General features: G+C 38.0%; 66 protein-coding genes, 5 tRNA genes and 1 pseudogene (2 of these 72 only partly in view). 64 read left to right on the forward strand and 8 right to left on the reverse strand.

Annotated features, from left to right (window positions below; genetic code table 11):
• The 6 genes and pseudogenes from DQM95_RS00640 to DQM95_RS00665 form a co-directional block, all read left to right on the forward strand.
• Window positions 1–6 (forward strand) — tRNA-Tyr (locus DQM95_RS00640); it begins 75 nt to the left of the window's first position.
• Window positions 7–11: 5 nt separating this feature from the next.
• Window positions 12–82 (forward strand) — tRNA-Trp (locus DQM95_RS00645).
• 11 nt (window positions 83–93) lie between these two features.
• A tRNA-His gene (locus DQM95_RS00650) sits at window positions 94–166 on the forward strand.
• An 8-nt stretch (window positions 167–174) separates the two neighbouring features.
• Window positions 175–246, forward strand: a tRNA-Gln gene (locus DQM95_RS00655).
• Between the two features lie 22 nt (window positions 247–268).
• Window positions 269–352 (forward strand) — tRNA-Leu (locus tag DQM95_RS00660).
• Window positions 353–423: 71 nt separating this feature from the next.
• Window positions 424–800: pseudogene (locus tag DQM95_RS00665) on the forward strand (helix-turn-helix domain-containing protein); the annotation flags it as partial.
• A gap of 201 nt (window positions 801–1,001) precedes the next feature.
• On the opposite strand, the gene DQM95_RS00670 reads toward DQM95_RS00665, so the two are convergent.
• A complete protein-coding gene (locus DQM95_RS00670; protein WP_003105760.1) occupies window positions 1,002–1,523 on the reverse strand; it encodes a PepSY domain-containing protein in 522 nt (173 codons plus the stop codon).
• A 649-nt stretch (window positions 1,524–2,172) separates the two neighbouring features.
• On the opposite strand from DQM95_RS00670, the gene DQM95_RS00675 reads away from it, so the two are divergent.
• The 9 genes from DQM95_RS00675 to cydC all read left to right on the forward strand — a co-directional run bounded on the left by DQM95_RS00675 (window position 2,173) and on the right by cydC (window position 12,832).
• Window positions 2,173–2,622: a pyridoxamine 5'-phosphate oxidase family protein gene (locus DQM95_RS00675; RefSeq protein WP_037593009.1), complete on the forward strand. Its 450-nt coding sequence runs from the start codon at window positions 2,173–2,175 to the stop codon at window positions 2,620–2,622.
• 334 nt (window positions 2,623–2,956) lie between these two features.
• A complete protein-coding gene (locus DQM95_RS10015) occupies window positions 2,957–3,187 on the forward strand; it encodes a hypothetical protein (RefSeq protein WP_170123114.1) in 231 nt (76 codons plus the stop codon).
• Window positions 3,188–3,447: 260 nt separating this feature from the next.
• On the forward strand, window positions 3,448–4,494 hold the full coding sequence (locus DQM95_RS00680) for a zinc-binding dehydrogenase (protein WP_012657656.1): 1,047 nt from the start codon (window positions 3,448–3,450) through the stop codon (window positions 4,492–4,494).
• Window positions 4,495–4,704: 210 nt separating this feature from the next.
• Window positions 4,705–5,604, forward strand: coding sequence for a prenyltransferase (locus DQM95_RS00685; RefSeq protein WP_037593008.1), 900 nt, complete (start codon window positions 4,705–4,707; stop codon window positions 5,602–5,604).
• A 32-nt stretch (window positions 5,605–5,636) separates the two neighbouring features.
• A complete protein-coding gene (locus tag DQM95_RS00690) occupies window positions 5,637–6,848 on the forward strand; it encodes an NAD(P)/FAD-dependent oxidoreductase (protein ID WP_037593007.1) in 1,212 nt (403 codons plus the stop codon).
• 81 nt (window positions 6,849–6,929) lie between these two features.
• Complete coding sequence (locus DQM95_RS00695) at window positions 6,930–8,357, forward strand: cytochrome ubiquinol oxidase subunit I (RefSeq protein WP_012657659.1); 1,428 nt, start codon at window positions 6,930–6,932, stop codon at window positions 8,355–8,357.
• Complete coding sequence (cydB, locus tag DQM95_RS00700; RefSeq protein ID WP_012657660.1) at window positions 8,357–9,376, forward strand: cytochrome d ubiquinol oxidase subunit II; 1,020 nt, start codon at window positions 8,357–8,359, stop codon at window positions 9,374–9,376. The genes DQM95_RS00695 and cydB overlap by 1 nt, the downstream gene beginning before the upstream one ends.
• Window positions 9,376–11,094, forward strand: a complete 1,719-nt coding sequence (gene cydD, locus DQM95_RS00705) for a thiol reductant ABC exporter subunit CydD (RefSeq protein ID WP_037593006.1) — start codon at window positions 9,376–9,378, stop codon at window positions 11,092–11,094. The genes cydB and cydD overlap by 1 nt, the downstream gene beginning before the upstream one ends.
• Complete coding sequence (gene cydC, locus DQM95_RS00710; protein ID WP_037593005.1) at window positions 11,087–12,832, forward strand: thiol reductant ABC exporter subunit CydC; 1,746 nt, start codon at window positions 11,087–11,089, stop codon at window positions 12,830–12,832. The genes cydD and cydC overlap by 8 nt, the downstream gene beginning before the upstream one ends.
• Before the next feature lie 31 nt (window positions 12,833–12,863).
• Here cydC and DQM95_RS00715 read toward each other — a convergent pair whose 3' ends face one another.
• Complete coding sequence (locus DQM95_RS00715) at window positions 12,864–13,844, reverse strand: polyprenyl synthetase family protein (RefSeq protein WP_037593003.1); 981 nt, start codon at window positions 13,842–13,844, stop codon at window positions 12,864–12,866.
• Window positions 13,845–14,052: 208 nt separating this feature from the next.
• Here DQM95_RS00715 and ispE point away from each other — a divergent pair, with 208 nt between their 5' ends.
• The 4 genes from ispE to DQM95_RS00735 are packed head-to-tail and all read left to right on the forward strand — an operon-like array spanning window position 14,053 to window position 16,929.
• Window positions 14,053–14,904 carry a 4-(cytidine 5'-diphospho)-2-C-methyl-D-erythritol kinase gene (gene ispE, locus DQM95_RS00720; protein WP_012657664.1) on the forward strand — a complete coding sequence of 284 codons (852 nt, stop codon included), beginning with the start codon at window positions 14,053–14,055 and terminating at the stop codon, window positions 14,902–14,904.
• Between the two features lie 60 nt (window positions 14,905–14,964).
• Window positions 14,965–15,408 (forward strand): zinc-dependent MarR family transcriptional regulator, encoded by a 444-nt coding sequence (locus tag DQM95_RS00725; protein WP_037593002.1) that lies wholly within the window; start codon window positions 14,965–14,967, stop codon window positions 15,406–15,408.
• A 4-nt stretch (window positions 15,409–15,412) separates the two neighbouring features.
• On the forward strand, window positions 15,413–16,114 hold the full coding sequence (locus DQM95_RS00730) for a metal ABC transporter ATP-binding protein (RefSeq protein ID WP_012657666.1): 702 nt from the start codon (window positions 15,413–15,415) through the stop codon (window positions 16,112–16,114).
• Window positions 16,114–16,929 (forward strand): metal ABC transporter permease, encoded by an 816-nt coding sequence (locus DQM95_RS00735; RefSeq protein ID WP_012657667.1) that lies wholly within the window; start codon window positions 16,114–16,116, stop codon window positions 16,927–16,929. Before DQM95_RS00730 ends, DQM95_RS00735 begins: the two co-directional genes overlap by 1 nt.
• A gap of 59 nt (window positions 16,930–16,988) precedes the next feature.
• On the opposite strand, the gene tyrS is transcribed toward DQM95_RS00735, so the two are convergent.
• Window positions 16,989–18,245 (reverse strand): tyrosine--tRNA ligase, encoded by a 1,257-nt coding sequence (gene tyrS / locus DQM95_RS00740; protein WP_037593000.1) that lies wholly within the window; start codon window positions 18,243–18,245, stop codon window positions 16,989–16,991.
• A 91-nt stretch (window positions 18,246–18,336) separates the two neighbouring features.
• Here tyrS and pbp1b point away from each other — a divergent pair, with 91 nt between their 5' ends.
• The 6 genes from pbp1b (at window position 18,337) to comGB (ending at window position 30,682) form a co-directional block, all read left to right on the forward strand.
• Complete coding sequence (pbp1b, locus tag DQM95_RS00745; protein ID WP_037592999.1) at window positions 18,337–20,655, forward strand: penicillin-binding protein PBP1B; 2,319 nt, start codon at window positions 18,337–18,339, stop codon at window positions 20,653–20,655.
• A gap of 263 nt (window positions 20,656–20,918) precedes the next feature.
• Window positions 20,919–24,485 carry a DNA-directed RNA polymerase subunit beta gene (gene rpoB, locus DQM95_RS00750; protein ID WP_012657670.1) on the forward strand — a complete coding sequence of 1,189 codons (3,567 nt, stop codon included), beginning with the start codon at window positions 20,919–20,921 and terminating at the stop codon, window positions 24,483–24,485.
• Between the two features lie 91 nt (window positions 24,486–24,576).
• On the forward strand, window positions 24,577–28,215 hold the full coding sequence (rpoC, locus tag DQM95_RS00755; protein ID WP_111685884.1) for a DNA-directed RNA polymerase subunit beta': 3,639 nt from the start codon (window positions 24,577–24,579) through the stop codon (window positions 28,213–28,215).
• A gap of 120 nt (window positions 28,216–28,335) precedes the next feature.
• Window positions 28,336–28,701: a DUF1033 family protein gene (locus DQM95_RS00760; RefSeq protein ID WP_041817508.1), complete on the forward strand. Its 366-nt coding sequence runs from the start codon at window positions 28,336–28,338 to the stop codon at window positions 28,699–28,701.
• A 72-nt stretch (window positions 28,702–28,773) separates the two neighbouring features.
• On the forward strand, window positions 28,774–29,715 hold the full coding sequence (gene comGA / locus DQM95_RS00765; protein ID WP_037592994.1) for a competence type IV pilus ATPase ComGA: 942 nt from the start codon (window positions 28,774–28,776) through the stop codon (window positions 29,713–29,715).
• Complete coding sequence (comGB, locus tag DQM95_RS00770; RefSeq protein ID WP_408646205.1) at window positions 29,648–30,682, forward strand: competence type IV pilus assembly protein ComGB; 1,035 nt, start codon at window positions 29,648–29,650, stop codon at window positions 30,680–30,682. The genes comGA and comGB overlap by 68 nt, the downstream gene beginning before the upstream one ends.
• Window positions 30,683–30,762: 80 nt before the next feature.
• Here comGB and DQM95_RS00780 read toward each other — a convergent pair whose 3' ends face one another.
• From DQM95_RS00780 to DQM95_RS00795, 4 genes are all read right to left on the reverse strand, one after another.
• On the reverse strand, window positions 30,763–32,208 hold the full coding sequence (locus tag DQM95_RS00780; protein WP_037592992.1) for a recombinase family protein: 1,446 nt from the start codon (window positions 32,206–32,208) through the stop codon (window positions 30,763–30,765).
• Between the two features lie 149 nt (window positions 32,209–32,357).
• Complete coding sequence (locus tag DQM95_RS00785; RefSeq protein WP_037592991.1) at window positions 32,358–32,807, reverse strand: Ltp family lipoprotein; 450 nt, start codon at window positions 32,805–32,807, stop codon at window positions 32,358–32,360.
• 52 nt (window positions 32,808–32,859) lie between these two features.
• Window positions 32,860–33,237: an ImmA/IrrE family metallo-endopeptidase gene (locus DQM95_RS00790; protein ID WP_037593023.1), complete on the reverse strand. Its 378-nt coding sequence runs from the start codon at window positions 33,235–33,237 to the stop codon at window positions 32,860–32,862.
• On the reverse strand, window positions 33,221–33,583 hold the full coding sequence (locus tag DQM95_RS00795) for a helix-turn-helix domain-containing protein (protein WP_037592990.1): 363 nt from the start codon (window positions 33,581–33,583) through the stop codon (window positions 33,221–33,223). The genes DQM95_RS00790 and DQM95_RS00795 overlap by 17 nt, the downstream gene beginning before the upstream one ends.
• A gap of 190 nt (window positions 33,584–33,773) precedes the next feature.
• Between DQM95_RS00795 and DQM95_RS00800 the strand changes: the two genes are divergently transcribed.
• From DQM95_RS00800 to DQM95_RS00810, 3 genes are read left to right on the forward strand one after another with little or no spacing between them, the layout of a single operon-like run.
• Entirely contained in the window at window positions 33,774–33,974 is a 201-nt protein-coding gene (locus DQM95_RS00800) for a helix-turn-helix transcriptional regulator (RefSeq protein WP_037592989.1), read from the forward strand.
• A gap of 46 nt (window positions 33,975–34,020) precedes the next feature.
• Window positions 34,021–34,746, forward strand: coding sequence for a phage antirepressor KilAC domain-containing protein (locus DQM95_RS00805; RefSeq protein WP_037592987.1), 726 nt, complete (start codon window positions 34,021–34,023; stop codon window positions 34,744–34,746).
• A gap of 11 nt (window positions 34,747–34,757) precedes the next feature.
• Entirely contained in the window at window positions 34,758–35,099 is a 342-nt protein-coding gene (locus tag DQM95_RS00810) for a hypothetical protein (RefSeq protein WP_037592986.1), read from the forward strand.
• Here DQM95_RS00810 and DQM95_RS00815 read toward each other — a convergent pair whose 3' ends face one another.
• Window positions 35,100–35,312: a hypothetical protein gene (locus DQM95_RS00815; protein ID WP_037592984.1), complete on the reverse strand. Its 213-nt coding sequence runs from the start codon at window positions 35,310–35,312 to the stop codon at window positions 35,100–35,102.
• A gap of 149 nt (window positions 35,313–35,461) precedes the next feature.
• Between DQM95_RS00815 and DQM95_RS00820 the strand changes: the two genes are divergently transcribed.
• From DQM95_RS00820 to DQM95_RS00990, 36 genes are all read left to right on the forward strand, one after another.
• The gene (locus DQM95_RS00820) at window positions 35,462–35,647 is read left to right on the forward strand and encodes a helix-turn-helix domain-containing protein (RefSeq protein WP_037592983.1); all 186 of its coding nucleotides are present in this window, start codon (window positions 35,462–35,464) and stop codon (window positions 35,645–35,647) included.
• 62 nt (window positions 35,648–35,709) lie between these two features.
• The gene (locus DQM95_RS10020; protein WP_170123115.1) at window positions 35,710–35,868 is read left to right on the forward strand and encodes a BOW99_gp33 family protein; all 159 of its coding nucleotides are present in this window, start codon (window positions 35,710–35,712) and stop codon (window positions 35,866–35,868) included.
• Between the two features lie 526 nt (window positions 35,869–36,394).
• Window positions 36,395–36,676, forward strand: a complete 282-nt coding sequence (locus tag DQM95_RS00830; protein WP_037592981.1) for a hypothetical protein — start codon at window positions 36,395–36,397, stop codon at window positions 36,674–36,676.
• The gene (locus DQM95_RS00835; RefSeq protein WP_037592980.1) at window positions 36,676–36,936 is read left to right on the forward strand and encodes a hypothetical protein; all 261 of its coding nucleotides are present in this window, start codon (window positions 36,676–36,678) and stop codon (window positions 36,934–36,936) included. Before DQM95_RS00830 ends, DQM95_RS00835 begins: the two co-directional genes overlap by 1 nt.
• A gap of 12 nt (window positions 36,937–36,948) precedes the next feature.
• Window positions 36,949–37,080 (forward strand): hypothetical protein, encoded by a 132-nt coding sequence (locus DQM95_RS10145; RefSeq protein WP_269460017.1) that lies wholly within the window; start codon window positions 36,949–36,951, stop codon window positions 37,078–37,080.
• Window positions 37,081–37,083: 3 nt separating this feature from the next.
• A complete protein-coding gene (locus DQM95_RS00840; RefSeq protein WP_037592979.1) occupies window positions 37,084–37,263 on the forward strand; it encodes a hypothetical protein in 180 nt (59 codons plus the stop codon).
• On the forward strand, window positions 37,260–38,033 hold the full coding sequence (gene bet, locus DQM95_RS00845; protein ID WP_037592978.1) for a phage recombination protein Bet: 774 nt from the start codon (window positions 37,260–37,262) through the stop codon (window positions 38,031–38,033). The genes DQM95_RS00840 and bet overlap by 4 nt, the downstream gene beginning before the upstream one ends.
• A gap of 10 nt (window positions 38,034–38,043) precedes the next feature.
• Window positions 38,044–39,072 (forward strand): DUF1351 domain-containing protein, encoded by a 1,029-nt coding sequence (locus tag DQM95_RS00850; protein WP_037592977.1) that lies wholly within the window; start codon window positions 38,044–38,046, stop codon window positions 39,070–39,072.
• 2 nt (window positions 39,073–39,074) lie between these two features.
• Entirely contained in the window at window positions 39,075–39,344 is a 270-nt protein-coding gene (locus tag DQM95_RS00855; RefSeq protein ID WP_037592976.1) for a hypothetical protein, read from the forward strand.
• 9 nt (window positions 39,345–39,353) lie between these two features.
• Entirely contained in the window at window positions 39,354–39,677 is a 324-nt protein-coding gene (locus tag DQM95_RS00860; RefSeq protein WP_037592975.1) for a hypothetical protein, read from the forward strand.
• Window positions 39,674–39,853, forward strand: a complete 180-nt coding sequence (locus tag DQM95_RS00865) for a hypothetical protein (protein ID WP_037592974.1) — start codon at window positions 39,674–39,676, stop codon at window positions 39,851–39,853. Before DQM95_RS00860 ends, DQM95_RS00865 begins: the two co-directional genes overlap by 4 nt.
• Before the next feature lie 469 nt (window positions 39,854–40,322).
• Window positions 40,323–40,664 carry a hypothetical protein gene (locus DQM95_RS00875; protein ID WP_037592972.1) on the forward strand — a complete coding sequence of 114 codons (342 nt, stop codon included), beginning with the start codon at window positions 40,323–40,325 and terminating at the stop codon, window positions 40,662–40,664.
• On the forward strand, window positions 40,664–41,092 hold the full coding sequence (locus DQM95_RS00880; RefSeq protein WP_037592971.1) for a RusA family crossover junction endodeoxyribonuclease: 429 nt from the start codon (window positions 40,664–40,666) through the stop codon (window positions 41,090–41,092). The genes DQM95_RS00875 and DQM95_RS00880 overlap by 1 nt, the downstream gene beginning before the upstream one ends.
• Window positions 41,083–41,397 carry a DUF1372 family protein gene (locus tag DQM95_RS00885; protein WP_037592970.1) on the forward strand — a complete coding sequence of 105 codons (315 nt, stop codon included), beginning with the start codon at window positions 41,083–41,085 and terminating at the stop codon, window positions 41,395–41,397. The genes DQM95_RS00880 and DQM95_RS00885 overlap by 10 nt, the downstream gene beginning before the upstream one ends.
• Window positions 41,394–41,846 carry a YopX family protein gene (locus DQM95_RS00890; protein WP_037592969.1) on the forward strand — a complete coding sequence of 151 codons (453 nt, stop codon included), beginning with the start codon at window positions 41,394–41,396 and terminating at the stop codon, window positions 41,844–41,846. Before DQM95_RS00885 ends, DQM95_RS00890 begins: the two co-directional genes overlap by 4 nt.
• Window positions 41,827–42,072, forward strand: a complete 246-nt coding sequence (locus DQM95_RS00895; RefSeq protein ID WP_037592968.1) for a hypothetical protein — start codon at window positions 41,827–41,829, stop codon at window positions 42,070–42,072. Before DQM95_RS00890 ends, DQM95_RS00895 begins: the two co-directional genes overlap by 20 nt.
• Entirely contained in the window at window positions 42,069–42,383 is a 315-nt protein-coding gene (locus DQM95_RS00900) for a hypothetical protein (protein WP_037592967.1), read from the forward strand. The genes DQM95_RS00895 and DQM95_RS00900 overlap by 4 nt, the downstream gene beginning before the upstream one ends.
• Window positions 42,384–42,457: 74 nt before the next feature.
• Complete coding sequence (locus tag DQM95_RS00905; RefSeq protein ID WP_037592964.1) at window positions 42,458–42,874, forward strand: DUF1492 domain-containing protein; 417 nt, start codon at window positions 42,458–42,460, stop codon at window positions 42,872–42,874.
• A 159-nt stretch (window positions 42,875–43,033) separates the two neighbouring features.
• Entirely contained in the window at window positions 43,034–43,765 is a 732-nt protein-coding gene (gene terS, locus DQM95_RS00910) for a phage terminase small subunit (RefSeq protein ID WP_037592962.1), read from the forward strand.
• A complete protein-coding gene (locus tag DQM95_RS00915; RefSeq protein ID WP_037592960.1) occupies window positions 43,734–45,032 on the forward strand; it encodes a PBSX family phage terminase large subunit in 1,299 nt (432 codons plus the stop codon). The genes terS and DQM95_RS00915 overlap by 32 nt, the downstream gene beginning before the upstream one ends.
• An 11-nt stretch (window positions 45,033–45,043) precedes the next feature.
• Complete coding sequence (locus tag DQM95_RS00920; protein ID WP_331813043.1) at window positions 45,044–46,555, forward strand: phage portal protein; 1,512 nt, start codon at window positions 45,044–45,046, stop codon at window positions 46,553–46,555.
• 4 nt (window positions 46,556–46,559) lie between these two features.
• Window positions 46,560–48,182: a phage minor capsid protein gene (locus DQM95_RS00925; protein WP_037592958.1), complete on the forward strand. Its 1,623-nt coding sequence runs from the start codon at window positions 46,560–46,562 to the stop codon at window positions 48,180–48,182.
• Window positions 48,179–48,370: a hypothetical protein gene (locus DQM95_RS00930; RefSeq protein WP_037592956.1), complete on the forward strand. Its 192-nt coding sequence runs from the start codon at window positions 48,179–48,181 to the stop codon at window positions 48,368–48,370. The genes DQM95_RS00925 and DQM95_RS00930 overlap by 4 nt, the downstream gene beginning before the upstream one ends.
• A 50-nt stretch (window positions 48,371–48,420) precedes the next feature.
• Window positions 48,421–48,693: a hypothetical protein gene (locus DQM95_RS00935; RefSeq protein WP_037592949.1), complete on the forward strand. Its 273-nt coding sequence runs from the start codon at window positions 48,421–48,423 to the stop codon at window positions 48,691–48,693.
• 167 nt (window positions 48,694–48,860) lie between these two features.
• A complete protein-coding gene (locus DQM95_RS00940) occupies window positions 48,861–49,424 on the forward strand; it encodes a phage scaffolding protein (RefSeq protein WP_037592944.1) in 564 nt (187 codons plus the stop codon).
• Between the two features lie 20 nt (window positions 49,425–49,444).
• Window positions 49,445–50,314 carry a hypothetical protein gene (locus tag DQM95_RS00945; RefSeq protein ID WP_037592941.1) on the forward strand — a complete coding sequence of 290 codons (870 nt, stop codon included), beginning with the start codon at window positions 49,445–49,447 and terminating at the stop codon, window positions 50,312–50,314.
• Window positions 50,315–50,327: 13 nt separating this feature from the next.
• Window positions 50,328–50,486: a hypothetical protein gene (locus DQM95_RS10025; RefSeq protein ID WP_000032859.1), complete on the forward strand. Its 159-nt coding sequence runs from the start codon at window positions 50,328–50,330 to the stop codon at window positions 50,484–50,486.
• 5 nt (window positions 50,487–50,491) lie between these two features.
• Window positions 50,492–50,692, forward strand: coding sequence for a hypothetical protein (locus DQM95_RS00950; protein ID WP_001051385.1), 201 nt, complete (start codon window positions 50,492–50,494; stop codon window positions 50,690–50,692).
• A gap of 14 nt (window positions 50,693–50,706) precedes the next feature.
• Window positions 50,707–51,117: a head-tail connector protein gene (locus DQM95_RS00955; protein ID WP_111685886.1), complete on the forward strand. Its 411-nt coding sequence runs from the start codon at window positions 50,707–50,709 to the stop codon at window positions 51,115–51,117.
• A complete protein-coding gene (locus DQM95_RS00960; protein WP_037592938.1) occupies window positions 51,104–51,445 on the forward strand; it encodes a putative minor capsid protein in 342 nt (113 codons plus the stop codon). The genes DQM95_RS00955 and DQM95_RS00960 overlap by 14 nt, the downstream gene beginning before the upstream one ends.
• Window positions 51,445–51,807 (forward strand): minor capsid protein, encoded by a 363-nt coding sequence (locus tag DQM95_RS00965; protein ID WP_037592937.1) that lies wholly within the window; start codon window positions 51,445–51,447, stop codon window positions 51,805–51,807. The genes DQM95_RS00960 and DQM95_RS00965 overlap by 1 nt, the downstream gene beginning before the upstream one ends.
• Entirely contained in the window at window positions 51,804–52,205 is a 402-nt protein-coding gene (locus tag DQM95_RS00970; RefSeq protein ID WP_111685887.1) for a minor capsid protein, read from the forward strand. The genes DQM95_RS00965 and DQM95_RS00970 overlap by 4 nt, the downstream gene beginning before the upstream one ends.
• Window positions 52,206–52,667 carry a phage tail tube protein gene (locus DQM95_RS00975; protein WP_037592936.1) on the forward strand — a complete coding sequence of 154 codons (462 nt, stop codon included), beginning with the start codon at window positions 52,206–52,208 and terminating at the stop codon, window positions 52,665–52,667.
• Between the two features lie 62 nt (window positions 52,668–52,729).
• Window positions 52,730–53,098, forward strand: coding sequence for a hypothetical protein (locus tag DQM95_RS00980; RefSeq protein ID WP_006739703.1), 369 nt, complete (start codon window positions 52,730–52,732; stop codon window positions 53,096–53,098).
• A gap of 1 nt (window position 53,099) precedes the next feature.
• On the forward strand, window positions 53,100–53,699 hold the full coding sequence (locus tag DQM95_RS00985) for a Gp15 family bacteriophage protein (protein ID WP_037592934.1): 600 nt from the start codon (window positions 53,100–53,102) through the stop codon (window positions 53,697–53,699).
• A 15-nt stretch (window positions 53,700–53,714) separates the two neighbouring features.
• Window positions 53,715–56,017, forward strand: partial view of a tape measure protein gene (locus DQM95_RS00990; RefSeq protein ID WP_037592930.1) — the 5' portion only. Its footprint extends 1,075 nt past the window's final position; 2,303 of the gene's 3,378 nt are visible here — the first part of the coding sequence; it begins with the start codon at window positions 53,715–53,717; its stop codon lies beyond the right edge, outside the window.

The following is a 56,017-nucleotide window of genomic DNA, read 5'->3' on the forward strand; positions in this document are numbered from 1 at the left end:
TTTCCATCCTAACGGGCATAGTTTAAAGGTAGAACTAAGGTCTCCAAAACCTTCAGTGTGGGTTCAATTCCTACTGCCCGTGTTTGGAATATGGCGGGTGTGGTGAAGTGGTTAACACATCAGATTGTGGCTCTGACATTCGTGGGTTCGATTCCCATCACTCGCCTATTTTATTGGGGTATAGCCAAGCGGTAAGGCAAGGGACTTTGACTCCCTCATGCGTTGGTTCGAATCCAGCTACCCCAGTTTTTAAATGAAAATTTGAAATGCCGGCGTGGCGGAATTGGCAGACGCGCTGGACTCAAAATCCAGTGTCCTCACGGACGTGCCGGTTCGACCCCGGCCGCCGGTATACTTGAAAAGACAAGGTTCTAGACCTTGTCTTTTTTGTTTTAATTTTTTTATTTTGTTTTAGTGTTACTAAAAATTTCAGGTTATTCCTATCCACTATTTAGTAGATTTTTTCGATTCTATCAGAAATTACTTTGGCAGAATACTTGAGAAATAGAAAACTTACACTAGCTGTAGATGATCTGTTGAATACTGATCAAAAAGTAATTGATATTGCTTTGAAATATAATTATGATTCAGCTGATGCTCTTAGTTTTGCTTTCAAAAAGTTTCATGGGAATTCAGCCTCAGAAGTTCGAGAAGGGAAAAACTATAGGTTATTTCCTAAAATGAAATTAGCTTTAAAAGTAATAGGAAGAAGTCAAATGAATATTAAAATCGAAACAAAGCCATCATTCAAAGTAGCTGGCGTATTAAAAGAAAACATTGATTCTAATCAATGTCCGAGTACATGTTTTTTTTATTTCAATACATGCTAATTTTGTTTCTAACGCACAAGCTTTTTTGAACATAAAAAAACACTCCTGATTCTATTTTACTAGAATTCATCAGGAGTGTTTTTCTTGAGTTTAACTTTTGTGGTGCAGGTCAAATTTCCTCAGAGTATTTTTAATTGCCTTATTTTTAGAGTTGTTTTTTTATAACTTATCTTAGTTTTCAGATGATTTTTCCATAATTTCACCAGATTTGGCATTTACAGTGTATTCATACTCTTTATTGTTAGCTGTAAAAGTTACTTCATAAGTGCTAGTTGTTCCATCCATATCTTTTTCAATAGACATCATAGATGTATCTTCTTCTTTAACATTAGCATCTTTTAAAACAATACTCTTAGCTTTATCTTGAGAGATAGCGTCCTTAGTTAAATCTTTAGCTCCGGACAATCCTTTGCTATCAGTTGATTTTTCTAAAATTTTACCAGTTTCAGCATTTACAGTATAATCATACTCTTTTTTGTCTGTATCAAAATCAATTTCATAAGTAGCTTTACCATCTTCTTTGTCAGACTTAATTTGGAAATTAGATACTTCTTTTTTAGTTAGCTTAGCATCTTTTAAAACGATATCAGTAGCTTTATCTTCAGAAATACTTTTACCTGTATTGCTCTCAGAGCAAGCTGTTAACATTAGAGCTGATAACAATACTAGGGTAGATGTAAATGTTTTTTTCATATAATCACCTTTTCTATATTTAATTTAAATATATTATACCAAGTGACCACTTATCTGTAAAGTGATATGGTCTTTTTAAGACGGTTGATATAGCTATAAATTATGTTGAAAAATTGTAAAAACATTCACTAAGTATTATATATAAATGTTTAATATGCTGATTTATTGTATTCCTACATTTTCCTCCAAAAATCAAGTCGTTCACTAATAATATTGCTTTGACTGATAATACAAGTAAACGTATAAGAACAAAGTAGTGCTTCGTTACCTGTTAAATTATAACTGCTTTATTTTTGTTAACATTAGTATTTAAAGAAAACCATTAAAGTTGGGATAGTTTTTCTATTATTAGTATATGTAAATAGGTAACCAAAAAGTTACTAAAATCTCAAAATAACTTAGTTTTTAAGTTGATTTCCAAAACTCAAACCTTGTTAAATCATGGTTTGGTGTCTTTAAAAAGAGCTCGGTAGCACTCAAAATCCAGTGTCCTCACGGACGTGCCGGTTCGACCCCGGCCGCCGGTATACTTATAAAGACAAGGTTTAGAAACCTTGTCTTTTTCTTTTATGGCTCTAGTTAACTTTGTTCTTAACAAGTCCTTGTCTTTTTGATATACTTAAGAAAAGCGCTTACAGGAGAATTTATAATGGAATTAAATGAGATTATGCAAATTATTGAAGATATGAAAGTTGGTGTTTTTGCAACTATTGATAAGAATGGTAATCCTCATGCCCGTCATGCTCATATTACGGCTGCGACAGAGGAAGGTATTTTCTTTATGACCAGTCCCAAAACTCATTTTTATGAACAATTAACAAATAATCAGCGTATTGCGCTAACGGCAATGGTTGAAGATGGATATTTATCTCAAGTGATACGGATTGAAGGCTTAGCTCGTCCCGTTGAAAATGATTACCTTAAAAAAGTTTTTGCCAATAACCCTTACTATGATTACATCTATAAAGATGAATCAAGTGATAGTATGCAAGTCTTCCAAATCTACGATGGAGATGGCTTTTACCATAGTTTAACCCAAGGACATAAGTATGTCTACTCAGTAGGTAGACAGGGAGAATCGTACGTTAGAGCAATTTAATAGACTGTTTTATAAATATTTTTTTAGCAGGCCATTTAGGCTTGCTTTTTATATTGAGATTATTTGCCATGAATTTGCTTACCTAGAGAGTTACTTAGGCTTTGATGGACAAGGTAAACTTGACAAGAATATCTGTATGAATTGAAAATGCTCAGTTGAGTTTGTAAACCTATTTTTTACAATACACGTTCTTGTGATTTTTATAGAATTCTAGCTTAAAACAAATAGAAAACAAGCCTTATCCCTAGTTGAATATAATATCTAACCCCTTTGCTTTCCCATTTAGTTAGGAATATACTTCATTTTATATTAATATATAAGAAGGTATAGGAGAATGAAAAATATATTAGAACTCTTTTTTGGACTTGTTGACTTAGCTTTTCTATCCGCCTTTGTTTACTTCTCATTCAAGGGAAATATTGATACGGTTAAGGCTGTCGGGGCTTTATATGTTGTTAGTTTCCATGATGTTGATTATCAGATTGACTTGACAGAAAAAAAGAAGCGAGTTGGTAAGGTTAGAATTGTCTCTAAAACAAGTAATGACAACTCCTATAATGTGTAATCTAAGATGAACGACAAGATATTAAGAGAATTTTTGATGCAAGAGTATGGCTTCAACAAACATCAAGTGGTTGTAGCTATTGGATAAAAAGTGAAGAGATACTTCCTAAAAGGGTTGAGCTGTAGAGAATCAGTTAGCCCTTTTATTTTTTAGAAAAAGACAGGTTTTACTTGACTTAGAGCCCACTACAAGGTGTATACTTAATTTAAGTTATCAGAATAATTAAAAAATATAACTAGTAAAGTATAAGGAGAAATTATATGAAAGCAACAATTTTCCAAGAAGCAGGCCTAGTTCATGTTGAAGAAATTGCCAAACCTGTCATCCAAGAAAATGATGATGTGATTATCAAAGTTGTCAGAGCTTGTGTTTGCGGTTCTGATTTGTGGGCATACTCACACGGGGACAAAAAAGCAGCACATTCCATCAATGATGGCCATGAAGCCTTAGGTATTGTCGAAGAAGTCGGTTCGGAAATCACAACAGTTCAACCAGGTGATTTTGTTATTGTTCCTTTTACCCATGGTTGTGGGGAATGCGATGCCTGTCGAGCTGGCTTTGATGGCACATGTGATAACCATCCTGGTTACAGTAATTGGTCTAATGGTTTCCAATCAGAATATATTCGTTTTCATTATGGTAATTGGGCTTTGGTAAAAGTACCTGGTCAGCCTACAGATTATTCTGAAGATATGATTAAATCCTTATTAACCCTTGCCGATGTTATGCCGACAGGATATCACGCTGCTCGGTGTGCTCAAGTATCAGCTGGTGATAAGGTTGTTGTGATTGGAGATGGTGCAGTTGGACAATGTGCTGTCATTGCTGCCAAGATGATGGGTGCTTCTCAAATTATTTTAATGAGTCGCCATAAAGACCGTCAAGAAATGGCCCTTGCATCAGGTGCGACGGCCGTGGTTGCTGAACGTGGCGAGGAAGGGATTGCTAAAGTAAGGGAAATTCTCGGCGGTGGTGCGGATGCTGCCTTAGAATGTGTTGGTACGGAAGCAGCCATGGATCAGGCTTTAGGTGTCCTTCATAATGGTGGTCGAGTTGGTTTTGTCGGCGTTCCACATTATAATAATAGAGCTTTAGGGTCAACCTTTGCGCAAAACATTTCAGTTGCAGGAGGATCTGCGTCTGTCACAACATATGATAAAAATGTGCTTTTAAAAGCAGTTCTCGACGGGGATATTAATCCAGGACGTGTCTTCACCCAGACATATGCTTTGTCGGATGTCAATCAAGCTTACAAAGATATGCAAGAACGTAAAACGATAAAATCAATGCTGATTATTGCTGAATAAGCAATCGTCTAAGAAGTTTTATTGGGAATAGCTATTTAAAATAATAAGAAAAAGGCATTCTATTTTCAAAGAATGCCTTTTATTTTGAACGATTTGAAAAAAATCAAAAATGACTCAAAAATGAAATTTTTCTAAATCATTTGTTTTATTCTTGAAACAAATTGGAGTATAATATAAGGGTTAAAGAATAAACGATTAGAAGGAACTTTCATGACTATTCCTGTTTTTTTAGAACTTGTTGAAATGAAAGCTAAAACTGCTAGTGTCTTGCCTTTTCTTATTGGCCTATGCTTTAGCTATTATTACTATGATTCGGTACATCCTTTGATTGTCTTCATTTTCTTTGTTGCCATGTTTTTCTTCAATATGTTTGTGGATATGTGGGACAATTACAATGATTACAAGAATGCCGTGAATTTAGATTATCAAGCGCAAACAAATATTATTGGTCGCGAACACCTATCTATTGCTTTGATTGAAAAGTTAATGTTTGTATTTGTAGCGATTTCAGCCTTTCTGGGAATCATTTTGACCCTTTGGGTGGGATGGCCAGTTCTTTTTATGGGGCTTTTTTGTTTTGCAGTTGGTATTCTTTATTCATATGGTCCCAGACCGTTGTCGAGTTTACCACTTGGAGAATTTTTCTCTGGATTTACGATGGGGTTTATGATCAGTTTAATCTGTGTCTATTTAAATACCTACCAACGTTTTTCTTGGGATTTGGAAACACTTGGAAATATTTTTCTGATTTCTCTTCCCAATACCCTATGGATTGCTAACTTAATGTTAGCTAACAATCTGTGTGATAAAGAGGAGGATGAAAGCAATCATCGCTATACTCTGGTGCATTATACCGGGGTAAAAGGTGGATTGCTCTTGTTTAGTCTTTCCAATGGTGTTGCGATGATAGCTATTGTATTAGAATTTCTTTTTGGACTTGCTCCTATTACAGTTTTATTCTGTTTGCTTTTGATTCCCTTTATTGTCAAGCAAACCAAACTATTATGGGAAAAACAAGTTAAAAGAGAAACTTTCATCTGTGCAGTACGTATTTTGGCTTTAGGTTCAATAACGCAAGTAGTGAGCTATTTGATTGGTATCATTTTTTAAGAGATAATATTATTAAAGGAGAAATAGATATTATGCAAGAAGTATTAGTATTAGGAGCAGGTTATGCTGGTCTTAAAACGGTTCGTCAGCTTCAAAAACAATCTGGTGATTTTCATATTACTTTAGTAGATCGTAATGAATACCATTACGAAGCTACAGAATTACACGAAGTGGCTTCAGGTTCTCAACCAAAAGAAAAAATTTCTTTTTCTATTAAAGATGTGATTAATCCTAAAAAAGTAACCTTTATTCAAGATGATGTGGTTAAAGTAAATCCAGAAAGTAATACCGTTGAATTAAAAGCTAACGGCACTCTTCACTATGATTATGTGGTAGTGGCACTTGGTTTTTGTTCAGAAACTTTCGGAATCAGCGGAGCTAAGGAAAATGCTCTTGAAATGGTAGATATTAAATCTGCTGAGAATATTCACCGTCATATTCTTAAAATGATGGAAAAATATCGTGAAACAAAAGATAAAAACTACTTACGTTTATTGATCTGTGGTGCTGGTTTTACCGGAATCGAATTGGCGGGAGCCTTAGTAGACGAAAGAAAACGTTATGCAGAAATTGCAGGTGTCAGTGAAAATCAAATTGAAATCATCTGTGTGGAAGCAGCAACTCGTATTTTGCCAATGTTTGATGATGAAATGGCTCAATATGGGGTTGATTTGATTAAAAAACTTGGCGTTCAATTGATGCTAGGTTCTATGATCAAAGAAATTAAACCAGGTGAAGTGGTTTATGTGACTAGTCCTGATGAAGATGCAGAACGTCATTCAATTGTTGCAGAAACAATCATTTGGACAACTGGTGTAAGTGGTAGCCCAGTTATGGCAGAATCTGGATTTGCAGAACGTCGTGGCCGTGTTATTGTTAACAATGATTTACGTGATCCTAAATATGATAATGTCTATATCTTAGGTGATGTTTCAGCTCTTATGGATCCAGAGTCAAATCGTCCATATCCAACTACTGCACAAATTGCAACTCGTATGGGGGCACATGCTGCTAAAAATCTTCTTCTTCAATTAAAAGGTGAAGCGCCAGTAGACTTTAGTTACAAGTCATTAGGAACGGTAGCCTCTGTTGGGAATACCCATGCCTTTGGTCTTGTTGGAAGTTCTAAAATAAAAGGGTATCCAGCATCTGTGGCAAAAAAAGGGATTATGAATAAATCATTGATTGAAATGGGTGGTTTAAAAGAGTTATTGGCTAAAGGTCGTTTTGACCTCTATCATTAAAATACTTTTACTGCTAATCAGCTTTCCTGTTTGGAAGGATTTGCCTTCTAGACAATCTCAATCAAACTGGAGGTAATTTTAATGACTATTGAAACATTAGCGCGGTTTCAATTTGCAATGACAACAGTCTTTCACTTTTTCTTTGTTCCATTTACAATTGGAACCTGTTTCGTTGTTGCAATTATGGAAACCTTGTATGTAGTCACTAAAAATGAAGAATACAAAAAAATGACAAAATTTTGGGGCAATATCATGCTCCTCAGTTTTGCTGTTGGTGTCGTGACTGGGATTATCCAAGAATTCCAATTTGGAATGAACTGGTCAGACTATTCTCGTTTTGTTGGTGATATTTTTGGGGCTCCTCTTGCTATAGAAGCTCTTTTAGCCTTCTTCATGGAATCGACTTTCTTGGGCTTGTGGATGTTTACATGGGATAACAAGAAAATCAGTAAGAAGTTGCATGTAACCTTTATTTGGTTGGTTGTATTTGGTTCATTAATGTCTGCGATGTGGATTTTGATTGCCAATAGCTTTATGCAACATCCTGTTGGTTATGAAGTGGTCAATGGCAGAGCTCAAATGACGGATTTCTTTGCTCTTATTAACAATCATCAGTTCCGCTATGAATTTGGTCACGTTATTACAGGTGCCATTACAATGGGTGGTATCGTGATTGCCGGCATGTCAGCTTTTAAACTACTTAAGAAAGAAGAGTTAACAGAATCTGTTCAAAAGATTTACAAAAAATCTCTTCGTTTAGGCTTATTAGTCAGCTTACTTGGATCCATTTCTGTAATGGGCGTAGGTGACTTGCAGATGAAAGCTTTGATTAATGATCAACCTATGAAATTTGCAGCCATGGAAGGGGATTATGAGGATTCAGGGGATCCTGCCGCTTGGACTGTTATTGCTTGGGCAAATGAAGCCAAGAAAGAACAAGTCTTTGGTATTAAAATCCCATATATGTTAAGTATTTTATCTTATGGCAAACCATCAGGTTCTGTTAAAGGTATGGATACAGCAAATAAGGAATTAGTCGCTAAGTACGGCCAGGATAATTATTTCCCAATGGTTAATTTGCTTTTTTATGGTTTCCGTACCATGGCAGCATTTGGAACAATGATGCTTGGTGTCTCTGCTTTAGGACTTTTCTTAACAAGACCTAAAAAACCGATTCTTTATGATCATAAATGGATGCTTGCCATTGTTGCTTTGACAACTGTTGCACCATTCCTATCAAATACTTTTGGTTGGATTATCACAGAGCAAGGTCGTTACCCATGGACAGTCTATGGCTTGTTTAAAATTAAAGATAGTGTTTCGCCAAATGTTTCAGTGGCTTCATTACTATTTTCAAATACAGTTTACTTCCTTTTGTTTAGTTGTTTAGGTGCAATGATGGTTTACCTTGTGATTCGAGAATTACAAAAAGGTCCTGAACATGAAGAAGTGCTATTGCAAGGCCTTGCAAAATCCTCAGTGGATCCATTTGAGAAGGGAGCATTTTAATGAGTGGTTTACAATTTTTCTGGTTTTTCCTTATTGGTCTACTCTTTTCAGGTTTCTTCTTCTTAGAAGGGTTTGATTTTGGGGTAGGTATGGCTGTTCAAACACTAGCTCATAATGAAGAAGAAAAAGATCAAATTGTGTCAACGATAGGTCCTGTCTGGGATGGCAATGAAGTTTGGCTTTTAACAGCTGGTGGTGCCATGTTTGCTTCATTCCCATATTGGTATGCTTCATTGTTTAGTGGTTACTATCTGATTTTATTTGCTATCTTATTTGGTTTAATTATTCGTGGGGTATCCTTTGAATTTAGGCATAATGTTCCTGCTCGTCAAAAGAACATTTGGAACTGGACCTTGTCTATTGGCTCAGCTATGGTTCCCTTTTTCTTCGGGATTATGTTTGTGAGTTTGGTTCAAGGAATGCCGTTGGATGCCAAAGCTAATATGTCAGCTCAATTTGGTGATTATTTTAATCTCTTTTCTATCGTTGGTGGTGTTGCTATGGTTCTTTTGGCCTACCTCCACGGGTTAAATTACATTGCCTTGAAAACGGAAGGTCCTGTTCGTAGTAGAGCAAATAATTACGCACAGTTACTCTATTGGGTGCTTTATCTTGGTTTGGTTGCTTTTGCAGTACTGTTATTCTTCAAAACAGATTTCTTTACGCACCATGCCTTAAGCACTTTGGTACTTTTGATTGTTATTGTAGCACTAACTGTCTTTGCTCATATCTCTGTCTTTAAAGCTGCAGAAATGTCTGCATTTCTTGCAAGTGGCTTAAGTCTGGTGACTGTAGTTGTACTTCTTTTCCAAGGTCTTTTCCCAAGAGTAATGATTAGTTCTATTAGTTCTAAGTATGACTTGTTGATTGAGAATGCTTCATCATCACCTTACACCTTAAAAATCATGTCTATTATTGCAATTAGTTTGGTGCCTTTTGTTTTGGCATACACTGCTTGGGCATACTATATTTTTAGAAAACGTATCACTTTACCAGTAGTTATGACGGGGGAAAAATAATGCTAGATAAAGCGGTTATGCGCTTGTCCGGTATTCATAAACTATTAGGATTGCTTGCAGGATTGGATTTCCTTCAGGCAATCTTTATTATAGGGCAAGCCTATTATTTAAGTCATGCTATTACAGGTCTTTGGCAAGGGTTAGGATTGCAAAGACAAGTCATGTCCATTCTTTTCTTCAGTCTTTCTTATTTAGGAAGACACCTTATCAATTATGTCAAAGATAATATGTTGGATCGTTTTTCAGCTCATCATGCTAAAGAGCTGCGTCAACAATTATTGCACAAACTCTTTCAATTGGGACCTCATATTGTTCAAGAAAAGGGGTCTGGCAATGTTATTACCATGGCTTTGGATGGTATTTCCTTAATTGAAAACTACCTCCATCTTGTTTTGAATAAGATGATGAACATGTCTGTTATTCCTTTTGTCATCCTTGCTTTTATTTTTTACTTGGATTTGGAATCAGGGATAATTCTTCTCCTCGTTTTTCCATTAATCATCCTTTTTATGGTGATTCTAGGTTTAGCCGCTAAAGCTAAAGCAGATAAACAATATGCCTCTTATCAAATACTTTCCAACCATTTTTTGGATTCCTTGAGAGGGATTGATACCTTACGCTTCTTCGGGCTCAGCAAACGCTATGCTAAAAGTATTTATACCAGTAGTGAGGCCTTTCGAAAAGCCACTATGTCTGCTTTACGTATTGGAATTTTGTCGACCTTCGCCTTAGATTTCTTTACAACCTTATCAATAGCCATCGTGGCTGTTATGCTAGGATTGCGCTTGATAAATGAGCAGATGCTTTTGTTTCCAGCATTGACAGTTTTGATTTTAGCACCAGAATATTTCATTCCAGTACGTGATTTTTCCAATGATTATCATGCCACCTTGGATGGGAAAAATGCCTTTCAAGCTGTACAAAGTATTCTCCAAAAAGAGGATTTCTTACAAGAACCAGTATTGCTTCCGGAATGGCAGGAAAATAGTCAGTTGCTCTTGCAAGAAATAAGTTTATCTTATGGTAATCAAAAGGTTCTAGACATTCCTCAATTAAAAGTAGAAGGTCTCCAAAAAGTTGGGATAGTGGGAATGAGTGGCTCAGGGAAATCATCATTGATTAATCTCCTGAGTGGTTTTATAAGTCCAAGTACAGGGAACTTCCAAATAAATGGTACCCCATTGTCCAACATGAACCAGGAAGCTTGGCGAAAACAGTTGGTATACATTCCTCAATCTCCTTATGTTTTTGAAATGAGCTTAGCTGATAATATTCGTTTTTATACCCCAAATGCCAGTCCAGAAATGGTAGAGGAAGCTGTTTCAGTGGTAGGACTAACAGAATTAGTGAAGGAATTGCCAAATGGTTTAAATACAATCATTGGAAATGGGGCAAGGCCTCTAAGTGGTGGACAAGCTCAGCGCATCGCTTTAGCACGCGCCTTTTTGGATAAACAAAGAAACATTTTACTCTTTGATGAGCCAACAGCACATCTAGACATTGAAACAGAGTTGGAATTGAAGGAGCAGATGCTTCCTTTGATGGCTAACAAGTTGGTTTTATTTGCTACACATCGTCTCCATTGGCTAAAAGAAATGGATACCATCCTTGTCATCCAAGATGGTAAAATTGTGGAAGAGGGAACTTATCAGGACTTATTGGCGCAAAAAGGTGCCTTATATCAGCTAAAAAATGCCATGGGAGGTAACCATGATTAAGATACCAATCGTCAAAGAATTTGAAAACGATCAATGGGTCAAACCCTATTTTAAACAATACCGTAAGTCTCTTCTTTTGGCCTTATTGTTAGGTTTTTTGACCTTTTTTGCAGCCAGTGCCTTGATGTTCAATTCAGGCTTTTTAATCAGTAAATCAGCTTCGTTACCAAGTAATATTTTATTGGTTTATATCCCTATTGTATTGACTAGGGCTTTTGGAATTGGGAGACCTGTCTTTCGTTATTTAGAAAGATTAACAAGTCACAACTGGGTATTAAAGATGACGTCAAAGCTTCGCCTCAAACTTTATACACGTTTGGAAGAAGATGCGGTGTTTCTGAAACAAAAACACCGACTCGGTGATATCATGGGGCTTTTAGCTGAAGATATTAATCATATTCAAAATTTGTACTTGCGGACCATTTTTCCAACGGTGATTGCTTGGGTTTTTTATATCTTTATCGTGATTGGTCTAGGCTTTTTCTCATGGTTGTTTGCGCTATTGATTCTTATCTATTTAGGAGTTCTGGTCTTTGTTTTTCCACTTTGGTCAGTTCTCATAAATGGAGCACGTCAGCAAGAGGAAAAATTACTCAAAAATCGTCTTTATACAGATTTGACAGATAATGTCTTAGGGATTTCGGACTGGATTTTTAGTCAACGTGGGCAAGAATATGTGCACTCTCATGAGAAGACCGAAAAAGAATTAGCAAGTATCCAAGCTAAGATGCGCCGTTTTAATCATTTCCGAAATCTTCTTTTTGAGCTAGCTTTTGGTCTTCTGACAATCTTGGTCTTGATTTGGGCTAGTTATCAATTTCCAGGGAAAAATGGTGGTGCGGCAAACTGGATTGCAGCTTTTGTTCTTTCTGTTTTTCCCTTGATTGATGCCTTTGTTGGTCTATCAAGCGCTGCGCAAGAAACCAATAGTTATGCTGACTCGCTTCACCGTTTGAATGAACTTCCTGAAAAGACTCAGTCTTTGGCAACTGCCGAAAAACCTAAGGCTCCTTATGATTTAGTGATAGAAAATCTTTCCTTTTCGTATGATCAGACGTCTAAGCCTGTTTTAAAAGATCTTTCTTTGACCATTCCTCAAGGTCACCGTCTGGCTATTTTAGGGGCAAGTGGTTCGGGTAAAAGTACCTTGGCAAGTCTTTTAAGGGGAGATTTGCTTCCGAGTTGTGGTCAGGTTAAACTTTCGGGAATTCCCGTGAACGATTTGCGTGAGACCATTTCGGATTACATAGGTGTCATTCAGCAAGCTCCTTACTTATTTAATACGAGCCTATTAAACAATATTCGTATTGGTAATCAAGAGGCTACTGAAGAAGATGTTTGGCAGGTTCTAGAGCGTGTTGGACTCAAAGCTATGGTGGAAAAATTACCTCATGGCTTGGCGACTATGGTAGACGAAGCCGGTTTACGTTTTTCAGGTGGCGAGCGCCATCGTTTGGCTTTAGCTAGAATCTTATTACAAGATACTCCAATTGTTCTTTTGGATGAGCCAACGGTTGGTCTTGACCCTGTAACGGAAAAAAGACTGCTAGATACTTTTATGGAGGTCTTAAAAGGTAAAACTCTTATTTGGATTACTCACCACCTTAAAGGTATTGAACATGCTGATCAGGTGATTTTCATTGAAAAAGGGCAGCTTGAACTTTCTGGTAGTCCACAGGAATTGTTAACAACTAGTCAACGCTATCGCCAATTAAAGGCGATTGACGATGGCCTTTAAAAAGCTATTGGAAAACTTTCCAATAGCTTTTTTAGATGTTACGTTTTAAGAGGTGATTGGTTAATTGTAAGAGCTGTTTTTTGGCTTTCGATTTTGGTAGTTTTTCAATGTCGTCAATCGCTTTTTGAGTGTATTTTCGGGCCAAGTCTTTTGCTTGATCCACGCCCTTATTGGCAATGACCAAGTTTGCCACTTCTTTTAATTCTTGGCTACTAATGCTTTCCTTTTTGTCTAAGAGGGGTTTGAGGGCAAAGGGATTTTCTCGCAAGGCAAAGAGTAGTGGTAAACTATAGACACCATTTGAGATGTCTTCTAGGACAGGTTTGTTGAAGGCTTTTTGATCTGCTGTATAGTCTAAGATGTCATCTAAGATCTGAAATGTCATGCCGATATGGTAGCCAATTCTACCAGCTAAGCGCACTACGGTTTCATCTGCTCCACTAAAATAGGCACCTTCTTGACTGGCTAGTTTAAAGAGCTCTGCTGTTTTCCCAGAAATGGCGCGGAGATAGTCTCTGATAGACTGCTTTTGGTTAAAATAGAGATGCATTTGATCTAATTCACCGACCAAAATTTTTTTCATGGATTTGGCGTTGATAGCCATATAGGGAGTGTTGGACATGCTTTCGAGAATAAGTTCAAAGAAGACGGTGAAGAGAAAGTCGCCAGTATAGACGGCAACGTCTTTGCCATACTGAGTTTGGATTGTAGGGTTTCCGCGACGTAGTGGAGAATCGTCAATAACGTCATCGTGAACCAGTGTTGCCATGTGGAGAATTTCGAGTGAAGCAGCAATCTTTTGGAGTTGTTCTTTGCGCTCTTGTTGATATGGACCAAAGCTAGAGAAGAGAAAGAAAAAGGCAGGCCTGAGGTACTTACCTCCGGCTCGGCTAAGCTGAATAATTGCCTTTTCGATTTCAGTATTGCGAACCTGAACCCTGTTTTCAATTAATTGTGTGATTGCTTTAATCTCTTTTTCTATCTCTGGGTATTGACTCCAGTAACTTGGCATGTTGGCTTCTCCTTGACTACAATTACCTTTCTATTTTACCGTAATTAAAGGGTTATGGCTAGAATAATCTTTTACAAACTTTCTTCTATGGGAGGAGAAGAAAGCCATATTTTTAAATTAAGGGAATGTGTATAAGACACCATTATTTGAATTTTTAAGAAAGATTGTGTATATTTTAAGATAGATTATAGGATAGTGAGGGAGTTATATGGTATCAATCATTGAACGGGCTCCTGCCAAGATCAATTTAGGTTTGGATGTCTTAGGAAAGCGGGAAGATGGCTATCATGATTTAGAAATGGTCATGATTAGTATTGATCTCTGTGATTATGTGACAGTGTCACCCTTAAAAGATGATGTCATTATGATCGAATCCGATTGTCCCAAAATGCCAATCAATGAGAAAAATGATGTCTATAAAGTAGCGAAACTGATAAAAAGTCGATATGCTATTTCAGAAGGGGTATCAATCCTTTTGAACAAAAAAATTCCGGTTTGTGCTGGTATGGGTGGAGGTTCTAGTGATGCAGCTGCAACCATTAGAGCTTTAAACCAACTTTGGGATTTAAAGTTGTCCATGGAAGAGATGATTGCTATTGGCATTGCCATTGGTAGTGATGTTCCTTATTGCATTCAGGCTGGCTGTGCCAAGATTGGTGGCAAAGGTGATCGGATAGAATTAATTGATGGAAAATTATCGTCATGGGTTGTATTAGTTAAACCAGATTTTGGGATTTCCACACGAACTGTTTTTCCAGAAATTGATTGCGATGTCATTTCCAGAGTAGATATTTCCGCTATTGTTAATGCACTTGAAGGAAATAATTACTCAGATTTGATCACACATATGGGCAATGCTTTGGAAGATATTTCCATTGCTCGGAAACCGTTTATTCAAAAAGTGAAAGATAAGATGGTTGCGGCAGGAGCAGATGTGGCGCTGATGACTGGAAGTGGTCCAACTGTTTTTGCTTTATGTCAAACGGAGAAACAGGCTAATCGTGTCTTCAATAGTGTTAAAGGATTTTGTAAAGAAGTGTATAAAGTGAGAACACTTTAATGATTTGCTTCTTCGGAGGCAATTTGCTATAATTAACTGGTTAAGAAAAAGGGGAATGGTATGGGAAAATTAGAAAGCAAGATTGATCAATTGGTCAATCAGATTTTGTTAAAAGCTGAAAATCAACACGAATTGTTATTTGGTGCTTGTCAAAGTCATGTGAAGTTAACCAACACACAAGAGCATATTTTAATGCTTTTGTCTCAAGAACAATTAACCAATACTGATTTAGCTAAAAAACTAAATATCAGTCAGGCTGCGGTAACCAAAGCCATCAAAAGTTTAATGAAACATGAGATGCTGTCAGCCATAAAAGATACTGTAGATGCGCGTGTGACCTATTTTGAATTGACACCAGCTGCTAAGCCAATTGCTGAGGAGCACACACAGCATCATGATGAAACCTTAAATGTTTATACAAAGCTTTTAAGTAGCTTTTCTTCTGAGGAAAAGGCTGTTATTGATAAATTCTTATCAGTTTTCTCAGACGAGTTAGAAAGGTAATTAATTGAGATATTTAACTGTCGAAAACCTGGCTTTCCAATATGAAAGTGATCCTGTCTTAGAAGGGATTAATTATCATTTGGATAGTGGGGAATTTGTCACCTTAACGGGTGAAAACGGGGCTGCTAAGTCCACCTTAATCAAAGCAACACTTGGCATCTTGAAACCTAAAGTTGGAAAAGTGACCTTCGCTAAAGAAAACACGGAAGGCAAAAAATTAAGGATTGCTTATTTACCGCAACAAGTGGCTAGCTTCAATGCCGGTTTCCCCTCAACGGTTTATGAGTTTGTGAAGTCGGGTCGTTATCCACGCAATGGGTGGTTTCGTCGTATTACCAAACATGATGAAGAACATATCAAGGTTAGTTTAGAATCTGTAGGTATGTGGGAAAACCGTCATAAGCGTATTGGTAGTCTTTCAGGAGGTCAAAAACAGCGTGTTGTGATTGCTCGTATGTTTGCTTCTGATCCAGATATTTTTGTTCTTGACGAACCAACAACTGGAATGGATAGTGGAACGACGGATACTTTTTATAAGCTAATGAATCACAGTGCCCATGAACATGGAAAAGCTGTCTTAATGATTACCCATGATCCAGAAGAAGTAAAAGACTATGCTGACCGCAACATCCATTTAGTACGAAACCAAGAATTACCATGGCGTTGCTTTAATGTCCACAGTAAACAAGATAAGGAGGAAAACTAATGTTAGATATTCTTTCTTATGATTTTATGCAAAGGGCCTTATTAGCTATGGTTGCCATTAGTCTTTTTGCACCAATTTTAGGCATATTCTTGATATTGAGACGTCAAAGCTTAATGAGTGATACCCTAAGTCACGTTTCTTTAGCTGGAGTGGCTTTAGGAGTAGTAATTGGGATAAATCCTACTTGGACAACGATGCTTGTTGTTGCTATTGCAGCCGTTGTTTTAGAGTACTTGCGAGTGGTTTATAAGCATTATATGGAGATCTCCACTGCTATACTCATGTCAATGGGGTTAGCCGTTTCGCTAATGATTATGAGTCAGTCCTCGGGTGCTTCCAATGTCAGTTTGGACCAGTACCTATTTGGTTCCATTATTACCATTAGTAAGGAACAAGTGATTGCACTCTTTGTCATTGCGGTGACTATTTTACTCTTGACCCTTTTCTTTATACGTCCAATGTACATTTTGACATTCGACGAAGATACTGCTTTTGTAGACGGGTTACCGGTTCGTTTAATGTCTGTCTTATTTAATGTTGTGACAGGTATTGCAATCGCTCTAACAATCCCAGCAGCAGGAGCTCTGTTGGTGTCTACTATCATGGTTTTACCGGCAAGTATCGCAATGCGATTAGGGAAAAATTTCATTTCAGTCATTGTCATTGGTATATTGATTGGTTTTGTTGGGATGATTTCAGGAGTCTTCATGTCTTATAACTGGGGAACTCCAGCAAGTGCAACGATTACCATTATTTTTATTAGTATTTTCTTATTGGTGAATATTGGTAGTCTTATCAAACAAAAATGGTCCTAACTAAAAACGTGTTTGCTAACACGTTTTTTCTATAAAAAAAATGAGCCGAAAGCTCATTTTTAATAGGTCAGAACAGCATATTTCTTTTTACCACGACGGATAACCGTTAATTGCCCATCGATTTTATCATCTTCTGTAAGGGTATAATCTAAATCTTGAATCCGTTCTCCATTAAGATAGATTGCGCCGTTTTGAACATCTTCTCTTGCTTGTCGTTTGGAAGGTGAAATGCTAGATGATACTAATATTTCAACAATGTTAAGATTATCCTCATCTTGAACCTGATAATTCGGAACGTTGCTCAATCCTTGTTTTAATTCAGCTGCAGAAAGGTTTTTGATATTTCCGGCGAACAGTTGTTCAGTGATGTTAAGGGCTTGTTTGAAGGCTTCTTCACCATGAACAAGAGTAACGACTTCTTTTGCCAAAGTTTTTTGAGCTAACCGTTCATGTCGAGCAGCATCAAATGCTTTTTCAATTTCAGCGATTTCTTCAAGGCTTAGGAAAGTGAAGATTTTCAAGAAACGAATGGCATCCTCATCCATAACATTGAGCCAAAATTGATACATTTCGTATGGAGAGGTTTTGTCAGCATCAAGCCAAACGGCATTGCCTTCAGATTTCCCAAATTTTTTACCACTTGCATCGGTAATTAATGGGACTGTCATGACGTGACCAGTCTTGTCAGCTTTGCGACGTAACAATTCTGTCCCTGCGGTCATATTTCCCCATTGATCAGATCCTCCAATTTGGAGGGTAACGTTGAATTTTTGATTCAGTTCATAAAAATCATAACCCTGCATGATTTGATATGCAAACTCGGTGTATGAAATGCCAGTTTCAATACGTTTTTTCACGGAATCCTTGCTCATCATGTAATTAACTGTAAAGTATTTACCAACGTCTCGCAAGAAATCAATGAAGCTAATTTGTGAAAACCAGTCATAATTGTTAACCAGCTCAGCTTTGTTAGCGCCGTTTTCAAAATCTAAGAATTGGGAAAGTTGTCCTTTGATTTTATCGCTCCATTCAAGGACGGTTTCTTTGGTTTGCAAGCTACGTTCAGCATCTTTGAAGGATGGGTCTCCAATTAATCCTGTTGCTCCTCCAACTAATGCATATGGTTTATGGCCTGCAAGTTGCAAGCGACGTGAGGTCAAAATAGCAACCAAATGTCCTAGGTGAAGACTGTCTGCTGTTGGATCATAGCCCGTATAATAGGATACTTGCCCTTCTGTTAATGCTTTGACTAGGGCTTCTTCATCGGTCGTCTGAAAGACCAAGCCACGAGCTTTGAGTTCTTCAAAAATATTCATAGGCTTTCTCCGTTTTCTTTTGTTTTACGAATCATTATATCAAAAAAAGCAGTGGCTATGCAAGCTTCTTCAAAGTTTGGTATAATGAACAATGAGGTATTCTATATTGAAAGATAAACATAAGAATCAACATGAAAACAGTAATGGACCTAAATGGAATCTTTGGGATTTTGGTGCTGTTTTTCTGAGAACAGTAAAACTCTTATCAAACTTTTTTTACATCATTGTCTTCTTATTTGGCATGTTAGGGATAGGAATTGCTTTTGGTTATCTAGCTAGTCAAATTGATTCTGTTAAGGTACCAAGCAAAGACAGTTTGGTGAAGCAAGTTAAAACCATTACAATGGTTTCAAAGATTAACTTTTCCAATAACAACTTGATTTCGGATATCGATACAGATTTATTGCGAACACCTGTGGCGAATGATGCTATTTCTGACAATGTGAAAAAAGCTATTGTTTCGACTGAAGACGAGAATTTTAATCAGCACAAAGGGGTTGTGCCAAAAGCTGTTTTTCGTGCGACCTTAACAGCGGTACTTGGTCTGGGAGAGTCAAGTGGTGGTTCAACTCTTACGCAACAACTCATTAAACAGCAAGTTTTGGGAGATGATCCCACCTTTAAGCGGAAATCAAAAGAAATCATCTATGCTTTGGCTTTAGAACGCTACATTTCTAAAGATGATATTTTGTCAGACTATCTAAATGTTTCACCTTTTGGTCGTAATAATAAGGGGCAAAATATTGCTGGAATTGAAGAAGCAGCTCGCGGTATTTTTGGTGTATCTGCCAAAGATTTGACGATCCCTCAAGCGGCTTTCTTGGCTGGTTTACCACAAAGTCCGATTGCCTATTCACCTTATTTGTCAACAGGTCAGCTGAAATCTGAAAAAGAAATGGAGTTGGGGATTAAACGCCAACATAGCGTACTTTATAATATGTTTAGGGCGGGCATGCTAAGTCAGAAAGATTACGAGACTTATAAGGCTTACCCTATCAGTAAGGATTTTATAGCTCCAGAAAATGTGACGGTCAATAAGCATGATTATCTGTACTATTCCGTTATGACTGATGCCAAAAAGGCAATGTTCGACTATCTTGTGAAACGGGATAACATTAGCGAACGTGATTTAAAAAACGATGCTACTAAAGCTTCTTATGAGGCAATGGCTACAACTGAGTTGCAACAAGGTGGCTATACTGTTAAAACAACAATTAATCAAAAAATATATGAGGCCATGCAAGATGCTGCTAATCGCTTTGGCGGTTTGCTAGATGACGGTACTGGTATGGTTCAAATGGGAAATGTCCTCACTGATAATGCAACTGGTGCTGTATTGGGCTTTATTGGAGGACGTGATTATAACCTGAACCAAAATAACCATGCCTTTGATACAGTAAGATCGCCCGGATCAAGTATTAAACCTATTATTGCCTATGGTCCGGCAATTGACCAAGGATTAATGGGAAGTGCAAGTGTGCTATCTAATTACCCAACTACCTACTCTAGTGGGCAGAAAATCATGCACGTTGATAGTGAAGGAACGGCTATGATGTCACTTCAAGAGGCTCTTAACACCTCTTGGAATATTCCGGCTTTCTGGACAGAAAAATTATTAAGGGAAAAAGGAATAGATGTTGAAGCCTATATGACCAAAATGGGATATGTTATCAATGATTATTCCATTGAGAGTTTACCATTGGGTGGGGGAATTGATGTCTCCGTAGGCACACAGACAAACGCCTATCAGATGATTGCTAATAACGGTAATTACCTCGAACAATACCTAGTGGATTCTATTACTGCTAGTGATGGAACTGTTGTATACAAGCATGAGAAGAAACCAGTTCGTGTCTTTTCTGCTCCAACAGCAACAATCTTACAAGATTTATTAAGAGGACCTATCAATTCGGGTTCTACTACGACATTCAAAAGTAGACTAAAAGCAATCAATCCATCCTTGGCAAATGCGGATTGGATTGGTAAAACGGGTACGACTGAGAATTACTCAGATGTTTGGTTAATGTTAGCAACCCCTAAAGTAACCTTAGGTGGTTGGGCAGGACATGATAACAATGATTCTTTGGCACCAATGACAGGTTATAATAATGAGTCCAATTATATGGCTAATCTAGCCAACGCCATCCAACAAGCTGGGGGAGATGTCTTTGGAGTTGGCCAAAAATTCACCTTGGATCCTGGCGTTATCAAATCAACCGTTTTAAAATCAACAGGACTCCAACAAGGTGCAGTCACTGTAAACGGGCGAAAGATTACAGTTGGTGGAGAAACGACCACCAGTCTTTGGGCTAAAAATGGTGCCGGACCGATGACTTATAAATTTGCCATTGGTGGTACTGATAGTGATTACCAAAAAGCATGGTCTAGCTTTGGTGGAGGCAAAAAATAACTTGATTTTTACAAGAAAATAGTGTATAATATGGATAACTATTTGTCGTCCAATCTAGTTGAAATATTGTCCAACTAGGAAGTACAGCAGTTAAATCAAACTGAACCAGTCAGATTTAGCTGCTCTTTTTGTGCTTATTTTTGCTTTAATTTTGTAATTGTTACATAAATTTAAAGATTCTAAAAATTCACAAATCTGGCAAATGATTACTATTGACCGAATTGCAGATTTGCAATTGTTAAAAAGAAAAAGGAGCTAAAAACTTGGCAGGACATGAAGTTCGATACGGAAAACACCGTACACGTCGTAGCTTTTCAAGAATCAATGAAGTTCTTGATTTACCAAATTTGATTGAGATTCAAACAGACTCATTCCAAGATTTTCTGGACACAGGTTTAAGGGAAGTATTTGAAGACGTGCTTCCAATTTCAAACTTTACAGATACAATGGAATTGGAATTTGTTGGTTACGAATTCAAAGAACCAAAATATACTCTTGAAGAAGCACGTATCCATGATGCAAGCTACTCTGCACCTATTTTTGTTACGTTTAGATTAGTCAACAAAGAAACAGGTGAAATCAAAACTCAAGAAGTTTTCTTTGGTGACTTCCCAATTATGACTGAAATGGGAACTTTTATCATCAATGGTGGTGAACGTATTATTGTTTCCCAGTTAGTGCGATCTCCAGGGGTCTATTTCAATGATAAAGTTGATAAAAATGGTAAAGTTGGTTATGGGTCAACGGTTATTCCTAACCGTGGAGCATGGTTGGAATTAGAAACAGATGCCAAAGATATCGCATACACTCGTATTGACCGTACCCGCAAAATTCCATTTACGACCTTAGTACGTGCCTTAGGTTTTTCAGGGGATGATGAAATCCTCGATATTTTTGGAGATAGTGAATTAGTACGTAATACTATTGAAAAAGATATCCATAAAAACCCAAGTGATTCTCGTACGGATGAAGCGTTAAAAGAAATTTATGAGCGTTTAAGACCAGGTGAACCCAAAACTGCTGACAGTTCTCGTAGCTTATTGATTGCACGTTTCTTTGATGCAAGACGTTATGATTTAGCTGCTGTTGGACGTTATAAAATCAATAAAAAGCTAAATGTAAAGACTCGTCTTTTGAACCAAATTATTGCGGAAAACCTTGTGGATAGTGAAACAGGTGAAATTTTAGTTGAAGCTGGAACAGAAATGACTCGTGATGTCATTGAGTCAATTGAGGCACATATTGATGGTGATTTGAACAAGTTTGTTTACACACCTAATGATTATGCTGTTGTTACAGAACCAGTTGTTCTTCAAAAATTTAAAGTTCAATCACCACTAGATCCTGATAAAGTGGTTACAATTGTTGGTAATGCAACACCTGATGATAAGGTTCGTGCCTTAACACCAGCCGATATTTTGGCTGAAATGTCATACTTCTTAAATCTTTCTGAAGGGATTGGAAAAGTTGATGATATCGACCACTTAGGTAACCGTCGTATTCGTGCAGTTGGTGAGTTGCTTGCTAACCAATTCCGTATTGGTCTTGCACGTATGGAACGAAACGTGCGTGAACGTATGTCTGTTCAAGATAATGATGTTTTAACGCCACAACAAATCATTAACATTCGTCCTGTTACTGCTGCGGTCAAAGAATTCTTTGGATCATCTCAGTTGTCACAGTTTATGGACCAACACAATCCATTGTCTGAGCTATCACACAAACGCCGTTTATCAGCCTTAGGACCTGGTGGTTTGACACGTGATCGTGCCGGCTATGAAGTTCGTGACGTGCATTATACTCACTATGGACGTATGTGTCCAATTGAAACACCAGAAGGACCAAACATTGGTTTGATTAATAACTTATCATCATTTGGTCATCTAAATAAATATGGTTTCATTCAAACACCTTACCGTAAAGTTGATCGAGCAACAGGTGTTGTTACTAACGAAATCGTTTGGTTAACAGCAGATGAAGAAGATGAATTTACAGTTGCACAGGCTAACTCTAAATTAAATGAAGATGGTACCTTTGCTGAAGAAATCGTCATGGGACGTCATCAAGGTAATAACCAAGAGTTTGCTGCAAGCACTGTTGATTTCGTTGACGTATCACCTAAACAAGTAGTTGCGGTCGCAACAGCATGTATTCCTTTCTTAGAAAACGATGACTCAAACCGTGCCCTTATGGGTGCTAACATGCAACGTCAGGCTGTGCCTTTGATTGATCCTAAAGCACCATTTGTTGGTACTGGTATGGAATATCAAGCTGCCCATGATTCTGGTGCGGCAGTGATTGCACAACATGATGGTAAAGTTGTCTTCTCAGATGCTGAAAAAGTAGAAGTTCGCCGTGAAGATGGTTCGCTTGATGTGTATCATGTAACCAAATTCCGTCGTTCAAACTCAGGTACTGCATATAACCAAAGAACCCTTGTTAAAGTTGGAGATATCGTCGAAAAAGGTGACTTTATTGCCGATGGACCTTCAATGGAAAAAGGTGAAATGGCTCTTGGTCAAAACCCTGTCGTTGCTTACATGACTTGGGAAGGTTACAACTTTGAGGATGCTGTTATCATGAGTGAACGTCTTGTAAAAGAAGATGTTTATACCTCTGTCCACTTAGAAGAATTTGAATCAGAAACACGTGACACAAAGCTTGGGCCTGAAGAAATTACCCGTGAAGTTCCAAATGTTGGTGAAGAAGCCCTTAGAGACTTAGATGAAATGGGTATTATCCGTATTGGTGCGGAAGTTAAAGAAGGCGATATTCTTGTTGGTAAAGTAACACCAAAAGGTGAAAAAGACTTATCAGCAGAAGAACGCTTATTGCATGCCATCTTTGGTGACAAATCACGTGAAGTGCGTGATACATCTCTTCGTGTTCCTCACGGTGGTGACGGAATTGTTCGTGATGTCAAAATCTTTACACGCGCAAATGGTGACGAGCTTCAATCAGGCGTTAACATGCTTGTTCGTGTTTATATTGCTCAAAAACGTAAAATTAAAGTTGGTGACAAGATGGCCGGTCGTCACGGAAATAAAGGGGTTGTTTCTCGTATCGTTCCAGTAGAAGACATGCCATACTTACCGGACGGAACTCCTGTTGATATCATGTTGAATCCATTAGGGGTACCATCTCGTATGAATATTGGACAAGTTATGGAGCTTCACCTTGGTATGGCTGCCCGTAATTTAGGTATCCATATCGCAACTCCAGTATTCGATGGAGCAACTGCTGAAGATTTATGGGATACTGTTGCTGAAGCTGGAATGGATTCCGATGCCAAAACAATCTTGTATGATGGCCGTACAGGTGAACCATTCGATAACCGTGTGTCAGTCGGTGTCATGTATATGATTAAACTTCACCACATGGTTGATGATAAACTTCACGCACGTTCAGTAGGACCATACTCACTTGTTACACAACAACCACTTGGTGGTAAAGCGCAATTTGGTGGACAACGTTTCGGTGAGATGGAGGTTTGGGCTCTTGAAGCTTATGGTGCTTCAAATGTTCTTCAAGAAATCTTGACTTACAAGTCAGATGATGTTACTGGACGTTTGAAAGCTTATGAAGCTATTACAAAAGGCAAACCAATTCCAAAACCAGGTGTTCCAGAATCATTCCGAGTGCTTGTTAAAGAATTACAATCACTTGGTTTAGATATGCGTGTTCTTGATGAAGACGACAATGAAGTTGAACTTCGCGATCTTGATGAAGGTGAAGATGATGACGTGATGCACGTAGATGATCTTGAAAAAGCGCGTGAAAAACAAGCACAAGAAACACCTGAAGTTTCTGAAAACAGTGAAGAAAAATAAGTCACATAAATCTTATTAAACAATAAAATACTAGTCTAGAGCGCAAGCTCTAGCGAATAGTATGTTGATATAACTAAGAAAGGTAAAACTAGTGGTTGACGTAAATCGTTTTAAAAGTATGCAAATCACATTAGCCTCACCAAGTAAAGTCCGTTCATGGTCTTATGGTGAAGTTAAAAAACCTGAAACAATCAACTACCGTACATTAAAACCTGAACGTGAAGGTCTCTTTGATGAAGTTATCTTTGGACCAACTAAAGATTGGGAATGTGCGTGTGGTAAATACAAACGTATCCGTTACAAAGGTATTGTTTGTGACCGTTGTGGTGTTGAAGTAACACGCGCTAAAGTTCGTCGTGAACGTATGGGACATATTGAGTTAAAAGCTCCAGTGTCACATATTTGGTATTTTAAAGGTATTCCATCACGTATGGGCTTAACGCTTGATATGAGTCCACGTGCACTAGAAGAAGTTATTTATTTTGCGGCTTATGTCGTTATTGATCCAATGGATACACCATTGGAACCAAAATCACTTCTTACAGAACGTGAGTACCGTGAAAAAGTTCAAGAATACGGTTATGGTTCATTTATTGCTAAAATGGGAGCAGAAGCGATTCAAGATCTCTTGAAAAGAGTTGATCTTCCTGCTGAAATTGCTGAACTAAAAGAAGAGTTAAAAACAGCAACAGGACAAAAACGTATTAAAGCAGTTCGTCGTTTGGACGTTCTTGATGCCTTTAACAAATCTGGAAACAAACCAGAATGGATGGTTCTGAACATCTTGCCAGTTATTCCACCGGATCTTCGTCCGATGGTTCAATTAGATGGTGGTCGTTTTGCAGCGTCCGATTTAAATGACTTATACCGCCGTGTTATTAACCGTAATAACCGTTTAGCTCGACTTCTAGAACTTAATGCTCCTGGTATTATTGTTCAGAATGAAAAACGGATGCTTCAAGAAGCAGTAGATGCTTTAATCGATAACGGTCGTCGTGGACGTCCAATTACTGGACCAGGAAGCCGTCCATTGAAATCATTAAGCCACATGCTTAAAGGTAAACAAGGTCGTTTCCGTCAAAACTTGCTTGGTAAACGTGTTGACTTCTCAGGTCGTTCCGTTATCGCTGTAGGTCCAACTCTTAAAATGTACCAATGTGGTGTGCCACGTGAAATGGCTATCGAGCTCTTCAAACCATTTGTTATGCGTGAAATTGTTGCCAAAGAATACGCTGGTAACGTTAAAGCGGCTAAACGTATGGTTGAACGTGGTGACGAACGTATTTGGGATATTCTAGAAGAAGTTATTAAAGAACACCCAGTACTTCTTAACCGCGCACCTACCCTTCACAGACTTGGTATCCAAGCTTTTGAACCAGTTCTTATCGATGGTAAAGCCCTTCGTCTTCACCCACTTGTATGTGAAGCCTACAATGCCGACTTCGATGGGGACCAAATGGCCATCCACGTACCATTGTCTGAAGAAGCACAAGCAGAAGCACGTTTGTTGATGCTAGCAGCAGAGCACATCCTCAATCCGAAAGATGGTAAACCAGTCGTTACACCGTCACAGGACATGGTTTTAGGGAACTATTACCTAACAATGGAAGATGCTGGCCGCGAAGGTGAAGGAATGATCTTCAAGGATATTGATGAGGCAGTTATGGCTTATCAAAATGGCTACGCTCATTTACATAGCCGTGTTGGTATAGCAGTTGATAGCATGCCGAATAAACCTTGGAAAGATAGTCAAAGACATAAAATCATGGTAACCACAGTTGGTAAGATTTTATTCAATGCTATCATGCCAGAAGATCTTCCATATCTACAAGAACCAAACAATGCCAACTTAACAGAAGGAACACCAGACAAGTACTTCTTAGAAGCTGGTCAAGACATTCAAGAAGTCATCGATAATTTACCAATTAATGTTCCTTTCAAAAAGAAAAACCTTGGTAACATCATCGCGGAAACTTTCAAACGTTTCCGTACAACAGAAACATCAGCCTTCCTTGACCGTTTGAAAGACTTGGGTTATTACCATTCAACACTGGCTGGTTTGACAGTGGGTATCGCCGATATCCCAGTTATTGATAATAAGGCTGAAATCATTGAAGCTGCTCACCGCCGTGTTGAAGATATTAATAAAGCTTTCCGTCGCGGTTTGATGACTGAAGATGATCGCTATATTGCAGTAACAACAACATGGCGTGAAGCTAAAGAAGCACTTGAAAAACGTCTGATTGAAACACAAGATCCAAAGAATCCAATCGTTATGATGATGGACTCTGGAGCTCGTGGTAATATCTCTAACTTCTCACAGCTTGCCGGTATGCGTGGTTTGATGGCCGCTCCTAACGGACGAATCATGGAATTACCAATCCTGTCAAACTTCCGTGAAGGTTTGAGCGTATTGGAAATGTTCTTCTCAACCCACGGTGCGCGTAAAGGTATGACCGATACAGCCCTTAAAACGGCCGACTCAGGTTACCTCACACGTCGTTTGGTTGACGTTGCTCAAGATGTTATCATCCGTGAGGACGATTGTGGAACAGACCGTGGTTTAGTGATCAGAGCGATTACTGATGGCAAAGAAGTGACTGAAACACTTGAAGAACGTTTACAAGGCCGTTACACACGTAAATCTGTTAAACATCCAGAAACGGGTGAAGTTCTTATCGGAGCTGACCAATTGATTTCTGAAGACATGGCTCGTAAAATCGTTGAAGCAGGTGTTGAAGAAGTAACAATTCGTTCAGTATTTACTTGTGCAACCCGTCATGGTGTTTGTCGTCACTGTTATGGTATTAACTTGGCAACAGGTGATGCAGTTGAAGTTGGTGAAGCAGTTGGTACAATTGCAGCACAATCTATCGGTGAACCAGGTACACAGCTTACCATGCGTACCTTCCACACGGGTGGTGTTGCGTCAAATACCGATATTACACAAGGTCTTCCTCGTATCCAAGAAATCTTTGAAGCACGTAACCCTAAAGGGGAAGCTGTTATCACTGAAGTTAAGGGTAAAGTTGTTGACATCGAAGAAGATGCCTCAACACGTACTAAGAAAGTATACGTTGAAGGTAAAACTGGCAACGGTGAATATGTCGTACCATTTACAGCTCGTATGAAAGTTGAGATTGGGGACGAAGTTAACCGTGGTGAAGCCTTAACAGAAGGTTCTATCCAACCAAAACGCTTGTTAGAGGTTCGTGATACACTTTCAGTTGAAACTTACTTATTAGCAGAAGTTCAAAAAGTATACCGTAGCCAAGGGGTAGAAATCGGGGATAAACACGTCGAAGTAATGGTACGTCAAATGCTTCGCAAAGTACGTGTTATGGATCCAGGTGATACAGACTTGTTACCAGGTACATTGATGGACATTTCTGACTTTACAGATGCTAATAAAGAAATTGTTATCTCAGGTGGTATCCCAGCGACATCTCGTCCAGTTCTTATGGGTATTACAAAAGCTTCGCTTGAAACCAATTCATTCTTATCAGCGGCATCCTTCCAAGAAACAACACGTGTTCTTACTGACGCTGCAATTCGTGGTAAAAAAGATCACTTGCTTGGTCTTAAAGAAAATGTTATCATCGGTAAAATCATTCCGGCAGGTACTGGTATGGCACGTTACCGTAACATTGAACCGCAAGCGATCAATGAAGTTGAAATCATTGAAGAAACAGAACAAGCAGAAGAAACTGTCGTTACAGAAGCAGAATAAAGAAAAAGGGCTCTTAGGAGCTCTTTTTTGATTTGATAGCTAAGAAGGAATCAGATGAGCAGATATTTTTCCAAAAGGTTCTTATTCGTATATAATAAGCATAAGAAGAGGATGGATAATATGTATCAAGTGATTAAAATGTATGGTGATTGGGAACCTTGGTGGTTCATTGAGGGTTGGCAAAATGATATTGTTGACGAAAAAGAATTTGACCAATGGGATGAGGCGTTAGCCTTTTATAAGCAAGAATGGCAACACATGAAAGATGACTTTCCTAGTTACCACAGTCAAAAAAATTTATTAGCAACCTTCTGGAGAACCACAGATAAACGATGGTGTGAAGATTGTGGGGATGACTTACAACAATTCCATTCGATTCTATTGTTAAAAGACCGTGATATTATCCCATCTGATCAGTACGTGATAGCCTTTGAACAACGTAATGATACCCCAGCAGCACCTTATATGTGTAAATTAAATTTTTGATATGAAGAATTAAGAAGCAAGTTTTAACAAAACTTGCTTCTTTTTTTCGAACTAAAAGATAAGGAGGATGTCATGATACAAAGCTTAGGCATGCAATTGATTCAAGAAGCCAGTCTCAAACAAGCACAAGATATTTATCTCATACCTCAAAAAGACTCTTATCAAGTTTTTATGAGAGTTGGAGATAGTCGGCAAAAAATAGGAGATTATGAGTGGAAGGATGCGATAAATCTCATTAGTCATTTTAAATTTGTCGCAGGTATGAATGTTGGCGAGAAAAGAAGAACACAACTAGGGTCCTGTGATTATCACATAGATCAGCAATGCCTTGTCTCCTTGAGACTGTCAACAGTGGGTGACTATCGCGGGCATGAAAGTTTGGTTATCCGCCTTTTAGCCACACAAGAGTCACAATTACATTATTGGTTTGACAGTTTTGAAAGGATTGAAAAAGCCATTCATGGTCGAGGTCTTTATTTATTTGCTGGTCCAGTAGGTTCAGGTAAAACACGGTTGATGTACGCGTTAATGGAAAAATATATGCAGGACAGCCAAATTATTACGATTGAAGATCCTGTTGAGATTAAGCAAGATGCTATTTTACAACTCCAAGTCAATAATAGTATTGGAATGACTTATGATAACCTGATTAAATTGTCTTTGAGGCATCGGCCTGATTTAGTGATTATAGGTGAAATACGTGATACAGAAACAGCACAGGCTGTTATTAGAGCAAGTTTGACGGGGGCCATGGTTTTCTCGACCATTCATGCTAAGAGCATTCCAGGAGTTTTCTCTCGACTGATTGAACTCGGTGTAAAACGAGATGAATTGTTAAACTGTCTCAATTTGATAGCTTATCAACGGTTAATTGCAGGAGGAGGGCTAATTGATTTTGCCACAGAAAAATTCGAAGAGCATACCCATAATCAATGGAATCAAGAGGTTGAGCAACTTCTTAAACAAGGATATATCGATAACGAAAAAGCCAAGTTGGAAAAAATTAAAGGCTAAACAACAATACCAGCTGATCAAATTATTACATAATCTTAGTCTAAGTGGGTTTAACTTGAACGAAATGGTATCTTTTCTTGAGAAGGCACATCTCTTAGAGGATCATTTTGTTCAAAGAATGAAAATAGATTTAATGAATGGACGAGATATTTCGGAAATGATGGCCCATCTTGGATTCTCAGATGCATTGGTAACACAGCTAAGTTTAGCTGAAGTCCATGGGAACACCACCAACTGTTTAGCAAAGATAGAAGATTATATGGCTCAATCCAATCGGATTAGACAAAAAACCATTGAAGTCATTACTTATCCTATGGTCTTGATGACCTTCTTAATCGTGATTTTGATGGGCTTACGCCATTATTTACTTCCGCAAATAGGAGAGGAAAACCAGCTAACACATTTTCTAAATTTATTTCCGACAGTATTGCTTTTGACTTTCTTTGCTATGATTGCGGTAGTAATCTTCCTCAGACTCTGCTGGCGAAAAAAATCCCAGTTAAAACAATTATTAGTGTATAGTAAAATCCCTCTTTTATCAGCTGTTTTACAATTGTATCTAACTGCCTATTATGCGAGAGAGTGGGGCAATCTTATTGCACAAGGTGTTGAACTAGCAACTATTTTGCAACTGATGCAAAAGGAAAAATCCGTATTGATGCGGGAAATGGGTTCAACAATGGAAAAAGCTTTGTTGGAAGGGAAATCTTTTGACCAGTCTGTGGGCATCTTCCCATTTTTTAAAAGGGAATTGAGCTTAATGATTGAATATGGAGAAATCAAAGGAAAACTCGGTCAAGAGTTAGACATTTATGCACAAGTCAGTTGGGAAAACTATTTTAGAAAGTTACGACAGATGACTCAATGGTTACAACCCCTCATTTTCATACTTGTAGCCATTATAATCGTTATGATTTATGCGGCAATGTTATTGCCAATGTATCAAACCATCGGAGGTGAAATATAAATGAAAAAATGGATGAAAACTTTAGAAAACAAGAAGGCAAAAGCTTTCACACTTTTAGAAATGAAGGATAGTAAAATTCTTTATATCTTCCACTTGATAACGATAGCCTCAGCCGTGACCTGAACCTTATTGATTAAGGCTTTTACTAATATTTTTTGTTGCTCATAGTCAATACTAAGAATGTCTTCAGCTTTGAGCACCTGCCTCATGTGCTCTTTTTTCTCTTGTTGTTTAATGGCAGGGTCATTCTCTAGCTCAGTCTCAAGGTGTGCTCTAGTAGTTGTAAATTCAAGGGCCTTTTCTTTCAGTTCTTCTAGTGTGATACGGTCATCTATATATAGGTCATTGAGTCGCTTTAGCTTGTTAGTGAGGCTGTCTATTTGCTTTTGATAGCTTTCACGGTCTATAGAGGCAGTATCAGGATCTGAGAAGAGCTCATCAATGTAGCTAACATCATTCTGTAGCTTACTGATTTCCTGAAGTACATAGGACTCTAAAACGTGTTTTTCATAAGCTCCAGAGTGGCACTTTTCGTTATTGTTGTAGACAGTCACGCCTTTGGTTTTTCTAGGGTGTCTTTGATAACATTCATATCTGATATATCTAGTACCGTCTTTTCTGACCATTCCCATTATTATTTTTAGAGGAGCGTAGCAGTAACCACATTGGGCAATACCTGATAACATATATTTTGCTTGAAATGGTCTAGGATTGAAGTATTCAGCCGCTGTCCGTTGTCTTATCTTGAGTTCCTTCTGAGTTTTGTTGTAGACCTCCTCAGAGATAATAGGCTCATGGTTTCCTGGATAAATTTGATTTAGATACTGGTTGTAACCGCAATAAACAGGGTTATCTAAAATTCCTCTGATTATCCTATAATGCCAGGCTGGCTTTTTGGGGTATTTATCATTTATCCTGTCTCTTATTTTAGTGATTGACATCCCTTGTAAATAGAGATGATATATTTCTCTGACAACGATTGCCTCTAATTCATTTACTATTAGTTCGCTACGTTCTTTGTTGTAATTGTAACCATAAGCCGCCTTAGCCCACATCATAGGTTTTCCTGACTTAGCTCGGCCTAGTTTGCCTAGCTGCATACGTTCTTTGATTTGCTCACGTTCAAGCTGAGCGAATACGCTTAATAGGCCTATCATAGCTTTTCCAAAAGGGGTGGAGGTGTCAAAATTCTCCTGCAAGCTAAGAAAAGCTATATCATTCTTGATAAATACATCTTCTATCAGATAAAGTGTATCCTTTTGGCTACGGCTTAGGCGGTCTAATTTGTAGACTAAAACAGTATCAAAAGCTTTCTTTTTAGCGTCCTTGATCAGTTGCTCTAGGGCTGGGCGCTCAGTATTTGAACCTGAAAAACCACCGTCCGTATAGACATTGTAGATTGACCAATCTTTGATATTGCAGTAGCTAGTCAGTTTGTCTTTTTGTTCATCAATTGAGTATCCCTCCTCAGCCTGATTTGTTGTCGATACTCTGACGTAGATAGCTACCTTATTTGTTGTAATCATTGTTTTTGTACCTCTTTTAAAATTCTCTAAAAAATGATAAAATGAGTACAAGAAAAGACTTCAAAAGTGACTAACTTTTGAAAATACTTTCTTGTTGCTTTGCCCCACGCTCAGAGTCGCCAAACTTTGAGAGCGTGGGGTTTTTTTATTTATTTATCTAAGTTAGCTACCGCAAAATCAGCTTCCTCTTGAGTAAAATGTTCAAATGTTACTAATTGTTCTCTCACGGCTTCAGGTGACATAGCAACAGTTTTTACGTAGTCTTTACCTTTTTTTAGAGCTTGTTGGTTCCAGTCTGTTTTCACATTTTCAACAGCATATTTAGCAGCTTCAGGGGAGAATTTTTCAATGTCAATTAACTGAGTTTCTAAACCAGCTTTAGACATTCCTACAGTATCAAGGTATTGCCCAGCTTTTGTAAGAGCTGTTTTATATTCCATTGGGATCTTAGGTTCTTCCTTTTTCGCTTCTGATGGTTTTGATGATTGCACTGTTTTATCATCTTTTTTAGCATCAGAGGTGCTAGAAGAATTGTTAGAGCAAGCAACTAGCAATGTTGCAGACAATGAAATTAATCCTAAAGAAATTAATTTTTTCATAATATATTTCTCCTGCCAGCTTTTATTGTGGTTCAGGCCTTGCACATTTTTGTTAAATTAAGTTTTTGAATTCTTCTTGTATCATTTGCTGACCCCAAGTTGTTGAAATTTTGTAGGTATTAGCAAACTGCAACCAATTAAAATCATATATGTCATTGTTAAGTAAGTATTCTCTCAATAATTCTCTAACCATAAAGCGGTCAGCCTCATTTTCATACTTAGTAAGTAATCTTGCATAATGTTTTGGATCATGATTAATGTGCCCAATTTCATGCAATATTACTTTTTCTTTTTCTAAATCAGATAGATTTTGATTTACATATATAGTCCGTATATCTGGAAAGTAAAACCCTGAACGTTCCCACATTGTTTCAGGAAATGTAAATAATTCTATCTTGTATTCTTCCAAAATATCATTTATCTTCACTATTCCCAACCCCTAACGAGAGCTTGATGATAGCTTCTATTTTTTCGACATCATTGTCTGATAGGGGTTTTCCATCAAACATTACAACACGTTCACGTAGATTTGAAAGGTCGATAGATGGAATTTCTTTTTCTTCAGTTTCTCCATCTAAAATATAATCACTAGTAACTCCAAAAATTTGAGCTAACTTAATCATATTTTTGCCAGTAGGAAGATTTGTACCACTTTCCCATTTTGAAATCGTACTTTGAGATTTGTAACCAAGCATACTAGCTAGATCTAATTGTTCAAGACCTTTATTCTCTCGCAGCTTTTTAATTCTTTGGCCAACTTCGAAATGTGTTGTCATTTTATTTACTCCCAATTTTTTATAAGTACATTATATAGTAGAAATGATTTTATATCAAGTAAAACAGTAAAAAAATCAAAAAAACATGAAAAAAAATCAATTAAAGTATTGACATATGATTTTAAATCATTTAATATATAATTATAGCTAAGCTATTAAAAAATCTAACAATTGAAAGGAGATTAAAAAATTGCCAAAACCTAATGTAACAATCGCAGAACTAAGAATGCGAGAAAACAAGATGAGTCAAAAGGAATTAGCGGATGCTATCGGTGTATCTACGCAAACCGTCAACGCATGGGAAAAAGATATAACGATCATTAAAGGTGAAAATCTAATTAAGCTTTGTCGCTATTTCAATGTGAAAGCCAGTGATATTCTCGGGGCTTAAAATTTTATCATAAACATGATTTTAAATCATATAGAAAGGAAATCGGATGAACGAATTAGTTAATATTACACTAAATGAAAATCACGAACCGGTTGTTAGTGCTAGAGACTTACATAAAGGATTGGAAGTTAAAAGTAAATATAATGATTGGCTGAAACGGATGTTAGATTATGGTTTTTCGGAAGGTATTGATTATATAGCTATTACTCAAAAAAAAGTAACAGCTCAAGGAAATCAATCTGAATTTATTGAGCATGTTTTTAATTTAGATGCCGCTAAAGAAATCGCTATGATCCAACGAAATGACAAAGGAAAAGAAGTACGCAAATACTTCATCCAAGTTGAAAAAGATTTTAACAGCCCTGAAAAAATCATGGCAAGAGCCTTACTGATGGCAGATCAAAAAGTGCATAAGCTAGAGGCGCAGATTGAAGCTGACAAGCCAAAGGTGATTTTTGCTGATGCGGTAAGTGCAAGCAAGTCATCTTGTCTGATTGGTGAATTAGCAAAAATCCTGAAACAGAACGGCATTGACATTGGTCAAAACAAGCTTTTTCAGTGGTTACGTAGCAATGGGTATTTGATAAGTCGAAAAGGGGAAAGTTGGAACCAACCAACACAGAAAAGCATGCAGCTTGGTTTGTTTGAACTCAAGAAAACCAATATAAATCACGCTGACGGCCACACAACGGTAAATACCACAACAAAAGTTACAGGCAAAGGGCAACAATACTTTATCAATAAGTTTTTAGATCAGAAATATCTTGTTTAGAAAGGAACAATATGAAATTAACAACTTTGGAAAAATCAATCGTCGAAGCAAAATTCGCGAATATTTTTGAACGGTTAGAAAAACTTGAACAAAAAGAACCTATTGACTTAACAATAGATTCTGAAAAATTAGTTAAAGCTATAAATCCTGATGATTTAACAGACGAAACTAATATTTTAAAAATGGAAAATAGTGAACTACGAGAAGAATGCAAGTTTTTACATAAAATGCTTATTGATGAGCGAAGATTTATTTTAGAAACACTTAAATATGACTCAATCGAAAATTATAGAGCTCTTGTTCATTCTAATCGAGAACACGAAAAAGAGTTGCAAAAAGCAACTCAAGAGTAATCAACCTCTATGATAAGCAGGCATGCAATATGCGCATCCGTCAAACGTCCAAATAGGTCGTTCATGTCGAGCAGCTTCCATTGCTTGAAAATCATAATCATATTCACCTAGATAGGTGCGATTATATAGATCAGGAAGATGACCACAAGAATATTTGTGAACTTCATGGTTTCCGTTGAAATCGGCATTGTCATTGTAACAGTATTTTGCCATACGACTCTCCTTTCTATTAGTTTTCATGAATAAAAGAGTGTAAAGGTTTTACTCATGAAATTATTATATCAGAAAGGAACGAAAAACACAACATATTGTGTTGGTTAATTTTGGTCAGATACTATATGTTGTTTTTGCGGTGTAAAACTATGTGGGAAAAAATCGAAAAAATATTGAATGATAGAAATCTAAACATGAGTCAGTTGGCAAAACTATCCGACATTAATAAAAGTCACTTTAGTGATTTAAAAAGCGGAAAAATAAAAAATTTATCATGGACTAACATGGTTAAGTTAGCTGATGCACTTGGCATTAGCCTAGATGTGTTCAGATAAACGCAAAAAAGCACCTGACGGCAATCAGGCACTTACTAAAAACTTTACGAGGTAATTATATCATGAAACAGAAAAAAAAGACATGGAAGCCACGCATTATAAACATTATGGCAGATGGCTCTGTAATTGAAGACTTGACAGGATATGTCATACCATCTGGTCATGCATACTATGACATCATCAGAGGAATTAATAAGCATGAACTACAGAAAGGAGCGTAAGTAGTGGATAAAATCTTTCACAGATACATCTAAAAACTATACCGCAATGAACAATGAATTTTTACAGGATAAGGAGCTCTCACTAGAGGCCAAGGGTCTACTAGCAACAATACTGACAAATAAGTCTGATTGGAGCATACACATCACAGAGTTATCAGATAGGTCTGCTAGTTCACTACACAAGCACAAACAAGCATACTATGAATTACAAAAGGCTGGATACCTCCTAAGTCTTAAAAACGGTAAGGTCGGTTGGGTCATCTTTGCATCTGATAGGAAGTTTACAGAGTTTGGTATAAAGCTTTGTAAGGACAGAATGTACTTATCCACAATTCACACAGAAAGTTAGAACTTTCCGTATTACAACAAGTTGTATTACAACTAGTTCTATTACAACTATTTGTTATACAACCCCTAATAAGTACTAATACATAATAAGTACTAATAAATAATAATCACTAATAAATAACAAGTCATACTTATTAAATAAAGAAAGGGATAACTCAGTTATCCACAGGTAAAAATCATGATTGACAAAGACAGAATTATCCGAGACCAACAGAAGAAGATTGAACGTATCGAAAAGCTACAAGAGGAGCTACATCAGATTTCCATCTATGGAATGATAAGCTTGAAATTTTTACAGATTTTCAGAGACGACACAGATGAAATTGAGGCTGTGATAAAAAACATGCACAAACTATCACATGCCATTGAGGATGTTTTAAATGGTGAAGACCCTGAAACAGCTTTGAAAGATATATTAGCTAATGGAATCTTTGAAAAAGATGACGAGGAGGAAGACTAATGCTAGAGAAATTGAAACGATATTTTGGACTAGATGAACTGGTAAAGGCTGAGCCAACTCAAACCGATAGCACTCTGATTGAGCTAAAAACCCTTAAAGCTGAGAACCGTAGGCTTAAAGGTATCGTTGATCAAAAAAACGCCTTACTACAAGAACTGTCTCAGGAAAATATGGCTATTGGACGTGATCGCCAACAAATGGCTGACATCATTGCAAGACAGCAGCGACTGATTGACGCTTATGCAACTCTATCATCTTGAGGAGGTCGCAAAATGGACAAAGGACTATTTGGCACGTTTGACTATGACCGTGACTACTTGCAGCATGATACTGAACGTGAAGAGCGTGACCATGATGAATGGGTATTCAGAGGCGGTCAATGGATTTATGTAGGAGACTACTAGCCTATGGACAGAGAACGCTATGACGATAATGCTTTTTGGAGACAGAAATATTTTGACTTATGTGTTGAGTTAGGCGAAATCAATAATAATCTTATGGATAAAGTTGCCAGTCTACAAAATGAAAACAAACGCTTAAAGCGTGAAAACTGGAATTTGAAACAAACGAAAGGTAGAAGAAAATGACAAACAATCAGTTAACAACACAAACAAAACGTGACATTACTACAGATCCAACATTACTAACTAGTGCTGACATCAAAAGATATTTCGACCCGCAAAACCTACTTAGTGAGAGGCAAGTAGGACAAGCACTAGCTTTGTGCAAAGGAAGAAACCTAAATCCGTTTGCAAATGAAGTTTATATTGTTGCTTATAAAAGCAACAATGGAACAGAATTCAGCTTAATTGTTTCAAAAGAGGCGTTTATGAAACGAGCTGAGCGTTGTGAAGGATATGATGGATTTGAAGCTGGCATAACCGTATTAAGAAATGGTGAAATGGTTGAAATTGAAGGTTCTTTAAAATTACCTGATGATATTCTAATTGGCGGTTGGTCTATAGTTTATCGAAAAGATCGCTCTCATAGATACAAAATAGCAGTAGATTTTGATGAATATGTCAAGCTAGATAAATATGGAAAACCACGTAGCACATGGAAATCAATGCCAGCAACTATGATAAGAAAGACAGCGCTTGTGCAGGCGTTAAGAGAGGCATTTCCTGATGAATTAGGTAATATGTACACCGATATCGACGGTGGAGATACATTTGACAGTGTTAAAGATGTGACTCCAACTGAAAGTCAAGAAGAAGTAAGAGCACGTAAGATGCGAGAAATTGAAGAATACAATCAAGCAAAATCTCAAACAACACCTGAAAATAACATTGTTGAAGAAACTTCCGAAGAATTTGGCCAAACTGAAATGTTTGAAGAAGGTGAACTAGTTTATTAAGGAGGACAATATGCAAGAATTACAAGCAAAAGTAACGCAGGCACAGGTTGAAATCATTGACCGTGACAAATTCGAACAAGGAATTAGTGATGTTGTTGCTAAGTATGAAAATTACACGGTAACAGCTGCAACAATCAAAGATGATAAGCAAGTTTTGGCAGATCTGCGAAAGCTCAAAAAGCAAATTTCTGATGAGCGTATCAAAATTAAGCGTGAATTGTCTCAATCTGCTGATGAATTTGACAAATATATCAAAGATACAAGCGAGCCAATGGATAAAGTCATTGATAAAATCGCTCAAGATGTTAAAGAATTTGAGGAACATCAGAAAGCTGTTCGTCTGGATACTGTTAAGAGCTATCTAGCCAACAAAGCGGCTGAGTATATGCTAGACCCTCGTGTTTTCGACGAAAAGGCTCAAGAGTACATTAAAGCCTCTGACTTTATGGCTGATGGAGCAACTCTTAAAAAAACGACTATGAAGTCGCTAGATGACATGGTAACTTTTGAATTCCAAAAGCAACAGGAATTTGAAAAAGCGAAAGCTGCCATCTCTGGGCAATGTGCTGAATATGGTATGACAGATCAGCCTTATATACGTATGTTGAAAGAGATGTCACTTGTTGAAGTCCTTGAACAGATTAAATCTGACTATCTTTTTGAAAAGCAAAAGCAAGAAGTGCGAAAAGCTGAGGAAGAAAGGGAACAACTTTTAGCCGCTCAAGTAACCAAAGAACAAGAGCAAGCTCAAAATCGTCAGGATTTGTCCCAAATCGACCCAGAAACAGGCGAGATTTTAGACAAAGGTCAATTGTCCTACAATGAACGAGGAACGCTCACAGATGCTGAAAATGAGCCAAAACGATACAGCCAAAAAATGACCTTGGAAGTATATTTCACAGATACGACTGAAAAAGACCGTTTCAAGAGTGGACTAAGTCAACTTGGTTTTAATTTCAAGAAAAATTATCAGGTTAGCGGATATCAACGTATAGAGCCGTTAACTCAAGCTGAACTCAATGAATTGTGTGGGTGGTAAGAATGGATAAGCAAGTAAAACAAGTAATTGATGAGCTAGAACCGTTTAATCACGGCATAACAATAGCAATCCACCAAAACAAAAATGAGTGTATAGCAACCTTTAGAATGCCTAGACAGTTTGACACCAAAAATATCAAATTCACTGGATGGAATGAAGATGTTATGAACAGAACTAGTTGCCACTCTGAAAATGACTTACTAGAGGCTTATGTTTACAAGATTTGGAATGTCTCTAATGATTGGATTTGCATTGAGGTATTACCGTTTTAGGAGGGAACTATGGAAATCAGAACAGTATCAGATAGTGTAGCTATATACTCAGACGGCAAGCGGCTGCAAGTTATACACAATTTAGGTGATGAATTTGTAATGGACTTAGAAGTCGTTGAAAGTCCTATTATTCGACTTGAAACAAGCGAAGTAGTAGGAATCGACAAAGAGGTTCGGTCATCATTCTCAGTTAGTGGTTTTTGCTCAAGAGGAATTAAAGGTTTAGACAGATTGAAAATAGCGATTTTAAATAACCAATTTTTGATTGATTATGTTAAAGAAAATCAATCTGAACTACTTTTGTTAATGAATCAAGTAAAGGAATATAGATGATTAAAGTACACGACAAAATAAAAGTTAGAATACCTGGCACAAAGAAATTTCTTTATGGTGCAGTGATCAATATCAATGAATTTCGTCCTCCTGAGCAAAAATACGCGGTTGTATTTCAAGGTGATAGCGAAGTTTACTTTTTTGGCAAAAATGATTTGGAGGTAGTCAATGATTGAGTTTTTGAAAGAAGTTGGAATGGCCTTGCTATGGGTAATGATTGGTTATCTAGTTGGCGAACGTAGTAAGAGAGATTAACAAATTTATTGCAAAGTGAAGCTAGGCCTTTGCAGTATTAAATTTTCCTAGCAAGAAAGGAAATTTTTGGGATTATCGTCAGATTTACAGGACTGATGATGTGAGAATTTCGCATACCAGCCTTGCCAAAGCTCACAACTTAATGGCTGGTATGATTTTTGTTGAATTATGGATTGGATTGATTACGCTCTATTTGAGCCAAAAAATAAAAAAGAAATAAAAAATAAAATCTTGAACGATGGATACACTTTTCCGCATTATGACAAATCAAGAAATAAAGTTAAATACGTCATATCTGAAAAGGATATTAATAAAGATTGTCTAAAAAACGGAATAGACATGTCGGAAGTATATCCGCTTCAGACAACACTTTTCTAAAAAGGAGAAAATATGGAACAAATCAATATTACAGGAACAGGAACAGCACTAATTTTAGATAGAGTAAACCGAATATTTGCAATCTCTGGCAGGTTGACTCTGCAATGGGATTTTATCAGCGATTTTAGAAAGATTGACGACGAGCCATCACTAGACGAAGATGGAGAGTTATTTGAAACAGCTTTTGATCTTGTACTAGAAGCTAAACCTAAAACAAAAATCAATCTAACATCATCATATTTTGCGAAAGAACATAAGAAAGACATAGACGAAATCGTAAAAGTGTTCTCGTTTATAGAAGATAACAAGAGAAATATTTTTGAAACTCTTGGCATTTGTGGAGTGCTTGAATAATGGCTAAATTAATTATCAATATCGAACCAAAACCACAGTCACGGCCAAGGTTCGCTAGGCGTGGCAATTTTACTACAACCTATGAAGATAAGGAAATGAAAGCCTGGCGTAATCAATGCAGGCTACTTATTGCCAATCAGTACATGGGTCAGCCTATACTTGAGGGTGCCCTGAGAGCAAATGTGAGGTTTTACATAAAACCACCTCAGTATATCTCAAAGCCAAAGAAGAACCAGCAGGCACTACTAGATGAAATTATTCCAGTAGGGAAAAAGCCTGATGTGGATAACTATGAAAAAGCTCTATACGACAGCATGAGTGGTATTGTCTTTCAAGATGACGGTCAGATAGCTTTGCATGATGTCGGCAAGTTCTACAGCTTCAACCCACGAATTGAGGTAGAAATGGAGGTCATGGAATGGATCTAGCAAAAGATACTCTCAAGGTTGCTGCTAGCATGATAATTGTATTAGCAGCCCTATTGGGATATAGCTATCTGATGTATCAATCAGGCTACAACCAAGCCAAAAACGAGGCTCAACCTATTACCCTCTACACCGTCGATAACGCAGGCGGTGTGATGATGGGTGAGATTACAGACAAGGAAATCATAGAGGGACGCTACACGATCACAGCTCACGCCTACGGTAAGTTTTTAGTCACAAAAGAACAGTACGAGGCTATCAAAATTGGTGACCCAATCCCTGAATATCTCAAAAAGAGGAGAAGCTGATGTTAAAAATAAGAGTATTTGTAAAAGAACTTTCCAAGATGTTTTTACCTGAGGATATTGTTTATATAGATTACAGTGAAAAAACCGTGACAGTTAGAGGTTGTCAATATTCAGATTGTGATACCTGTCATGATGAATATATTTGGGAAAAATGCGAAACAATGCGCTTTACAGATGTTTTGGATAATTCAGAGCCAAGAAAAGAAATATTTGAGGGTGATATTGTGAAGACCACTAGATTTTTTGGCAGAGCTGATGAAACAGGTGGTTTCTATGAGTACGATAAGGAACTGATAGGAATTGTGAAGCAACTTGAGGGAGCTTGGGTAATTGATACAGGGTGTGACGCAGTGTCTTTATGGACTGAGATTGAAGAAAACGAAGTCCTTGGCAATATTTATGAAACCCCAGATTTAATAGAGGTAAGACATGAACAAACGGCAACGTAAGAAGATGTTTACTAGAGCTTTCTCTAAAGCCTATGATGAGAGCCTGAAATATCGAAGTACAAAAGAACAAGTCTCTATCACAACGGTTAGAGATATAAGAGGTAAAGCCTATATCATTACTTCTATCATTAGTCAGGTTGAAATAATGAAGAATTGGACTGTTAGCCATGATGAAATTACCATATATGGCTATATTCTAGATAATAATAGATTGGGGTTAAAATGACATTATTTGACGAAGTACAGCAATTAAGTTCAGAAAGTCACGCAAAGTGGTTTGAACGATATTTCAATAGAATTGACCTTGAGAATAGGATAAAAATTTTTGCAGCTAAAGGGATAACCAGTTGCACTATCTCAGTAGACAATAAGAAAGATGTCTACCTTAAAACACGGCTCTTTAACTCAAAAACTATTGATATGCTCAGATACAGACTTGGAGATGGTTTCTCCGTTGAATTAAAAACGGAAACTATTAAAAGTAATGTATCTACATTTTTTGACATAACAAAAACATACATAGAAATATCTTGGTAAATAAAAAAGCCAAGGCGCTCTCTGCCTCAGCTATAATAATTAACACTATCATTATATCATAAAGGAGACATGGAGTGAACAAGGCTAAAGAGCTCTTGAATGAGTTGCAAAATCTTGATATGGACATTCAAAGCAGAATAGATGAAATCAACGAGCTTGAGGCAGGTTTACTCTCTAGCCCCAAGTGGACAACGGACAAAGTTAAAGGTGGTTCAGCTAGACAAGTTGATGATGTTTATACTCAGCTTATTGTGATGAAAGAAGCGATAGAGCAAGATACCAATGAAGTTATTAACAGGAAACTTGAACTTGGTAGGCTTATCAATCAGCTGAAAAATCCAAAGAGCAGATCAGTCCTCAGAATGACTTACATTACTAAGATGTATGTTGATGATATTTGTGATAAGTTAGCAATTAGCAAAAGCTCTTATTACAATATGCGTAAAATGGCTATTGAGGAGCTGAGTTTGGTTTTAGAACATTTGGAATAATTTGGAACGTTCTGAAAACGTTGTAAAAACCTAGATAATCTTGGCGTGCACTGTAATCATAATCTGCTAGAATGGTAGTATCAAGAAATAAGGGTAAGGCACCTATGAAGTGTCTTACCTTTTCTTTTGTCCAAACAAACAAGTACAGGAGGTTTAGGCTTGGGTAGAGCAAGAGACCCCAACCGAGACAAAGCATTTGAAATCTATTCAGAAAACAATGGAGACATTGAACTGGTTGAGATTGCTGAGCGTTTGGGTGTTTCAGCTGGCACTGTCCGAGGTTGGAAGAGTAAAGATAAATGGGAACCTAAAATAAAAGGAACGTTCCAAAAGAAAAATACGGAACGCTCCAAAAAGAAAATAGGTGCACCAAAAGGAAATAAGAACGCTGTAGGACATGGAGCCCCTAAGGGAAATACTAACGCTGTCAAGCACGGTCTCAGGAGAAAATATCTTCCTGACGGAATATCTGATCTAATAGATGAGATTGAAACCATGACACCTATAGACATTCTTTGGGAAAACATCACGCTGACATATGCTAATCTTTTGCATGCTCAGCGTATTTTATTTGTCCAAGACATAGAGGACAGTGACACCTTCATTACAAGTGAGGGCAAAGCTGGTACAGGGTATGAGCATCACACCTCATGGGATAAGCAAGGTAAGGCTCTAGCAGCAATAGCAAGGGCACAGTCTGAGCTTAAAAGCATGATTAAGACCTATGATGAGCTGACACGCTCACCACTTGTCACAGAGGAGCAACGCCTGAGAATTGACAATCTCAAGTCACAGTTAGGCTCTGATGATGAAGATGACACAGTCATTACTGGATTTACATTTGATAGGAGTGAGTACAATGGCGATACTGAACCTAGCCAAGCTGATTAACCCAGTATTTGATGAAGTGCTCTATACACTCAAGAGCCACATAGTGTTAAAGGGTGGGCGTGCCTCTACTAAGTCCTCTGTTGTATCTATTGACCTAGTAAATGACTTTATTAGTGACCCTTTAGGTAACGTGGTAGTTCTACGGAAAGTTGGTAAATACCTGAGAATGTCTGTTTATGAGCAGATAAGATGGGCCATCTATGAAATGGGGCTAGCTAATCAGTTCAAGTTCGGTAAGTCACCGCTACAAATCACTCACAAGAAAACAGGTACAGCCTTTTATTTCTACGGTGTAGATGACCCAATGAAACTTAAATCACAGAAGATAGCCAAGGGCTATGTTATGTCTGTTTGGTTTGAGGAATTGGCAGAGTTTGCAGGGCGTGAAGACATTGACATAGTTGAGGATACTTTTATCCGTCAAGAGTTGCCCAATGGCAAAGAGGTAAAGGTCTATTTTACATACAATCCACCACGTAACCCTTACGACTGGATAAATGAATGGGTAGCTGAGAAAGCTAGTGACCCAACCTACATGATACATCACAGCACCTATCTTGACGACAAGCTAGGTTTTTTGTCTAGGCAGATGAAAGAGAAGATAGAAAGGTACAAGGAAACTGACCCTGACTATTACCGTTGGATGTATCTAGGAGAGGTTATAGGGCTTGGTAATCATGTATACAACATGAACTACTTTAAGCCACTTGAGAGGCTCCCTGAGGACGATAGGCTTATCGGTATATCATTTGCCCTAGATACTGGACACCAGCAGTCAGCGACAGCCTGTGGAGCTTATGGATTGACTGCCAAGGGGAATGTTATTTTGCTTGATACGTTCTACTATTCTCCAGCTGGCAAGACAATCAAGAAAGCACCTAGTGAGTTGTCTGTGATGATACATGACTTTATTGACAAGGTTCTAAAGCAGTACAGAGTACCTAAGCTCAAGATGACTATTGATAGCGCTGAAGGTGCTTTGAGAAATCAATACTTTAAGGACTATGGCGAACGTTGGCACCCAGTAGCCAAAAAGAAAAACCAGACCATGATTGACATGGTTATCAGCTTGCTAGCAGAGGGGCGCTTTTACTACCTTGACATTCCTGCTAATAAGGTGTTTGTCGAGGAGCACAAGATGTACCGCTATGATGACAAGACTATTAACTCTGATGATCCTAAAATTATCAAGGAAGATGACCACACGGTAGATGAGTTCAAGTACTTTGTCCTGGACAACGCTAGGGAGCTAGATTTGAAAGCCTAAAGGAGCAAACAATGGGAATAGTACAGACTATCAAGAATTTATTTCAAAGGAGTAAGTATGTGATGACCACACAAAACTTAACAAACATTACTGACCACCCTAAAATAGCGGTGTCTAGCAGAGAGTATGACCGTATCAGGGAAAACCTCAAGTATTTTGCAGGGCGTTATCCACAGATTGAGTACAAAGACAGCAACGGAACTAAACAAAAGCGAGATTTTAACCATTTACCGATTGGCAGAACAGCCTCTAAGAAGATTGCAAGCCTGGTATTTAACGAACAGGCTGAAATCAAGGTAGATGATGAAAGAGCTAATGAGTTTATCCAGCAACAACTACAAAATGATCGCTTTATTAAGAATTTTGAACGATACCTAGAGAGCTGTTTAGCCCTTGGAGGACTTGCCATGAGACCATATGTCGACAAGGGCAAGGTAAGGATAGCATTTATTCAAGCTCCAGTCTTTTTGCCTCTCCAGTCAAATACCCAAGATGTTTCTAGTGCTGCTATCATTACAAAGACAATCAAATCAGAAGGCAATAAGCACAAGTATTACACGCTGATTGAATTGCACGAATGGGTAAAAGATGACAAGTACACTGTGACAAATGAGCTCTACAAGTCTGATAATCAGAACATTGTAGGAGCTAGAGTACCTTTGTCAGAACTCTATGAGGACTTGGAGGAAATAGTAGACTTGAACGGTCTTAGCAGACCCTTGTTTACCTACTTAAAGACACCAGGAATGAATAACAAAGATATTAATAGTCCGCTTGGTCTATCTATCTTTGATAACGCTAAGACTACTATTGACTTCCTTAATACAACCTATGATGAGTTTATGTGGGAGGTAAAAATGGGTCAGCGTAGGGTGGCTGTTCCTACTCAGATGATTAAGACAGAGTACAATCAGGACGGTGACAAGGTCACTGTCAAGCGTGAGTTTGAAACTGGGCACAATGTCTATGAGCAGTTCGATAGTGGTGATATAGACAAGGGTATAGGTATAACAGACCTTACAACTCCTATACGCTCTGATGACTATATCAAGGCTATCAACGAGGGTCTAGCGCTTTTTGAAATGCAGATAGGGGTATCAGCTGGCATGTTTACCTTTGATGGTAAGAGTATGAAGACAGCTACTGAGATTGTCTCAGAGAACTCTGACACTTACCAAATGCGTAACAGTATCGTCAGCTTGGTTGAGCAATCCCTAAAAGAGCTGATTATCTCTATGTTAGAGCTTGGGAAAGCCTATCAACTCTACAAGGGTAATATCCCAGACATGGACGCTATCAGCATTAACCTTGATGACGGTGTCTTTACTGACCGAAATGCTGAGCTTGACTACTGGATTAAGGTAGTTAACGCTGGTTTTGGTACTGATGTAATGGCTATTGAGAAGGTGCTTAACGTAACGACTGAGAAAGCTAAGGAAATTAAAGCTGAAATCAGCGGTAATGCCATTGACGAGGCAAGCGGAGAGCGTAGTCCTAATGATGTAGGAGTATATGGAGAGTGATTAGATGGCTGATGACAAGAAGAAACCAATCAAACTAAATGATGAGCAGCTTATGCTTGACGCTAGTCAGGTTGCAGACATCTATCATCAGCTTACTCTGGATCTATTTGACCAAGTTATAGACCGCATCAAAGAGCGTGGCTCTGCTAGTCTTGATGATAACCCCTATATTTGGCAACTAGAGAAAATGAATGAGATGGGGCTACTCAACGAGGATAACATCAAGCTCATCTCTGACCGCTCAGGAATTGCTGAGGAACAGCTTAGGTATGTTATCCAAAATGAGGGCTACAAAATCTACAAAGATACCAAACAGCAGCTTTTAGATGCTACTGGTAGCGGTAGTTTTGTGGCTAACTCACTCATTCAGACAAATCTAGCAGCATATGTCAATCAGACAATGGGAGACATAAACAACCTTATCAATACCACGCTACCAAAAAGCGTGATGGGGGCTTATCAGTCTATCATTGAAGAGGCCACAGCAAAGGTTGTTACAGGTCTAGCAACATCAGACAAGGCTATTTCAGATACTGTCATGAAATGGGCTAAAAAGGGCTTTTATGGCTTTACAGATAGTCAAGGGAAGAGGTGGAAAGCTGACACCTACGCTAGGCAAGTCATTAAATCAACTGCTTGGCGTGTTTATCGTGAGGTTAGAATGGCTCCAGCTGAGGAAATGGGTATAGACACCTTTTACTACTCAAAGAAATCTACAGCAAGAGAAATGTGTGCCCCTTTGCAACATCAGATAGTTACTACTGGAATTGCTAGGACCGAAAAAGGAGAGCGTATCCTTGCCTTGTCAGATTATGGCTACGGAACTGCTGGGGGGTGTTTGGGTATTAACTGCACCCATGAAATTACTCCCTTTGTGGTTGGTGCTAACTATAAGCCTGATTTGCCTGATGAGCTGAAAGACCTAACGCCTGAGCAAGCTATTGAAAATGCTAACGTACAGGCTAAACAGAGAGCTCTAGAGCGTTCTATCAGACAATCTAAGGAATTTCTCCACGTTGCCGAGAAACTAGGCGATACGGAGCTGATAGACAAGTATAAGAACAGAGTAAGGATACAACAGGGAGCTATGAGAGATTATCTCAGACAGAACCCATTCCTACACCGTGATTATAGCAGAGAGAAGTACTATGATGACCCATTTACCAAGGCTAAGAAAGAAATCAAGGTCAGAAAAGAACTTGAAAAACTGGAAAAGCATAGGGTAGAACAAAAAGAAATGCGACAACGTTTCACTTCCGCTGTGAAAGATGGTATAATTAAAGCAGAAATCAACGAACAAAAACAATCTGACCACATCAGAGGTACTAACGAATGGTACAGGAGACTTGAAACTGACCTAGCTAACGGCAAGCAGTTTGAACCAAGCTATTTGACTGTGACAATTGATGAGGCAGCTAAACTAATTAAACGTTATTCTGGGACAGGGAAATTCTTGTATAAAGAAGACCCTACCTACATTCCTAAGAAAGAAATCATCAAACATGACAGCAAGATTGGTATGTATATTGACCAATCTACAGGAGAGATGTTTGAGACTGATAGCTTTAGGATACACTATAGAAAAACTGGTGCGCACATTGTCCCAACGTATGGAGGTAAGTCATGAAATTATGGACTTTTTTAAGGCAAAATGTGAAACTTGTGCTTAAAGATGGCTCAATCGTTTCAGGATTTGTCCAAGAATACTGTAGTAAAGATGACAATGATGAGGAAGTTGACTCAGTTGCATTAGATGTCAACGGCACTCTTTATGAGTATTTTGAAACTGAAATCCTTAGTATTTCTCTAACTTAGCGCTTAGTTCAATCTAGGCGTTTTTCTTATGCCCAAAAATAGGAGTTGTTATGAATAAACGATTAAAAAAGAAGCTAGAGCTTGAACAAACGATCAAAATTTTAAATAAAAACTACAAAGTTCTAAATAAAGAAATACTTGATATTGAAATTGTACAGTCTCGAAACGCACTAGCAACTAACAAAGAGTTTACAAGCTTACGTAAAGCATTAATTGATCAGCAAGAACTGACTCATGCACTTGCTGAAACTCTAGCTGAGTTGCAAGACTATGTTTTGAATGATTTAACCAATAAAAGACCGTTTTGGCAATTTTGGAAATAATTTAGAAAGGAGATTACAACCTTGAAACCGTCTGAAAACTGAAAGGAGCGTGATCTTATATCTATGTCTTGAACCGTACATTAGAACGGTTTTTTATTTTGCCCTGGATATGGCGTAAAAGTGTCTGTATCTCAGTCCCTCGTGACGTAAAACAAAGGAGTTAAGGTATGAGCCTTAAACGTGAGATGTTGGTTGACGCAGGTATAACAGATAACAGTGTGCTGGATAATATCATGCAAGCGTACGGTGCAGGTATTGAAAATGCAAAAGTACAGGCTAAGTCTGAGTTACAGGCAGAAAACGACACATTGAAACAACAGCTTGAGCAACAAACTCAAACTATTAAAGATTTGCAGGACAAAGAGGGTGCTAGTGATGAGCTGAAACAACAATTAGCTGATATCAAGAGCCAATTTGATACTTACAAATCTGATAGCGAGACGCAACTTGCTCAAGTCACTAAAACTAACGCTGTAGCCCTTGCTTTGAAAGATGTGGGAGCTTTCAATTCTGAGGATTTGATGAAGTTCATTGACCTAGACAAGATTGAGTTAGGAGAAGATGGGAAACCTCTCTTAGATGACACAATCAACAGCCTCAAGGAAACAAGCCCTTACTTATTCAAAAGCGAAGATAAACAGTCAAACCCTACGATTTCAATTGGTGGCAACCCACCAGCAGAACCAGGTGCTAAAGGTGATGCTTTTGATGAAATCATGAGTAAATATTAAAAAAACAAAAGGAGATTAGCATGTCTACAAAAATTTATACAAAAAACTACATGGCTTTGTTGGCGAAAATTACAGAGAGCCGTTCACGCTTCCTACGTTCTTTTGGCGGTCAAATTCAAATTTTTGACGGTGTATCGGACTCTGATACTATGCTGCATTTGAAAGTGAATACTGCAAAAGCCATTATCAAGCAATACGACAAAGGCGAAAATGTAGCGTTCGGAACGGGTACAGGATCTACAAGCCGTTTTGGTCAACGTACTGAAATTAAGTCAGTTGATAAATCTGTCCCTTACGAGGCTCCTATTGCAATTCATGAGGGAATTGACAATGTGACAGTAAATGATGTGGCTGACAAAGTTGTAGCTGAGCGTTTGGAAGAAAACGCCTTGGCTCAAACAGAATACATCAATGAATTGCTTGCAAAAGCATTGTCAGATAATGCAAGCGAAACGATTACAGGCACAATGGACGAGGCAGGAGTAACAAAAGCATTCTCAACAGCTCACAAGAAATTTGTTAATAACAAGATTTCTAAAAATATTGCTTGGGTTGCCTACGTTACATCAGATGTCTATGATTTCTTGATTGACTCTAAACTAGCAACAACAGCTAAAAACTCATCAGCTAATATTGATGACCAAACAATGTATAAATTCAAAGGGTTTGTTTTGGAAGAAACACCTGACGAATACTTCCAAGAGGGAGAACAGGTCATGTTTGCAGTTGATGGCGTAGGTATTGCAGGTGTAGGTTTGCAAATTGTACGTACTATTGACGCTGATGACTTCTACGGTGTTGCAATCCAAGGAGCAGGTAAATATGGTAAGTATATTGCTGATGAGAACAAGGTTGGTATCCTTAAAGCTAAGCTAGCTCCAGCAGGTTAAAACGGAGGTTTAAATGTCTAAATTCAAAGTAGTATCGGATTTTTGGGACATTGAAAAAGATGAGTATGTTGAAAAAGGCTCAGTCATTGATGTTACTAAAAAGCGTGCTGAGGAAATCAATAACAACATTGGTTTTCAGGTAGTTATCGAAGAAAAAACAGTAAAGGAGTAGTCTAAATGGCTAAATTCAAAGCAACATCAAACGTGGTCTTTGTCGTTGACGGCAAAGAGACACACTTTGATGAAAATGTTGAGTACGACATGGAAGTAAAGACTGCTGATGAGCTAAACGCTAAGGGTGAACTTACACACCCTGACCTCAGCCCGTTCTTTGAACGTGTTGACAAAGACGACAAATCAGCAAAGGCGGATAAGTAACACCGCCTTTTTAATTGGAGGTGATTACTATCGCTTATTTGACACAGGATGAATTTACTAAGGATTTTGGATTTGATGAAATCAATGACTTTGAAAAACTACTAAAAAGGGCTGAGGTGTCTATCAACCTCTTTCTTAATGGTTTCTATGATTTTGTAGACTTTGATAAAGAGATTGAACACAGAAAGCAAGCTGTTAAGATGGCTACTGCTTTACAAGTGGTTTATTTGGATACTAGCGGTATTATGACAGCTGATGACAAACAATCACTAGCCAGTGTATCTCTTGGGCGTACCTCTGTGAGCTACAAGGACACCTCTAAAACCTCTTTAGAGAGTTCTATGTATAATTTATCTCTTGACGCTCTTAATATTCTGAAAAGGGCAGGATTTGGCTACAGGGGGGTAGGTTATGACAGGTATTGATAAGCGATTGCTGGTCGATACTGTGACTATCCAGAAAACCACAGAGGAAAAAGACGCATGGGGTAAAGTAATGTTAGAGAGCCCAGTCACGCTTAGTCCTGTTAGGTTTGATAGGCAGTATCAAGTGCAAGGCACCCAGAACAACCGCAAAGAGGCTAAACCTAGCCTTCTGTTTGTATATCCTCAATATTGCCCTATTGTTCTTGATGAAACCTTTGAGAATGCTATTGTAAACGACGGCAAGCGTGATTATAGAGTCACAACTGTCATTCCTGTTAGTTATCCACATAATGGGAAAATTTTCTGTTATGAGTTGGAGTGTATCTAATGGGAGTAACAGTATCTGTAAAAGTTGACCTTAAAGGTATAGAAAAGAAAGTATCACCACAAGCGCTAGCTAGAGGTAAATTAGCAATCGCTAACCAAATGATACTTGATATGGCGCCATTCACACCTGCCAAAGAAGGAAACCTGAGAGGTAGTGCTCAAGCTAGCGGTGACAGTGTGCGTTATCCTGGACCGTATGCAAGAGCTCAGTTTTACGGCTCTAGCTATAACAAACACAGGAGCTTTACCTTTAAGCGTTACACTACCCCTGGAACTGGTAAAAGGTGGGATAAAAAAGCAACAGCTCTACATGTCAAGGATTGGGGTAAAGTCGGACTTAGAGCAATGGGAGTTAAAGCATGAACAATAATGATTTTTCAGAAGTCCTAAGAGATTTCATCAACACACTAGGCCTGCCTCTGATTTGTAGACTTGATTACTTGTCAGAGACTGAAGGCTTAGTTCTTTATCCCTTGCCTGGTGGCAAGGTTGAAAAAGAGTATCTAAACGGTAAACAGGATATCAGCTTGGTTTTTGAAGTAGCAATAAAAACTACTGATCATCAAAAAACAAGTGGTATTTTGTGGGCTATCAATAGTGCTCTTGCTGATTTTAACCTTGAGCTACCTAGTCAAAATAATTCATATCAATTCAGAGGCCTTGAAGTCTCACAGCCATTTCTTAATGACCGTGATGACCAAGGCTTTTATGTTTATATGCTGGACATCACAGCAAAAATTGAAACAGATGGAGGAAATTAAATGCCTAAAATGAAAAACGCCAAGCGCAAACACTATGTAGCGCCTTGGTCAGCAGAAAATCCAACTACTGAGCCATTAACTGATGCTTGGAAATGGCTTGCAGATGGTGTCACAACTGCAGAAGTTGAGAATGACGAAGAAACAGACGACATAGCTTACTACAACGGTGACGGCACACCTGAGACATTGGTTACATCTGTTAAGTACGGTTACAGCTTTGAGGGTGACTACATCAAAGAAGATGAAGCGCAAAAAATCATTGCTGATATGCGTTTCTTGACTGGAGACCAACGCAAGGTGTGGTTTAAGGTCGTTGACCCCGACGGCATGACTCAATATTCAGGAGTTGCCACAGTGTCTGGAATCAAGATCGGTGGCGGTGAGGCTGCTGAATTTGAAGCCTTTGAATGTACTATCAGCTGGAACACAGTACCTAAACAGTCCGCTGTAGTTGGTGCATAAAACAACTTAGGGGAGTTATTGCTCCCCTTTTTTATTTTTGATTTTTAGTAGGAGATAAATAAATGGTAGTAATTAAAAAGCGTAGTAATGTAATTCCAGTCGATTTTGGGGAGTTCAAACTTGAATTTCTAGCTAACGATAAAAGCATTAAGAAAATGACTGAAGTTGGTAAAAAATTAGAGTCTGAAGGTGCTAAACTATCAGAAACTGTAAATGATGATGACAATCAAGCATTTGAATCATTGCACGATTTAGTTAAATTATCATGGACTGAGATTTTTGATGAAAATGCATTTGAAAAAGTTTATAAATTCTCAGAAGGTACAACAATTGACTGCATGATTTACTTACTTGAAGCTGTAAATGGGATTATGTCAGAGTGGGAAAAAAATAACAACGGGGATGCGCTTAAAAAATATCTAGGTGACTAATATGCTTGATTTATCAAGGAAATTGACAGATGAGCTAGTCATTGGTGATGATGTGTACCCAATGAACATAGCTTTTAACAAGGTCTTGAAAGTCATGGAGCTTATCAATGATGATGAGTTTGACGACATCTACAAGCCTTATTTGGCTATTCAGATATTTACTGATGTTGATTTCACAGAGGTTTTGACCCCTGAACAAGCTACGGCTATTTTCAAGCTGATTTTTGAGGAACACATCAGAATAATTCCAGCTAAAGATAGTGCACCAGTATTAGACTTAGCTGGAAATCCAATCAAAAGCAAGATACGCTCTAAAAGTCAATCAGAGGACGGAGAGCGTCTTTTTAGTTTGAAGTATGACGCTGAGTACATCTACTCATCATTCATGCAGGCTTACGGTATTGATTTGATTGACGCACAGAATACGTTGCACTGGAAGAAGTTTAATGCCCTACTTAATGGGTTACCTAGCGATACTAAGTTTGCTGAGGTGCTTAAAATACGTTCTTACAAGCCACAGAAAGGCGATAGTAAGAAGTACAAGGAAGGCATGAAACAACTCAAGAAAGAGTATGCACTACCAAATGATTTCGACTACTAGAGAAAGGGGGTATATATGGCAGATGGATCAGTAACAATCAAAGTTGATTTGGACGGTTCTGGCGCTCAGTCTGGTGTCAGTAAGTTAAAATCACTTTTTGGACAATTAGAAGGAGCAGGCTCAAAGGTTGGGTCTGTTTTTAAGTCGGTTTTAGGAGCTAATATTATTAGTTCGGCTTTAACAGCTGGCATAAGTACTGTTAATAACGGTATACGTGACATGGCTTCTGAGCTGAACAGTTCTGCCAAAGCATGGAAGACATTCGAAGGTAATTTACAAGCTTTTGGACGATCTCCCGAGGTCATCAAAGCAGCTAAGAGTGAAATGCAAGACTTTGCTACCAAGACCATTTACTCAGCCTCTGACATGGCTAGTACATACGCTCAGTTAGATGCTGTTGGGACCAAGAATGTTGGTAGCTTGGTTAAGGCCTTTGGTGGACTTGCAGCCTCAGCAGAAAATCCAGCCCAAGCTATGAAGTCTTTATCTGTGCAAGCTACTCAGATGGCGGCTAAACCAAAGGTTGCTTGGATGGATTTTAAAATAATGATGGAACAAGCCCCTGCTGGTATGGCTGCTGTTGCTAAAGAAATGGGCATGACAACAGCTGAACTAGTTTCAGCAGTAAATGATGGAAAAGTAAAAACTGAAGATTTCTTTGCAGCAATGGAACGTGCAGGTAACTCAGACGCTTTTCAAAAAATGGCTACTGAGTTCAAAACTGTTGATCAGGCAATTGATGGAGCAAAAGAAAGTCTATCAAATAAGTTGATGCCTGCTTTTGATAAAGTAAATGCATTTGGTATTAAAGCAATTAACGCCTTATCTTCTGCAATTGATAAGATTAATTTTGACAAGTTAGCTAGCGGTCTCGGAACTTTCTTAGATGGTATCGATATAGAAGCTGTTATTAACAAGATAGCTAGTACAGTTTCTTCTGCCACATCCAAATTACAACAATTCTTTTCTATTTTTAAAGGGACTGGAGCTGTATCAGCTTTACAGTCAGCGTTAGGAGCTGTTGGCAAAGCGATTAGTCATATTGTTTCATCAATAACTGGCAATAAAGAGCAAATAACAAGTTTCGCTACGGCTGTTGGCGACGCATTTGTTCAGATTTCAGGAAAGATTGAAGATGTTGCTAATTGGATTTCTAAGATTGATCCTGGAGTTTTTAGAAATTTAGTTGCTGGAGTGTTAGCATTTAATACTGGTTTATTTGCCTTAAAAAAAGGTATCAAAATAGCTACCACCCTAAAATCAGCATTTGATTTTGGTAAAACACTAGTTTCGTTAATAGCTAATATATTCGGCTTGACCGTTGCACAAGCTGCAAACGCTGGAGCAAGTGCAGCAATGAGTGCAGGAAATACAGCTGTTGGAACAACCGCAAGTGCTGCTGCTGTATCAGTAATGAAAATGGGAGCTGGAGTGTTAATGGTTGGAGCTGGTTTTCTTTTGGCTGCGACTGGAGTATATGTGCTCGTTCAAGCAGCTTCTCAATTATCTTCAGCTGGGACTGGTGCTCAAATAGCTATGGTTGCTTTTGCTGCAGGAATTGCTTTATTAGCGGCAGGTGCTACTGCTCTAGCTCCTGCTCTGACAGCTGGAGCAGTTGGAATACTAGCTTTTGGTGGTGCTATTTTAATGATAGGAGCAGGTATTGCAATTGCATCTGCAGGTATAGCGTTGCTAGCAACTCAGTTGCCAACTATTGCAACCTATGGACTTAGTGCATCAATTGCTCTTATTTCTCTTTCTGCGGGTTTGCTTTCGGTTGGAGTTGGTGCATTGATGGCAGGAGCTGGATTGTTAATTGCTGGAGTAGGATTGACAGCTTTAGCAGTTGGAGCTGCATTGGCAGGAGCAGCTACCGTGTTATTAGGAGCTGGATTATTAGTTGCATCAGCTGGTGTCGCTGCATTTGGTGTAGCTTTAAACATCTGCGCACCTGCGCTTCAAAAATTAGCAAATGCTGTTTCAACAGTCGTAGAAGCTGTAAGCGGAGCATTTGTTAGTGTATTGAATAGTGTCTCTGGTGTCATCACAAGTATTGGAAATGCTGCACTGAAGGCAGGAACAGGATTTAAGTCTCTTGCTCAAGGTGTTGTTATGATTACCAATACAAGATTTGGTGATATGGCTGCATCTCTTACAGCAGTTGCAGTTGGTTTAGGTAAAATTGCAGCTAGTGGAGCTGGTTTGGGAATAGTTGGCTCAAGCATGACACAATTAGCAACAGGAATGACAATGCTTGCAACAAGTTCAACAATGGCTCTTGCTGGAATGACTGGAATATCATCAGCTATTACTACGTT

Source organism: Streptococcus uberis (assembly GCF_900475595.1).
Taxonomy (GTDB): Bacteria; Bacillota; Bacilli; order Lactobacillales; family Streptococcaceae; genus Streptococcus; species Streptococcus uberis.

Excerpts from the sequence above, each read along its gene's own strand:
- DQM95_RS00670 (WP_003105760.1), bottom strand. The coding sequence starts at position 1,523 with ATGAAAAAAACATTTACATCTACCCTAGTATTGTTATCAGCTCTAATG.
- DQM95_RS00675 (WP_037593009.1), top strand. The coding sequence starts at position 2,173 with ATGGAATTAAATGAGATTATGCAAATTATTGAAGATATGAAAGTTGGT.
- DQM95_RS10015 (WP_170123114.1), top strand. The coding sequence starts at position 2,957 with ATGAAAAATATATTAGAACTCTTTTTTGGACTTGTTGACTTAGCTTTT.
- DQM95_RS00680 (WP_012657656.1), top strand. The coding sequence starts at position 3,448 with ATGAAAGCAACAATTTTCCAAGAAGCAGGCCTAGTTCATGTTGAAGAA.
- DQM95_RS00685 (WP_037593008.1), top strand. The coding sequence starts at position 4,705 with ATGACTATTCCTGTTTTTTTAGAACTTGTTGAAATGAAAGCTAAAACT.
- DQM95_RS00690 (WP_037593007.1), top strand. The coding sequence starts at position 5,637 with ATGCAAGAAGTATTAGTATTAGGAGCAGGTTATGCTGGTCTTAAAACG.
- DQM95_RS00695 (WP_012657659.1), top strand. The coding sequence starts at position 6,930 with ATGACTATTGAAACATTAGCGCGGTTTCAATTTGCAATGACAACAGTC.
- cydB (WP_012657660.1), top strand. The coding sequence starts at position 8,357 with ATGAGTGGTTTACAATTTTTCTGGTTTTTCCTTATTGGTCTACTCTTT.
- cydD (WP_037593006.1), top strand. The coding sequence starts at position 9,376 with ATGCTAGATAAAGCGGTTATGCGCTTGTCCGGTATTCATAAACTATTA.
- cydC (WP_037593005.1), top strand. The coding sequence starts at position 11,087 with ATGATTAAGATACCAATCGTCAAAGAATTTGAAAACGATCAATGGGTC.
- DQM95_RS00715 (WP_037593003.1), bottom strand. The coding sequence starts at position 13,844 with ATGCCAAGTTACTGGAGTCAATACCCAGAGATAGAAAAAGAGATTAAA.
- ispE (WP_012657664.1), top strand. The coding sequence starts at position 14,053 with ATGGTATCAATCATTGAACGGGCTCCTGCCAAGATCAATTTAGGTTTG.
- DQM95_RS00725 (WP_037593002.1), top strand. The coding sequence starts at position 14,965 with ATGGGAAAATTAGAAAGCAAGATTGATCAATTGGTCAATCAGATTTTG.
- DQM95_RS00735 (WP_012657667.1), top strand. The coding sequence starts at position 16,114 with ATGTTAGATATTCTTTCTTATGATTTTATGCAAAGGGCCTTATTAGCT.
- tyrS (WP_037593000.1), bottom strand. The coding sequence starts at position 18,245 with ATGAATATTTTTGAAGAACTCAAAGCTCGTGGCTTGGTCTTTCAGACG.
- pbp1b (WP_037592999.1), top strand. The coding sequence starts at position 18,337 with ATGAGGTATTCTATATTGAAAGATAAACATAAGAATCAACATGAAAAC.
- DQM95_RS00760 (WP_041817508.1), top strand. The coding sequence starts at position 28,336 with ATGTATCAAGTGATTAAAATGTATGGTGATTGGGAACCTTGGTGGTTC.
- comGA (WP_037592994.1), top strand. The coding sequence starts at position 28,774 with ATGATACAAAGCTTAGGCATGCAATTGATTCAAGAAGCCAGTCTCAAA.
- DQM95_RS00780 (WP_037592992.1), bottom strand. The coding sequence starts at position 32,208 with ATGATTACAACAAATAAGGTAGCTATCTACGTCAGAGTATCGACAACA.
- DQM95_RS00785 (WP_037592991.1), bottom strand. The coding sequence starts at position 32,807 with ATGAAAAAATTAATTTCTTTAGGATTAATTTCATTGTCTGCAACATTG.
- DQM95_RS00795 (WP_037592990.1), bottom strand. The coding sequence starts at position 33,583 with ATGACAACACATTTCGAAGTTGGCCAAAGAATTAAAAAGCTGCGAGAG.
- DQM95_RS00805 (WP_037592987.1), top strand. The coding sequence starts at position 34,021 with ATGAACGAATTAGTTAATATTACACTAAATGAAAATCACGAACCGGTT.
- DQM95_RS00810 (WP_037592986.1), top strand. The coding sequence starts at position 34,758 with ATGAAATTAACAACTTTGGAAAAATCAATCGTCGAAGCAAAATTCGCG.
- DQM95_RS00815 (WP_037592984.1), bottom strand. The coding sequence starts at position 35,312 with ATGGCAAAATACTGTTACAATGACAATGCCGATTTCAACGGAAACCAT.
- DQM95_RS00820 (WP_037592983.1), top strand. The coding sequence starts at position 35,462 with ATGTGGGAAAAAATCGAAAAAATATTGAATGATAGAAATCTAAACATG.
- DQM95_RS10020 (WP_170123115.1), top strand. The coding sequence starts at position 35,710 with ATGAAACAGAAAAAAAAGACATGGAAGCCACGCATTATAAACATTATG.
- DQM95_RS00830 (WP_037592981.1), top strand. The coding sequence starts at position 36,395 with ATGATTGACAAAGACAGAATTATCCGAGACCAACAGAAGAAGATTGAA.
- DQM95_RS00835 (WP_037592980.1), top strand. The coding sequence starts at position 36,676 with ATGCTAGAGAAATTGAAACGATATTTTGGACTAGATGAACTGGTAAAG.
- DQM95_RS10145 (WP_269460017.1), top strand. The coding sequence starts at position 36,949 with ATGGACAAAGGACTATTTGGCACGTTTGACTATGACCGTGACTACTTG.
- DQM95_RS00840 (WP_037592979.1), top strand. The coding sequence starts at position 37,084 with ATGGACAGAGAACGCTATGACGATAATGCTTTTTGGAGACAGAAATAT.
- bet (WP_037592978.1), top strand. The coding sequence starts at position 37,260 with ATGACAAACAATCAGTTAACAACACAAACAAAACGTGACATTACTACA.
- DQM95_RS00850 (WP_037592977.1), top strand. The coding sequence starts at position 38,044 with ATGCAAGAATTACAAGCAAAAGTAACGCAGGCACAGGTTGAAATCATT.
- DQM95_RS00855 (WP_037592976.1), top strand. The coding sequence starts at position 39,075 with ATGGATAAGCAAGTAAAACAAGTAATTGATGAGCTAGAACCGTTTAAT.
- DQM95_RS00860 (WP_037592975.1), top strand. The coding sequence starts at position 39,354 with ATGGAAATCAGAACAGTATCAGATAGTGTAGCTATATACTCAGACGGC.
- DQM95_RS00865 (WP_037592974.1), top strand. The coding sequence starts at position 39,674 with ATGATTAAAGTACACGACAAAATAAAAGTTAGAATACCTGGCACAAAG.
- DQM95_RS00875 (WP_037592972.1), top strand. The coding sequence starts at position 40,323 with ATGGAACAAATCAATATTACAGGAACAGGAACAGCACTAATTTTAGAT.
- DQM95_RS00880 (WP_037592971.1), top strand. The coding sequence starts at position 40,664 with ATGGCTAAATTAATTATCAATATCGAACCAAAACCACAGTCACGGCCA.
- DQM95_RS00885 (WP_037592970.1), top strand. The coding sequence starts at position 41,083 with ATGGATCTAGCAAAAGATACTCTCAAGGTTGCTGCTAGCATGATAATT.
- DQM95_RS00895 (WP_037592968.1), top strand. The coding sequence starts at position 41,827 with ATGAACAAACGGCAACGTAAGAAGATGTTTACTAGAGCTTTCTCTAAA.
- DQM95_RS00900 (WP_037592967.1), top strand. The coding sequence starts at position 42,069 with ATGACATTATTTGACGAAGTACAGCAATTAAGTTCAGAAAGTCACGCA.
- DQM95_RS00915 (WP_037592960.1), top strand. The coding sequence starts at position 43,734 with ATGGCGATACTGAACCTAGCCAAGCTGATTAACCCAGTATTTGATGAA.
- DQM95_RS00920 (WP_331813043.1), top strand. The coding sequence starts at position 45,044 with ATGGGAATAGTACAGACTATCAAGAATTTATTTCAAAGGAGTAAGTAT.
- DQM95_RS00925 (WP_037592958.1), top strand. The coding sequence starts at position 46,560 with ATGGCTGATGACAAGAAGAAACCAATCAAACTAAATGATGAGCAGCTT.
- DQM95_RS00930 (WP_037592956.1), top strand. The coding sequence starts at position 48,179 with ATGAAATTATGGACTTTTTTAAGGCAAAATGTGAAACTTGTGCTTAAA.
- DQM95_RS00935 (WP_037592949.1), top strand. The coding sequence starts at position 48,421 with ATGAATAAACGATTAAAAAAGAAGCTAGAGCTTGAACAAACGATCAAA.
- DQM95_RS00940 (WP_037592944.1), top strand. The coding sequence starts at position 48,861 with ATGAGCCTTAAACGTGAGATGTTGGTTGACGCAGGTATAACAGATAAC.
- DQM95_RS00945 (WP_037592941.1), top strand. The coding sequence starts at position 49,445 with ATGTCTACAAAAATTTATACAAAAAACTACATGGCTTTGTTGGCGAAA.
- DQM95_RS10025 (WP_000032859.1), top strand. The coding sequence starts at position 50,328 with ATGTCTAAATTCAAAGTAGTATCGGATTTTTGGGACATTGAAAAAGAT.
- DQM95_RS00950 (WP_001051385.1), top strand. The coding sequence starts at position 50,492 with ATGGCTAAATTCAAAGCAACATCAAACGTGGTCTTTGTCGTTGACGGC.
- DQM95_RS00960 (WP_037592938.1), top strand. The coding sequence starts at position 51,104 with ATGACAGGTATTGATAAGCGATTGCTGGTCGATACTGTGACTATCCAG.
- DQM95_RS00965 (WP_037592937.1), top strand. The coding sequence starts at position 51,445 with ATGGGAGTAACAGTATCTGTAAAAGTTGACCTTAAAGGTATAGAAAAG.
- DQM95_RS00970 (WP_111685887.1), top strand. The coding sequence starts at position 51,804 with ATGAACAATAATGATTTTTCAGAAGTCCTAAGAGATTTCATCAACACA.
- DQM95_RS00975 (WP_037592936.1), top strand. The coding sequence starts at position 52,206 with ATGCCTAAAATGAAAAACGCCAAGCGCAAACACTATGTAGCGCCTTGG.
- DQM95_RS00980 (WP_006739703.1), top strand. The coding sequence starts at position 52,730 with ATGGTAGTAATTAAAAAGCGTAGTAATGTAATTCCAGTCGATTTTGGG.
- DQM95_RS00985 (WP_037592934.1), top strand. The coding sequence starts at position 53,100 with ATGCTTGATTTATCAAGGAAATTGACAGATGAGCTAGTCATTGGTGAT.